The organism is Paraglaciecola algarum (assembly GCF_021532655.1).
GTDB classification, from domain to species: domain Bacteria; phylum Pseudomonadota; class Gammaproteobacteria; order Enterobacterales; family Alteromonadaceae; genus Paraglaciecola; species Paraglaciecola algarum.
The window spans coordinates 1-52,920 of sequence record NZ_JAKGAS010000019.1; the positions used below are offsets into that span (position 1 = coordinate 1).

Consider the following 52,920-nt stretch of genomic DNA (forward strand, 5'->3'; position numbering starts at 1 on the left):
CTAATGGTAATCTGTCGCCAGTAGAGTATGAGCAAAGTTCCTTAAGAAAAGTGTCCTGATTTAGTTGCGCAGAACACTCAATATATATGCCGTTCAACCTAACAACTAATTTAGACCGTTTTGAGTTGTGAATTCGTAGTGTGAAGCAGAAATTCGGAAAGACCACTACTGGAACTGGAATTCCTAGATTTTACTAGACATGCTTTTGTTGCTAAACGAATGTTCGATCTGACCCGCTTTGAGTCCAACCTCATCACCTTGTACTACTACCTAAGCGTTTTGTGGCCTTCAACTGTTAGTGCTAAGCCTAATTCCATGCTTGGTTGCAAATACTTTTAGCTTTTTCTCATACCGAAGCATTTCTTTTTCGTGACGACAAAAGAATCGAACGACCTCACCTTCATAGATGGCACGAATATCATTCTCGCCCGCATCTATCGAGTAACTGCCATTGCCTAAGTGATACGCTGCTCGTCCGCCGACGAAGTTCTCGATAGTAAAGGTCGATAGTAATGACTCGACTTCATCAGTAGCTATTTGTTGAAAGACAGTATGGCAATAAGGCATATCTCTGACTCTTGAATTGCTGAAGTTTAAGTATAGCAAATGACAAACTTGGAAGATCTATGAATTTCATTTAATGTTGATAGCAATTAATCATAAATATCACACGTATACTGAAAAAATATGAAAAGAAAATTGATACGTCTGCGTAAAAAACACTTAACTGCATTTTTCAAAAATCAGCATAATATTACTCGCGCTAATAGCACAATCGTTACTTTTGAATCTATCGCTAAAGTAAAGAAAATGGGCCAACAATATTATCATCAAAGGGTTAATCAGCTTCAAAAGTTGAACGCACGTCAACTTAAAAAATATAGAAAAAAGCAAATATTTTCTGGCTTGACAGGTAGTAAATTTGGCGCTATTTGTGAAACAAAATTAAAACCAGCTTCCGCAATTTTTAAAAAAAGTCGCTTTAAATAATCTGAAAGAAATAGTTGAAGTTGTGGGTTCTATGAGCCTGTAGAGCCTGTAACTAATTTTGAGTTACAAACTCTCTGATCAATTGTTCAACATCTAGTTTCTGATTATCTTTACATGCTGCAATTACTCTCTCTACTAGATGAGGATTTATTGATAGTCCTTCTATACGATTGTTAGCAATCGCCTCTCTGACATTATCGATCATGATGCGCTGATTAAGTGATAATTGATCATTACATAACTGTATGTTTTGTTCTGATTGATGAGTATCTACTTTGCTCATTATTTGCCTGTTCAAATAGTTTTGAATACATACTTCATTTTTAGAAGCTAAAATTCAAACTTGCAACGAATTGGCACTAAAACGCTTCAATTCGTCCTGAATTAAACTCATACTTCCAAATCATATCTAATCAATAGCTAATAGACTTCTATACTCCTCAAATGAAAACCTATCAGTCATTCCGCTAACGTAGTCAATCAGTAGGCGCGATCTGTAATACATTTCTATAATTTTATCTTCATCTGTTGCGACTGCTGCATCGTGTAGCCTTTTTACGCTATCACAATAATAACGCTTATGTTTATTAGATAATAGATGGTACAACCTAGTCTCTATAGGAAAAGTTTTTAAGAATTCGCTTTTTGAAAGAGATTTAAAGTTTTCATAATCTAATCTGAGAAGCGGTGTATATATATCAAGTAATCCTGATATGATAGCGTGCCCTTGCAATTCTGATCTTTCAACCTCCTTGGCAGAAAACACATACTTAAAAGCAACACCCTTTAACACTTCTGTTGCCAAATTATATTCGTCATTACCATCTAATAAAGATTCATCAAGTGTTCCATTGAAAACTGATTCATGATTGGAAATGTATCGTTCAGAAGCATAATTGGCTAGATCATTTACTAAGTTAGTTCTTAAAGTAAGTATATAAGAATGGTTCTTATTATGAGATTCCGATTCATATCTTGCATATGCCTTTTGCGCAAGGTTAGGAAGATAACGTTTTTCAACTACCTCGTTATCTACTTCATCATCATCTAAGTAAGATTCCCAAATACTAACGATAGCTTGATGAAGTTGGTCTACGTCCAAAATACCTTTATCCAAAGCATCGTCTAAATCCGCAATACAGTATGATATGTCATCCGCTGCTTCCATTATGTAAGTAAGTGGAAATCTATTTCCTGATTCAATGCCTAAACTACTTTGTAGTTTCTTAACGTATTCTTCTTCAGAATAATAATAGCCGGGTTTTTTCTTTCTATATTTATACGGTTCAGTTTTTCCTGACGGCCTCTGCTCATAGGCAGGTCTAGTATATTTAATTAAACAAGCTACTTGAGTAAATGACAAATTCAAGTCCTGCAAGCTATGTAAAAGTCGAATGGCTTGCGCATTACCTTCAAAGCAAAGTAAGTCTTTTAGTAGTTTACTTTCCCTAACTTCATCCCCAAATTTTTCTGTAAAAATATTTAACAATGACGTTCCTGACCACATATTAATAGCTTCTTCACCGAAATGCCCGAAGGCTGGGTTTCCAACATCATGAAGTAAACATGCGATTTCTATTGCGCTGGTAAATCCGTCTTTTTTATCTTCTAACCCCAATTCTCTTAACTTACCGTCATTATCAAGTTGTTTTAATACAAGCTTAGCTATATACCTACCTACTTGTTGTACTTCTAACGAGTGAGTTAAACGACTTCTTACTGCCGCATTCGATTCTAAAGGAAACACTTGAGTTTTTTGTTGAAGCCTTCTTACCGCAGCAGAGTTGATTGAGCGGCCTCGGTCTGATTCCATTTCCTCATCGAATGTTTTTTTCGGAGCTGTTGATGCACGAAAGCGTTCATGTTTTAGCTTTTCGTTATAATCCATACTGCTGTTCCCTTAATTATTTTGTATATAAGGATATTTTCCCCCAAGCATTAAAATAATGCTTGGTATATTACTAGATTTTTTGGGGCTACTGACGTTAACTTAAGCCTAACTTTTGTTTTATATCGAAAGGTAATTTATTCAACATTTTTTCAAACAATTTTTCACAGTTTTTTTGAAGTAATTGTTCGTTTTCTTTAGTTAATTTAATTGTACTAATCTTTAATTCTTCTTTTGATTTATGCTGGTAACCTTTGCTACGTGTTTTTAATCTTTTTTCCTTAAAATTAATTAAAACTTCGTTTGCATCATTATAATAATTTGATAACTTTTCTGAGTAGGTATTACTATTAAAAAGTGGTTGGGGTGCTTTATCTACTCGCCTCGCTACTTCAGCCTTTGAAATTGTCCAAAGGGACAAAGTTTTATAACTTTGTTTGCTATGGTGCCCACTGATATAGCGCATCTTTTCTTTTTTCAGACTATTTATCGCTTCAAAGGCTTCCTTAGCTGTAGGGTGAAGTTTTATCCATTCAATATCTTTATCAATATCCAATTTATCAGATTCTTCTTTCTGCCCATCAATTCCCAAAAACTCGCTATAGTAATCATCTGTCATTATGAAGCCTCATCAAACTTACAAACTAAATCAATAGTTTCATTAAGATAATCAATGAATGCCTGATAAGGAGAATCATCGAAACTTTTATTTAACTCTTGAACTTTTTGTAATGCTAAACGCACTATCACTAAGTGTTGCTTTTTAATAAACATCGGTAAATTGGGGTTTCTACAGGCTTCTATGTCAGGCTTTGTATAAACGACAATACCTTTATAGTTTGCTTCTGTTATATCACCATTAATGCAACCTAAACAAAACTTAGGGGCTGCATTATGTCTTTGAGGGACGCCATTTTGGGAACACTTAGCTTTAAAAAATGTATTTTTTCTCAACACACAAGTATTCCAAGCATTGACTTTTATATCGATGATTCTGTTATTGGCTATATTACTAGTTAGTTTTTCAAACTCTTCTGGCGTATGTGCCTTTGTAATAACAACAGCTTTATTAATAAATTTATCAAACTGACCTGAATAATGCCTTCTTTCGTCACTAAGGCTTTTTATTCTAGAACTAACAATGTGATTTATTGTCGTTCTCTTAGCTACCTGCATTATAGCTCTAGCTTCTTTTCCTCTAAGATAAGCCATAAAAAATCGTTCATCTATATGCTTAAAGTTGGCTCTTATGAATTTACCGACATCGCCTCTATATCTTCTTAATACTGCTTCAGCCCAAATATGTCGCAAAGCATGGGGGGTAGCCTTATAAACACCAGCACATATTTCCGCTCTAATTGCATTCAAGTCCGAACTACTAAAATCATTTTGATTATATTTTATATAATCTAATGTTTCGGATGACAAGCGACTTTCGAATATTTCCACACTATCTTCATCTAAAGAACCGTTTACGAAACGATTTACGATTTTAGCAAAATCTATACTCCCCTCTTTTTCAACATATTTACGTGAGACTAAGGCAAGAGTTTTGTTACCTTTTCTCAATTTATCTCTTAAATCTAGAAGTTCCTTTACCTTCCTATTATCTAAGTCATACTTTTCAGATAACTGTTCTTTTCTTTTTAAATCAATTAAGTTTGAGTCTTTTGAATTTAATAATTGCAGTTCATCAAGATCTAAAAATGTAGCGTATTCATCAGGGAACTTTTTCCAATGTCTTGTAACCATATTATATATTTGTCGCTCAATTTCGGTATTTTTCCCAAATTTTGCTGAAGACAAGGCAAGGTTATTGTCTTTTGATGCAGCCAGAGCTGAAATCTGCTTTATAAGAACAGAAGAAGATAATGTTATCTCTCTATCCAATAACGTTTCTCCATTAGTCTTAGGGGATATCCATTTAATGTAAAATCGAAAAGGTGAATAAACCGCATCTAAAATATCTTTGTTGACTTCTGATTTTAATGCCGACTCAGGAAAACCATACTCACTAGCTCTCCACCCCGTATAAGCTACCAATGAAGTTATACCCGCAGCTATAACGTCTCTAAAAAAACTAGCAATATTTCGCCTAGTATTAGTATCAAATTGAGCTGCATGTTCAGCCATAATCAATTTCGAAGTTTTTAAATTTATTACTACATCACCTAAAGCACTATCGCATACTTCATCGAATTCTTGTAAGGTGAACTCAATTTTAAAACCTGCATTATCACTATTAAGACTTGCTGAATATTCAGCAAGTATGTTTTCTCTTTTCTTAAGCTGGTTATTATAAAATCTTGCGTACAGGAGCGATCTTACAAATTCATAAGAATCAAAACGAGTTTCATCTAAATTTAGTGCTGTGATTATCCCGCTAAGTTTATCTAGATTAAAGGCATGATACTGAATTACGATTTTATTATAGTTTTTTACTAAAATATTATAAAACTGCTCTTTCAACTCATCATAACCATCACTAAATAATGAATTCCATTCATCTTTATTTCCCTCCGTATCAGTATCCATTCCCAATTGATTAAGAGAGTTACGGAGTGCTGTAGCAAATACAATATGTTGTTCAAAGTAATTTGCACAATAATCTATATAATGTTTACCGACATCTAATGTTAAAAAATCAAATGTTCCACCCTTTTTATAGTCTGCCAGTGTCATACCTATTTGTGCTAAACAGGCGGCATTAAATGCTTTATTTAGATCTTCGTCATGAATACTATGAACAACTTCATCTACGCTGTGGAGGCGTAAAGTTCTTGTAATATTCGATAGGTTAAACATTTTAAATCGAGATCCATAAGCGGGAGATGAAAGGCGTCTAACAAAGTCCCCGTCAACAAAATCATTAGTAAGAGATAAACTAAAGAAGTCTTCTAATCCTGACTCATTAAGTGAGTCAATGTTATTTTCTCGAAGATATGCAAAAAGCATCTTTAGCATTTCCAAATACCAGACACTTCTATAATCCAAAGAGTTATCGTGCCTTTGTTTTAAGAAAAGCCACTTAGCAAAATCTATTATCGTCAAGTTGATGAACTCTCCGACTTCGAATTCAATTCTAATACTTGGTTTGAATTTTAAAGTTTCTCTATTGAACTCATCAAAATTTAACGTAGCAAACAATTCCTTATTTCTTGATTTATTTGAAAATGGAATTACCCACCTATTACTTTCAAAAGAAGAATGTCCATTGGGATCAATTAAACGTAACATGTCAATGCAATGTTCTAAAAACTTACTCTTGGATTCATCAATAATGCTGATTAAATTGTCTAAATTATTCACTTAGTATCCCCCCGAATATGCAGTAAAAATTGGAGGTAAATCATTCCTATATTTTTGATAAAGATTTTGGCCCTCTGTAACGGTTTTTCTGTCAAAAAGCCTGTTTGAAAAAACTGTTTCGATCCATTCTGCTGTCGGTAGCGCTTCAAAAAACAAATGTTCAGGTGAACGTTCAAAAATTTTCATATGACTGCGCTCCAATTCTGCCAAATAATGCAATAACTTAAGGACAGTCTCAGGTGATTCCACAAGGTTAATTGTATCAGGTAAGTTTTCCTCACAATCTTCAGAAGATAACGAAAAGCCTAATTCATTTACTTTCCCATCCTTTTTTTTAGTAACTACTTTTAATAGAGCTAATGTGCTCTCTGCTCTATATCTAATAGTTTTCAAAGCACCTTCAATCGTAATATTATATTCTTCAATTTCGGCTTTACTTGGTCTTAAAACATTTAGCTCAATATCATGCATAACAGATCGAGTAATTCTGCCACAATTATCTAAATATGTTTGGTTCTCCATCGTTCTATAACTTTTTCGCTCTGTTTCATTTTTATGTGAGTTATAATTGGTAATTCGAGTAGGATCAAAATTGTCTGACTCCGAGTGAACTCTTGAATTTTTAACGGCTTGTGAACTAAAAATACGTGTTACAGTTGGTGTGTCGCAATTTAATAACCAATTAGAATTATTTCTTTCGTAAGCTTCCTTACGAACGCCTTTACTACATATAGCCGTTACACAATCGATGAAAACTGATGATGTCTTTTGTTTGGATAATTGAGCACCTATCTCTTTACGAACGCAAGATCCACCCAAATATTTAAAAAAAAGAGAGACATTTGTCATGGCTCCCATCTTGGCTTGCAGCGAACCATCGTTATCAACCAATTTTTCATTATTCCGAAAACTATCGGTGCGGTCATTTAAAAATGCAATAATAGCAGAACCTATTAATGAAGATCCGGTTACTGTTTCTACCTCATGGTAGCTTTTGGCACGAGATTTAAAATAATCTGACTCTATTTGTGTAATTTCACCAGTTTGTCGTCTAGAAAACCTGAAATCTCTGAGCTTTATTCTAAACAAATCAGTTAATGGAACTGTCTGATAAGACATCAAAAGAGCAAACAAATAGTTTTCTCCCTTTGAGATTGGAATCGAGCTTTTTTGTGAATTAGTATATTCAACTAATTCTTGGATAAATTCGGGAGTAAACAAAAATGAGCTGTCACTATTTTGGCGAAATATGGTAGTAGGTTTCCCTGTAATCTTAGACGTTTGAGAAGGTATTTTACCTGTATCCCAAAATATCTTTAAAGCGAATTGAAAAGCACTTTCAGTACATTGAGAGAATAGAAGAGATTCCACTGCTGAATTGATACTATTGGTGTTATCTTCATCTTCAAGTAAGCCTTTCAGTTTTACAAAGAAATCTTTTATATACTTTAAGGTTGCGACTTTATACGCAGCCTCCTCACTTCGAAATAGCTTGTTTTTTCTTCCACCTTTGTAATCTTCCTGTAATGGCCTTATTAGTTTTGGAGGAAAAAAATTTGGCTTTACTTTTTTCTTACGCAAGACATCAATTAATGTATGTTTAGCCTTATTTATTTCAATTAGTGAACAACTTATTGTTACTTGAAATGATTTCATTAAAAGCTTTGGTGAAGCCGCTCTATTATAAAGCTGTGTTCCTACACCAATATCGTCTCGTCTTAACCAAGAGTGAAAGCCAAAATAATCTGTAAGAGTAGTTTGGACTGGCTCGTCAATTGCTGCGGGCTTGTTTTTTGAAAGTAAATCTAAATACTGATAATCACTAGTTGTTAGTAAATTAACTCCAAAAGGATTATAATTAAGAGCTTTATTTACTAACCTTAATAGTTCAACCATTCCTGAACTTTGTGTCTTTACGCCAAAATGCTCAACCCTGTATGTTTCAAAATGTTTTAAAATATTAATTCGATTAAATTGGTTTATTTCTTGTGCATTTAAATAATCCATGAACATAGGGGCGATGCTTGACATTGCTTGGCGGTTACTGCTGTTACCATTAGCAAGAACAAATATTACATAATTTGCAGTATATAAAGCAGCAAATATTAGCCGCTTTTCATGAGATGTTAGATCATCAAGGGCTATTACTTTTGAATTGGAGCCTTTATATTCAGGTACAACAAATTTATCTACATTAAAAGGTTCATAATCAACTACTCTAACTGTTTGCTTGCTCGAAAACTCAGCCAGCATCTCAGCTTGTTGGTCTAATAAATTTTCTTCAAGTTTAGTCATTAGAACACCTCAAATAAGACTGTTCTTGATCAAGTTTTGACTTAACAGACCTTATGTATTTCCTTGTGGTGGTTGGTGCGCCTAAACCTTCTGTCTCATGGCCAAGCAACTCTGCAACCAATAAGTATGGCCTGCACATATGTGTTATGTTCTCCAAATCAAGACCATCCTCATCTACAGCATCATGAAATTTATCTGTACCAAATGAGTGTCTAAGAATATGATAAGTATGTTTTTCCTCTAGTAAATGAAGATAATCAGGTAATAACCCTAGTTGTTGCTTTTCAATCACTAAGTTTCTAGCCGCTTTAAAATCTCTTGTTCCTTGATACTCTTGAATACCATGAATAACCCGACTTTGAGGATCAGTCAAAAACAATGAGTCCTCAAGACTTTCCGGTCTTTCTATCTCATTGTAAAGCTTGAATCGCAACATCACATCTCGTGGTATATAAATCCATCTTGACTTCCCACCAATACCACCTCTACGGCCTTTCGAATATTTTCCTTGTAACCAATAATCGAATTTTTGCGTTTTTTCTTTTTCTCTTAGATTAAGTCTTTCTTCTGTATCAATTAAATCAAAAAATGATTTCATGCCGGAGTACGTAGTATTACCAACTTTGAAATCACTCAATAAAAACCCCATATTTTCCATAGTACGAAGGCCACATTCACCACCTGCTCGCAAGGTACATTCTGTTCTTAAATTATTAGCATTAGCGTATAGTTCTGCTCTCATTCTAGGAGAAAGGTACTGAACAACATTTCTTCTTTTTGTATTATCTCTTGCAAGAGCTTTATAATCGCTTTTAACATTTATCTCCTTCAAATTTGTTAGCCCAACAAAAGCTAGATAGTTATAGTAATACCTCAAACCATTAACTGCTTTCTCAACCATTTTTTCACTGGAGTTTCTTTCACCAATTAAGAAATCATTAATGTAATAGTTAAGAATCTCTTCAGGGAGGTTGTGATGGTTTTCCAATGAGATTGAATGTGTTTTCTCTAAATAAGTCTTAATCCACAATAGGAACTTTCTTAATTCGTAAAAACAATCCTCAATTTTGCTATCAGATAACATTACTTTGTTCAGCTCAGCTCCTTTAATACGCCTCTTTTCAGAGCTATCAATCCATGCTAGCTTGTAAGCTGATTTATTTTTTTTAAGTGAATATAAATATAAGTTTGGTAACACTAATGGGATTCCATCAAAGTCACATATCATCATTGTTTTATATTTTTCACTTCGAAAATGGTACATCAATTATGTCTCGCTCTAATTCAATTTACATAATAAACAACCTTTTCCGCAATAGATACATTATTATCTTTATTAGTGGGCGTCCGTTTCCCTTCGGTCATGGCGGTGAAGTCGCTTTACATTACATGATGCGCGAACATGGTGGGTTTGAAGGTAATGGACAAACGTTTAGAATAGTCACTCGTCTTGAACCTTATACTGCTGATGCAGGCATGAATCTTTCCCGCCGCACCCTATTAGGTTTAGTCAAATACCCTAATTTTATTAATAATCTAACCAATCAAACACTACATATCGAACAACAAAGTATTATTAATAAACGCCAAATTAAAGCCCAAGAGTGGCATCCGCCCAAAGGCCTTTATGGTTGTGATAAGGATATTTTTGATTGGTTATTGGCGCCATTGAATGTTTCTGACAAACAACTGCTGTCTAGTTTCAATCAAGCTCCAGACAAACATGGCAAAACTCAGTTTAAATCATTTGACTGTTCGATTATGGAACTAGCCGACGATATTGCCTACAGTATTCATGATCTTGAAGATGCCATAGTAATGGGCATAGCCAATCAACAACAATTCGAACAAGAAGTAATGAAGCCCATTCAGCAAATTGGTGAAGGCTGGTTAAGCCATCACATTGTCGATTTGTCGCAAAAACTCTTTAGTAATGAACACCATTTACGTAAAGATGCCATTGGTGCCTTAGTAAATTGTTTTATAACCAATATTGAAATCAACGAAGTTGATCCAAAGTTCTCGGATCAACTATTGGTTTTTAACGCAGTATTCCCGGCTATTTATCAAAACTGTATTTCGGTATTTAAAAAATTTGTATTTAAAAGAGTGATCTTAAAACCAGAATTACAACTATTAGAATATAAAGGCCAACAAATAGTCATGGAGTTGTTTGAAGCATTTAGTTCGGATCCCATGCGCTTATTGCCAGATAATACAAAAACCCGCTGGCTCGAAGAAGAAAAGCGAGATAACGGCCATCGAGTAATTTCGGACTACATAGCGGGTATGACTGACGGATTTGCTTCTAAACTTTATTCAACGTTATTTATGCCTACAGGTGTGGGCAATCAAGACACGTTAGGCTAATGGTTCAGATATTGAAAATTAATTAACTGTAATCGTGATACTTTTGTGAAGTAATTTTTATCCTAACCATAAGGTCTGTTTATATACAAACCTTCGGAATTTAATTGAGTAGACATTTATGCTGATCAAACATCCTAAAAAAAGTGATAGTAAAGAAAATCAAGTAACTGATGAAAGCATTTATAAGGATCGTAGACGGCTCTTAAAATCACTAGGTTTTATTGGTGCAGGTTCGTTGTTATCCACTACTCCATCCCATGCTTTAAACTTGTTTGGATCAGATGAAAGTCAAACATTTCAAACTAAAGCGCTAAAGTTCACTCAACCAAAACCATATCAGATCAAAGAAAAGCTCACACCTGAACAAAAAGTCATTAGCCATAACAATTTTTACGAATTTGGTACCAGTAAGTCAGATCCCATTGCCAATGCCCAAGAGTTTAAAGTTGATCCTTGGTCGTTAACCATTGAAGGCCTAGTAGAAAAACCTATCACTCTTGGATATGAAGACTTATTTTCAAAATTTGATTTAGAAGAACGAATTTATCGTATGCGCTGTGTTGAAGCTTGGTCTATGGTCATTCCTTGGATTGGCTTTTCACTAGCCAATATAATCAAACAAGCCAAACCAATGAGTACAGCCAAATACGTTGCGTTTGAAACCTTGCATGACCCAGACCAAATGCCGGGACAACGCAGCCGATTTAGTGGAGGTGGAATTGATTATCCTTATGTGGAAGGCTTGCGTTTAGACGAAGCCATGCATCACCTCACTCTTATGTCGGTGGGTTTATATGGTAAAACTTTACCTGCACAAAACGGTGCACCTATTCGATTAGTGGTCCCTTGGAAATACGGTTTTAAAAGTATTAAGTCCATAGTTAAAATACGCTTAACCGATAAGATGCCTCCTACTACTTGGAATTTATTGGCTAGAAGAGAATATGGCTTTTACGCCAATGTAAACCCCCAGGTCGACCACCCTAGATGGAGTCAAGCAAGCGAGCGCAGGATCACCTCTGGCGGTTTATTGACCCGGAACAGGATCCCCACTCAAATGTTTAACGGCTACGAAGAAGTAGCTTCGTTATATTCCGGCATGGATTTAACCAAGCTGTATTAATGATTTTATATTAATGATCAAACTCAAAATCATGCACATGACTGTGCTAAAAACCATAATCCACTTAGTGAGTTTAGGCCTTTTAGTTTTAACCTTTTATCAAGCAATTAACGATCAATTAGGTGCAGATCCTGTAGAAGCTTTGCTTCATTTTACAGGTATTGGCGCTTTTAACTTATTGCTTCTCTCGCTATTGGTTTCTCCACTAGCCAAGTTCAGTAAACAAATAGTGTTTATTCGGATCCGCCGATTATTAGGTTTATATGCGTTTTTCTATGGGTTAAGTCATTTTGTAAGTTACATAATATTTGAATTACAACTCGAATGGACACTTTTACTGTCAGAAATCATCAAACGCCCCTATATCACAGTTGGTTTTGCCGCATTATTGATATTAACGGCCTTAACAATAACCTCGACTCAATCCATACAAAGAAAAATGGGCAGAACTTGGCAAAAGCTACATAACTGGGTTTATGTAGCCGGGTTATTAGTTGCACTGCACTTTATATGGTCTGTTAAATCAAACCTCATTGAACCGTTAATTTATTGGTTAATACTCACTCTATTACTAGCAACTAGAACCAATAAACTTAAATTGTTTTATCGTAGGCGCTTCTCTAAAAATCCCCCTAATAAAAAATAAGTACAAAAATTCCACAAAAAAAGCTTGCATGATTATTTATACAGTACTACTGTATATCCAACCACTGTATATAACATCACTACTGAGAATTAAATTATGGCAAGTGTACATGCAATATCACATCAAGCAATTCCATCTACAGCTTTAAATATAACGCTAAACCGCTCAGAGCAACTAGCTGTTGAAGAATATTCCTCTCCACAAAAGTGGACTTATTTATTAGCCAATACTATTCGATTCAGTGATAAACAAACATATTGCATAAGACTTCGAAAACCTGAACAGTCTAGGTTACATACTTGGGTTGAAAAAATAGCGACTAGTGGGCAGTGCTCACGTTTATTTATTGAACAACTTTCGATAGACGAAATGAGTTTTAAAAGAATTAAACAAATTTGCACAGAGCACAATGTCACCTTAATCAACTTATTACATCAAGCAGACCTAGAAAATAATGTTGTTCAAGGACCTTGGTAGGTCAGGTACCTGCCTTACATTTTATAATACTGGCGTAAGAAATATATGTGGTTAATAAATCAAGTTGTTGACTCAAGTATGTTTGATCACCTAGGCTGAGGAACATTAATTCATTGTTTTATTTAAATAACTAAGATGACCACCTGTTACTGCAATAGTGGACTAACGTTTAGCCAATGTTGCCAACCTTACCTTCAAAAGACACGTAATGCTCCAACTGCTGAAAGTCTAATGCGCTCTCGGTTTAGTGCTTATGTAAGAAAAGATTTTGAATATATTTTAAAAACCTATGCTGAAGAGCAACGCTCAAAACTATCAATAAGTGAGTTAGAACAAAGCGCCGAAGATACACATTGGTTATCGTTACAAGTTGTTGATCATTCTTCCAAAGAAAACTCAGCTCAAGTGGAGTTCAAAGCCTACTACCAAATTAGTAATCAATATTACGTTATGCACGAATTATCAGATTTTGTCAGAGTAAATGATTGTTGGTTTTACACTACAGGCACTATGCAACAAGATACGGGGGAAATTAAACCAGAAAGAAACTCTACATGTTTATGCGCTAGCGGTAAAAAATTTAAAAAATGTTGTGGGAAATAATGTGGTGCAATGGCGAGTTAATCTAAATATTGAGAAAGTATTTTAGCTATATCACCTTGTTTTTGTAACCTTATAATTGTTTGGTTTATTTTAGGCATCAAATACTGTAGTTCTTTTCTCAATCTTAGTACTATTTCTCCCTTGCTGTGTATAGGCCCAAAACTAATCTCTAGGTCATGTTTATCAGACCAATATAAAGCAGCTGCACGTTCCATAATAGCCACAGAATAACGCTTTTTACCTAACCCTAAAATAACTTCACTTTCTGATCTAAAGTCAGACCGATTAAACTTATTATCGTCATGGTAATAATAACCGGCTACTGTACCTACCAACTCCCCGTGGATATCTTCAAGTGAGACATAGGTAATGGATGTAGAGTGTAAACTGACTAAATATTCAGTCACTTCAATTATCGGCATACTGTAGATAAAATTACCCTTGTCGTGGCTAGCGATCCATTCAGGGTTTACAAGATCAAAATCTAAATTTCCTGCGTGAAGTTCGACTAATGCTCGTTTGATTGGTAGCGGGGTTGATTTCGCTTGTATGTTTGCCTCTTCCATCAACAAAGGGACTATTTCGTTGAATATTCCAGGCCGAGAAGGATCGTCAGTAATTGCATAAGGAACCCAGCCACCTGCGGGATCATTACTATAACGTAATTTAGTCTGACTTACGGAGGGTGACTTAGCTTCAGTTATAAAACTCGTACTCAAAATAAATAACACAGCACAATATAAAATATGGCTTTGCATTAATACTTCACATGCTTAGAAAGTTAATAAATACATTAAACGATGAAACTAACAAAAGGTCAAAAAAATACGCTCTTCTTTATTCAGCTGAAGTCCATATAGCACTACTATCTACTGTTCCGGCATATATAATTTTATGTTTAATATCAACACCATCCATGCTTGGCACTTTAAATATCATTTCAAAATTATTTAAGCTAGATAATTGATAGTCACTTATTAGAGTTTCAAACTCTTTTGACCATAAATCCGTGTTATTAGTCATGTACCAACTTACCTGCATAATAGACGGATCGGAGAAACCAGACATAATATAAATTTTATTGTTTCTTGGACCATCAACTTTAGCGAATAACCCATAATCAATATAACTTTCGGTTATATTTTGTGGGGAGGAATAACGTTTAGTGAGATCGTCATTTGCTAACACTAAATTATGTTTATCAACCTGAAAATGAGAGCCTTTAAAATACTCTTCTAAGATCCCCATGGCATTAAGTGGGCCGAGATATATGATGTCAAAAGTTCGCAAATGGTAAACTGTTAGTTCGGAGGCTATGCGGTAATTCACTCTTTTTTTATCATCAATTAAATTAAATATATTTTTTAAGGCAATAACACTGCCTTTATTCACTAATTTCTGCCTAAAACCCATAGTTATATTGGAAGCTTCTGGATATTTAGCTAAGTACTGTTGAAGGTCGTCATCTGAATTAACGTTAGTATCAAGGATAGTTCTACGTCGATTTAAGCTTTCTTCAAACTCGGAGAAGTTATAAATATCCCCTAAGACCACCATAATAGGCTTTGTTGATGATTCTAAATCAGCCCAAAGTAAATGTGTTTTAGCCCTGGTTTTGGCCAACTTAGGAGTGCTACCTGCGTCATAAAACCCTAGAAATAAATTAACTACTATAGATACAACTAATAATATGACTAATACATAAGTGGGCTTAAGATAACCAGTGAGTGCTTTATCTTCTTTACGCGCTGAAGCGCTAGCGGTATTGACAGGGTTAACTTCGGTATTTTTCTTAAATACTAATCGGTAACCACCGATAGGAATGGTGATAACAAAAGTTTCTTTGATACCTTTTGATGAATAATAATTTTCAAGCTTTTTTCTAAGATTTGAAATATTAACTCTAACGGTTGAATCATCAGTAGGATTAAAGTCAGAGCTTTTACCAAATACGTCAATCGCTATTTCGATTTCTTTAGGTATATAACTCTCTGAGTGACCATCGTCTTTCGACTCTAATTCTCGATTAAGTAGATATTCAAGTAATTTTTGTTGATTTTTGGAACGACCAAGAGCACTACTATTAATTCGTTCTAGTTGTGCTTGGGCTTCTTGCTTAGAAGGTAAATAACTATTTTCAGACACTGATTACCCTATTATTACAACGATATTATTTTTATTCTTTTAGCAGATAGCAGTTAAATACTGCTAACCAATATACCTAATTGCGATACTAACAGCATGCTTACTTACAGTCCAAACATGCGCTTCAGTCTGGCTTTTATGTAAATGAGTAATTTTCACAATTAATCGTCGATCCAATTAGTCGTCGATCAAAGTAGGATAAATTATCTAACTGCAAATAATGTATAAAAATTATCAGTGGTAACTTGTGCTAGTTTATCTACAGAAATACCTTTTAAATCAGCAATAAATTCGCCTACTTCTCTAACATAACCTGGCTGATTTTGTTTACCGCGATAAGGGACTGGTGCTAACCAAGGAGAATCAGTTTCGATTAACAGGTTTTCTAATGGAATTTTTTTAACTACCTTCTGCAATTGGGTGGCGGTTTTGAATGTGACTATGCCAGAAATAGATATATAAAAACCTAGTTCAATTGCTGCTTGAGCCATTTCCCAGTCTTCAGTAAAACAATGTAAAACTCCTTTAGTTTCAACGGATTTATACTCCCTAAGCAGTCTAAGAGTGTCTTCTTTTGCATCACGGGTATGGATAATCAAAGGTTTATTTAAATCGTTCGCCACTTTGATATGGTCAATAAAAGATAACAATTGTACTTCTTTGGTATCCGCACTATAAAAATAATCCAGACCAGTTTCACCTATCGCGATCACATCATCATTACTAGCCATTTCCAATAATTCTTGGTAAGTGCAGGCATCTTCTTGATGTAACGGATGCACACCACAAGATACCGATACATCAGAAAGGCCTTTAACTGTTCCCAACATAGCCGGAAAATCTTTTACCGATACCGAGACACATAAAAAGTGTTCTACTCCTCGATTTTTAGCAAAGTTAATGATTTCAGCTAGCTGTTCGGGAGTTTTATCTAATCGGTCTAGGTGGCAATGTGAATCTACAAACACTTATCTATATTCCTAATTTTTAACTATTTTACTTTTTAACGTTTTGCACTTGGGTTAACAATTCAGCTAAAACTAATAATTTGTTTACGCCTGGATTTTGCATAACTTTGGAAACATTTACTGCTTTTTCATTAATGATTAACAGTAAGTCAGCATTCAAATCAACTCGATTAAATTGCTCTCTCACCCAAAATTGCAACCACTTAAGCACTTTTTCTATATGTTCTTGCCATACCGTTGCGAGATTTAAAACTGTTTTTTGCCCGCTAATTAACTGTTCAAGTCCCTGTGAAAAATCTGCAAAGCTTAGGGCCGGCTCTTGCTCTAGCTCAGCTAATAAAGCTAACGGACGATTAGCATATAGTTTGGCAAAATTTCTATCTACATAACCATCATAATAACGAGTAACCCAATTTATAGTCATATCTAAACTAGGTGATGGCAACACAAGCTTTTCGCAACGGCTTTTAATAGTGGGTAAAATTTTTTGTGGCTTATCTGTAGTCAATAACAAATAGGTATGCTGCGTGGGCTCTTCTAGGGTTTTTAGTAAAGCATTGGCACTAGACTCTGTCATAGTGTCGGCTTGTTGAATAATTAACACCTTTGCACCAGACATTTGTGCAGAGCCGGTTAATTTTTTAATGGCTTCGCGAATTTGATCGACACCAATTTGTTTTTCAGACTCCACTAGATGAAGATCTGGATGTGTACCGGATTTATACAAAGAACAAGGTTGGCACGCTCCGCATACTTTATCCTGCTGGCGATTGGCACAAAGTAATAACTGGGCAAGCTTTTGGGTGAAGTAAGCTTTGCCAATACCAGTTGGCCCTTGGATTAACATAGCATGATGTAACTTTTTGGATCCAACTCTGAAACTAAGTTGTTTAAAACTATCAGTTAACCAAGGATACACTTATTTCTCCAAATACTGCTGAATAGCGGCCTGAATATCAAGATGTACACTCTGAATATCTTGCATGGTATTAATCACCACACAGTTTTTATCTTGTGCAGCTAGTGCTAAATACCTATCTCGTGTTCGTTCAAAAAAACTCAGATCTTCTTGTTCAATTCGATCTAACTCCCCTCGCCCTTTAGCACGTTTTAAACCTTCTTTAGGCTCTACGTCTAAATACAAGGTAAAGTCTGGTTCAAAGCCACTTAAGGTGATTTTACGCAATGAATCTATCATTACTGAGTCAATTTCTCGACCTCCACCTTGATACGCTCTGGACGACATGTCATGTCTGTCGCCCAACACCCAGCAGCCCTTTTCTAAATTGGGCAATATGACATTTTGCACCAACTGCGCTCTAGCGGCATACATTAGTAATAATTCAGCTTGAATGGTAACTTTTTCATCTGGCCAATCATTTTTAACACACTCGCGGATAGCTTCGGCCATAGCCGTACCGCCCGGCTCTCTAGTATTAACTAGTTGATGCCCTGCAGCTTGGATCGCGTCACTAATAATCGAAACAGCAGTGCTTTTACCAGCGCCTTCTAAACCTTCAATGACGATAAATTTACCTTTAGTTTGCAAAATATATTCTCTTACTTCTTTAATTGATACTTTCGCACTGCAGAATTATGTTCTTGCAATGTTTCTGAAAAATAATGACTACCATCACCTTTAGACACAAAATATAAATCTTCAGTTTCTAAGGGTTTAAGTGCCGCATCTATAGCCAATTTACTTGGCATGGCAATAGGCGTTGGCGGTAACCCTTTTATGACATAAGTATTGTACGGAGTTGGGGCTTTTAAGTCTTTGCGGCGAATATCTCCATCAAAACCTTCACCCATACCATAAATAACCGTAGGGTCGGTTTGTAAGCGCATATTTAAATTGAGACGATTAACAAACACCCCGGCGATCCTTGGACGCTCCGAAGCTAAGCCCGTCTCTTTCTCAACAATTGAAGCCATTATCAGTGCTTCGTAAGGGGTTTCATAAGGCAAATCCAGCGCTCTATTTAACCATGCTTGTTCTAAGTAGGATTGCATTTGTTGATAAGCTCTTTTTACGACATCTATGGCTGGGGTATTTTTGGTGAAGGCATAAGTGTCTGGGAGCAAAAGGCCTTCCAAAGTGTCATGGGGCAAACTAGATAAATATTTATTCACCTCTTCCTGCAAGGACTCGGTATGGCTAAGATTGGGGTGACCCTTTAATGTTTGGAGCCAATCACGCCAACGTAACCCCTCCACTAAACCAATAGTAAACTGTATTTCTTTACCGCTAGAAAATAATTCGAGCATTTCAAGAGCGGTCATATTAGGCTGCAATTCATATGTCCCCGCTTTAATTTTAGCTAGCTCTGGTTGCAGTTTTAGTCTAATTTTTAAGCCGATATTTTGTTCTAACACACGGTTAGATTTTAATTGATTTAATAAGCCCTTAGCCGATTGCCCTGATTTAACGTCAAAAATAGTAGGTTGGGCAATATTAATAACTTTATGCACGCCTTGTTCAAAATAATACAAACTGGCTAATAGGGTTAAAACCCCCAATAGGAAAATAACTGCTAAAACTTTTATAAACTTCACCATAGCCATTAAATATCTTTAACCAAACAGTGAGAAATTTGATTTAGCCAAGATTGAATCAATTGCGTTTCTTTATTTGCTAAGGTAGAAATTTTTTCATCTACATTTTTCAGAAATAACTTAGTAACAGGCACTATTTGCATCAAAGAATTACAAATAAACATTTCTTGTATATTTGCTAAATCAGCTAACGCTTGTTGTACGACATGTACTTTAATGTGCTTACTTTCCAACAAACAAATAACTTGATTACGCATCACGCCCTCTACCCCACAATACTGCATATCAGGGGTGAACCATTGATTACCTTTTTTCCAAAACACGTTTCCGATTGATGTTTCTATTAGACTACCCTCAGTATCACACACTAAAGCATCAGGGTAATTAGTGGTGATAAGCTGCTGTTTAATTAGGACTTGTTCTAAACGATTTAAGTGTTTAATACCTGCAAGTAAAGGTTGCTTAGCTAATTTAATTGGGCTTTCTATCAACTCTATACCTTGCTTTTGCCATTCATGATAGTGAGCTGGCATGGAATGATGAGTAATAATATAACTTGGATTATTGCAACCTTGTGAAGAATAACCTCTACCTCCCACTCCGCGGCTAATGATAATTTTAACCACCATATCTTGGTCAATATCTGTCACTGAACTTAATACATTACGAGTAAGTTCATCCCATTTTAAAAAGGATATTTGTAACTTTTCGCAGGCTAGTTTCAACCTTTGAATATGGCTGTCATAAAATTCTAAACATGCATTACGTAAAGCAATCGTTGTAAAACAACCATCACCGTATTGGAGCGCGCGGTCAGCAATGTCAATATCGGTTTGATAAAGACCATTTACTATCATTATTTTATGCTCCTAGAAATAAAAAGACTCGGAAAATCCGAGCCTTATCTTATCAGACCGCTAAGCCTATTTAAAAACAGTTTAGGCTATTTTTACTGGGCCTTTTTTTGAACATTTAGTCTACTAAACACGACTGATGTTATTCACTAATTCTCTTAAACAAGAGTGATCCGTTTGTACCGCCAAATCCAAAAGAATTACATAGCGCGTATTCCAGGTCTTTCTTTTTAGCTTTATGAGCTACAAAATCTAGATCACAACCTTCGCCAGGATTATCCAAATTAATAGTCGGTGGTGCTATTTGATCCCGTAAGGCTAAAATCGTAAAAATAGCTTCAACAGAGCCAGCTGCGCCTAATAAATGGCCTGTCATTGATTTGGTAGAACTAACTAATAAATCAGATGTATGATCGCCAAATACACTTTTCACTGCAGCGACTTCTGCCACGTCACCAGCTGGCGTTGAGGTGCCATGTGCATTCACGTAACCAATTTCATTAGCTTGAATGTTGGCATCATTAATAGAGTTTTGCATAGCGGCCGCTGCGCCTTCACCATCTACTGGTGGAGAAGTCATGTGATATGCATCACCACTCATACCAAAGCCAACCAGTTCAGCATATATTTTAGCGCCACGAGCAACAGCTGAATCGTAATCTTCGAGCATGACCACCCCCGCGCCTTCACCTAACACAAAACCATCACGATCTTTGTCCCAAGGGCGACTGGCTTTTTGGGGTTCATCATTACGATTAGATAAAGCGCGAGCTGCCGCAAACCCACCAATACCCAATTCACACACTGTTGATTCTGCACCACCACAGATCATGGCATCTGCATCACCATATGCGATCATACGTGCTGCAACACCAATATTATGCACACCTGTGGTACAGGCTGTTACCACATTGATATTAGGGCCTTTTAAGCCTTCAAAGATAGAAAAGAAACCAGAGACCATATTAGTAATTGTAGCAGGCACAAAAAATGGCGATATTTTACGAGGGCCACCTTCAAGCATACGACTATGGTTATCTTGAATTAAACCTAAACCACCAATTCCAGAACCAATAGCCACACCAATTCTAGCGGCATTTTTTTCTGTAACTTCAATACCAGAATCATCTAAGGCTTGTTTTCCCGCAGCAATACCTAGTTGGATAAACCTATCCATTTTTTTGGTTTCTTTTTTCGGGATATATTGTTCAACGTCAAAGTTTTTTACTTCACCGGCGAACTGAGTTGAAAAGGCACTTGAATCAAAAGATGTGATGGGTGCGATACCGCTTTTTCCAGCAAGAATGTTAGTCCAAGAGGATTCAACATCATTACCAACAGGAGAAAGCATGCCAAGACCGGTCACTACAACGCGACGTTTAGACACATTGGACTCCGACTATAGATATAAAAAAAATTGAAAAAAAACGGCTCTGAATGAGCCGTTTTAAGAATTAAATATGTTTACGCGTCTTTATTGGCGTTAACGTAATCAATTGCTGATTTAACAGTAGTGATTTTTTCAGCTTCTTCATCAGGGATCTCAGTGTCAAACTCTTCTTCAAGAGCCATTACTAGTTCAACTGTATCAAGAGAATCTGCACCTAGGTCATCAACGAAAGAAGCTTCTGGCTTTACTTCTTCTTCTTTTACGCCTAGTTGTTCAATGATTATTTTTTTAACGCGTTCTTCGATGTTGCTCATAATTCTAGTTATCCTTCAAAGTAGCTAGATATAAATTTGCGGGTAGTGTATTCAGCTAAGTTAACGCTTGCAAGCAAGACAATCAACTTTTTATCTGGTCTTACCACCCCGTGTATGAAAATTTGTCTAATTTTAGAATGATGTTGAATTCAACACCCTCTAAAAGAGTTAGCCCATATGCATGCCACCATTGACATGTATGGTTTCTCCGGTGATATATGCAGCACTATCACTGGCTAAAAATCCTACCGTTGCGGCGATTTCTTTTGGATCACCCAAACGGTTTGCTGGAATGTCTTTAAAGATACTTTCTTTTTGATCATCGGTTAACGACTTGGTCATATCTGTATCAATAAAACCAGGTGCCACTACGTTTACAGTAATACCTCTAGAAGCCACTTCACGTGCCATAGATTTACTAAAGCCAATCACACCAGCTTTTGCTGCTGCGTAATTGGCTTGCCCAGCATTACCTGTACTGCCCACAACAGATCCAACATTAATGATACGTCCTTTACGCTTTTTCATCATACCGCGTAAAACGGCTTTAGACATTTTAAAAATAGATGTTAGGTTAGTATCCATAATATCTTGCCATTCGTCATCTTTCATACGCATTAACAAGTTATCACGAGTAATGCCGGCATTGTTGACTAAAATATCAATAACCCCATAATTATCCGTAATGTCTTTAATTAAATTTTGCATTGAATCAGCATCAGAAACATTTAACACTTTTCCTGTACCATTCTCACCCAAATAATCACTAATAGCTTGTGCACCGTTTTCAGATGTAGCAGTGCCAATCACCTTAGCACCATCAGCCACTAATTGCTCTGCAATAGCCTTTCCGATCCCTCTACTTGCACCTGTTACCAATGCAATGCTGCCTTGTAAATTAGACATATTTTCTCTCTATAAACTAAATATTTGGTTAATAAACTAATTACTTTAATGAATTTACCGCATCAGCTGTGTTGATGGCTTGCCCATTAAGACTTTTGTTAATACGTTTAACTAAACCCGTTAATACCTTACCTGGGCCAATTTCTAATAGAGTTTCGATATCAAACTCAGCCAACTTATTCACTGATTCTGTCCAACGAACGGGACTATATAACTGCTGAATGAGTGCTTGTTTAATTGCTTTTGGTTCAGTAGGTTGTGCTACATCAACATTATTAATGACTGGTATGTTGGGTGCACTAAATGAAATCCCCTCTAACAACTGTGCTAATTGATCGGCCGCTGGCTTCATCAAAGCACAATGTGAAGGTACGCTGACTGATAAAGGTAAGGCTCGTTTAGCACCTTGCTCTTTACATAAAGCAGCTGCTTGTTGTGCCGCTTCTTTATTGCCTGCAATTACCACTTGTCCAGGCGAATTAAAGTTAACTGCTGCCACTACTTGACCTGAACTTTTTTCAGCTTGTGCACAACTCTCAATGACTTTTTCGTCATCTAAACCTATGATCGCATACATAGCCCCTACCCCTTCAGGTACAGCTTGCTGCATAAATTGACCTCTAGCTTCAACCAGTTTAACCGCATCTGTAAACTCAATTACACCTGCACATACTAAGGCTGAATACTCACCTAAACTATGCCCAGCCATGTATGCTGGCATTTCTACACCCACTTCTTGCAACACTTTAAAAATGGCATAACTTGCTGTCAAAAGAGCAGGTTGCGTAATGTGAGTTTGATTCAGTTTGTCCTGATCATGATTAACCACTTGCCACAAGTCATAACCTAAGACTTCACTGGCCTTGGAGAAGGTATCTTCAATAGTTTTAAACTCGGCTGCTAATTCACTTAACATACCAAGAGACTGGGATCCCTGACCGGGAAACACCCATGCTTGTTTACTCATAGTTTACTCTCGAATTAAAATACTTAATGCTTTAACGTTACTTAATACTTAACTAGTGCCGATGCCCAAGCAAATCCACCACCAAATGCTTCTAACAATAGGTTTTGACCTCGTTTGATCCGTCCGTCACGAATGGCTGTATCTAATGCGGTTGGCACAGTGGCCGCTGAAGTATTACCGTAACTTTCTAGGGTAAGCACAACTTGATCCAAAGACATATCTAACTTTTTAGCGGTTGCCTTAATGATCCTAAAGTTTGCTTGGTGAGGCACCAACCAATCTAAATCTGATTTTTGCATGTTATTTGCGGCTAGAGTTTGTTCAACCACTTCACTTAATTTAGTCACAGCAACTTTAAATACTTCGTTGCCTTTCATCGAACCCCAGTTTTCATGTACAGAGGCTTCTTCACCGCGCGTAGGATTACCCACTTTAAGCAAATCACCATAAGAACCCGCAGCATGAATATGAGTTGATAAAATACCTGGCTCTTCACTTGCTTCAATAATAGTGGCACCAGCAGCGTCACCAAATAAAATCACCATAGTGCGATCTTCAGGATTAACTAATCGGGTTAAACAGTCGGTGCCTACTACTAAAATGCGTTTCATCATGCCAGATTTAATATATTGATCCGCCACACTTAAGGCATAACAATATCCGGCACAAGCTGCTGCTACATCAAATGCAGGGATACCATCACAATCCAATGCTTTTTGAATTTCACAGGCCGTACTAGGTAAGGCATTTTGACCACTGGTGGTGGCACATACAATCATATCTAGTGATTTTGCATCAATTCCGGCTGCTTCTAAGGCTTTTTTACTGGCTTCAACGCCCATGGTGGCAGCTGTTTCATCTGCACCAATTATACGCCTTTCCTTTATGCCAGTACGGTCAGTTATCCACTCGTCTGACGTATCAACCATAGAGGCCAAATCAGAATTTGTTCTTATTTCACTTGGGTAATAACTACCGGTGCCAATTATTTTAGAATTCATTTATTAGTGGCGCTCCATTAATACAGCTTCAATTTTATCTTTTATTTTATTTGGTACTTGCATCTCTGCCTCTCTGACCGCTTGGCGTATAGCGTATAAAAAAGCCTCAGATGATGCGTTACCGTGGCTCTTGACCACAATTCCGCGCAATCCTATCAGACTCGCCCCATTATACTGGTCGGGCTTCATCTTAGTGTAAATAACCTTCAATAATGGCAAGGCAATAGCGGCTAAAACTTTACGCCACCAATTTTGTTGTGAGGCTTTTTTAACTTCTTCAATAACAAAACTGGCTAAACCTTCCCATGACTTCAAGGCTATATTACCTACAAATCCATCGGTAACTATAACATCAGCTTTTTGTCCGAAAATATCATTCCCCTCAACAAAGCCGATATAATTAATTGCTTCAGTATCAAGTAACATACTTGCGGTATGTTTCACTTGATCATTGCCTTTTATATCTTCTACCCCTACATTTAATAAAGCCACTTTGGGTTTAGATATTTCATCAATTTGTTCTGCTAACACAGAGCCCATCACAGCATATTGAAACAAGACTTCTGAATCACAATTTACATTGGCGCCTAAGTCTAATAAATACACACGGCCATTGTCCGCTGTAGGGACTTTAGAAACTAAAGCAGGCCGATAAATACCAGGCAAGGTTTTTAACACATAAAAAGCCATGGTTAACAGGGCGCCAGTATTGCCAGCACTGACACAAGCATCCGCATGATCCTCGTTAACCAGATCCAACATACGGCGCATAGAAGACTGCTTTTTTTGCCTGAATGCTTGTGTAGGCGCCTCGTCCATATCTACAGATTGCGGACAATCAGATAATACAATACGAGTTTGAAGAGTGTTTGTTAGGGTATCGAACCATTCAGACATAATCGTCTGTGGGCCACATAATATAATTTTAAGATGAGGAAATTCTTGCAGCGCTTTTTTGGCCGCGGGTAAAATAATATGGGGGCCGTGATCGCCCCCCATGATATCTAACGCTATGGTTAGATGGCTCAAAGATCTGTCTCTTTTAAATTAAAGAGATAAAACTTTTTTGCCTTTATAGTAACCATCAGCGGTCACGTGATGACGAACATGTGTCTCACCTGACGTTGAATCTACAGATAAAGTCGCACTACCTAGCGCATCGTGTGAACGACGCATGCCACGCTTTGAACGAGCTTTTTTACTTTTCTGTACAGCCATTACTTTACTCCTAGTCTCGCTTAAGTTCTTTCAAAACCGCGAACGGGTTTGGACGTTCATTTACCGGTTCAATCTTTCCGAAGCTCATGTTATCACGCTTTTGATTACAATCCTCCTCTGCATGAAGGGCTACAATCGGCAATGATAAAATCAGTTCGTCTTCAAATATTTGAAGTAAATTGACTTCTCCGTGGTCATCGACCTCTACCGGTTCATAAATATCCGGTAACTCTACTTTATTATCATCTTCTTTTTCAGAACTCTGCATTGGACTGAAACAAAAAGATACATCAATTTGATGTTCAAAAGCTTCGTTACATCTTTCACAAAGAAGTGAGGTTAAACATGCCATATGACCTTGAAAATAAGTAAGACCCTGCTCGTCTTTTGAAAACTTAACTTCAACATCAACTTCTTCAGCAATATCAACTACTGACTCAAGCAACCGAGGCATGTCTACGGTAGCCAAAACTCCCCGATAATCGGAGCGTTTATTAGCACTTTTGACAGGATCGACCTGCTTGGGTAATTTCACTTTCTGCATAGCGCGCGCATAATATAGATTTACTACAAGTTAGTCAAAGAAAAAACACCCTAAAATACCGAATAATAAGTGGTGAAAGCCTACTTGCTATGTTTTGATCCCAATAATTTAAGTCAAAAGTTGTTCAAAATGAAAATCACCTTAGCTTCTAGCTCAAAATACCGACAAAACATTCTTAAAAAATTACACTTAGCATTTGACTGTTTGGCACCTGATATCGACGAGGCGGCCATGGAAACAGAAACAGTAGAGCAACAAGTTTTACGTTTGGCTATCAAAAAGGCCAAAGCCGTCGCATTAGTTAAACCAGATAATTATGTTATTGGCTCAGATCAACTCGCCTGCTTCGATGGCCAACCTTTAGGTAAGCCGGGAAATTTTGCAAAAGCTAAACAACAACTGCTTTTGATTAATGGTCAAACTGTGCAGTTTTACACTGGCTTATGTATTATTCATAAAAACAATCAACAGATGGAATACTTAGTAGATGTATTCGAAGTCAAATTTAGACAATTAACAGAACAACAAATATCCACTTACCTAAAAATAGAACAACCTTATGACTGCGCAGGAAGTTTTAAGTGCGAAAGTTTGGGCATATCCCTGTTTAAATCTTTAAACGGACGTGATCCAAATAGTTTAATTGGTTTGCCCTTAATTGGCTTAGTCGACTTGTTTAATCAAATGGGGATCAATATTTTTGAACATATGCAACATAGTCTGGATTAAATAAACTCTAATAAATCACCAATAGAATCAATAATGGCAATGGGTGCATGCTGATTTAAAGTTTGTTTATCATGTACACCAAAACTAACACCTACTCTATCCATACCAATCGATTCGGCCATAGCCATGTCGTAACTTGTATCCCCAACCATAAGAGCCTGGTGAGGTTCAATATTTAACTCAGCTAAAATTTGCTGCAACATATCTGGAGAAGGTTTACTTTGTGCGTCATCAGCACACCTAGACGAATCGAAAAACTGTTTGGTATTGGAGTGTTGCCACCCTTGATTTAGTCCTTTACGCCCTTTGCCTGTTGCCACAGCCAACTTATAACCTTTACTTTTTAGCCTTGTCAATAACTCAACTACACCGTCAAATAAAGGGCTAGATTCTTGATAATGCCGTACAGAAAAATACTTATATTGGTCTGCAACTTTTTCGGCACTTTTTATATCTGGCAATGCAAATAATTGTTGCATTGCCTGTACTAAACTAAGACCGATAACTTGTTTAGCTTCATTACTGGTTGGTACAGGCAATCCTAAATGCCTGGCACTATCTTGGATACATTCTACGATCTTTCCGACCGAGTCCATTAGTGTGCCATCCCAATCAAAAATAATGACTTTATATTTCATTATTCACTTTCTGCTCGCAAGCGTTTCAACACACTAGTTAAAGCCGGCTCTAATGGCGCTTTAAAACTAACTCGTTCTTCTGAGGTTGGGTGTTGAAACGCTAAAGAATGTGCATGTAAAAATAATCTTTTTAAGCCCAAGTTTTGCATTCTTTCGTCAAATTGTTTATCGCCATAACGACTATCACAAGCTATAGGGTGATCTGCATGTAAACAATGTACACGTATTTGATGAGTTCGACCGGTAATGGGCGACGCTTCCACTAATGTTGCACCTTGATAACTTTCTAAAACTCGATAACGTGTTTCTGAAGGTTTACCTTCTTCATTTACTAGCACCACTCGCTCACCTGATTTAAGGGTATTTTTTAATAAGGGCGCTTTTACCTTAAAACGATTCGAGGGCCACTGCCCAACAACTAAAGCTTGATACCTTTTATCAACTTTTTTGTCGATTAACTGTTGATGCAAGTTTTTTAATGCCGAACGTTTTTTGGCAATTAACAAACAACCAGAGGTATCTCGATCTAACCGGTGTACTAACTCTAAAAACTTTTGTTGCGGCCTTAATGCTCTAAATGCTTCAATCACACCAAAACTTAAACCGCTTCCACCGTGAACAGCAGTACCTGAAGGTTTGTTTAAAACGATCAAACAATCATCTTCAAACAAAACATTATTTTCTAAACTAGCAACTTTATTTAAATTAGTAGAAGGTAATTCGGTGGGTTCTGCCACGCGAATTGGCGGAATGCGCAACTCATCATGGGCACTAAGTTTGTATTCTGGCTTTACTCGTTTTTTGTTTACCCGCACTTCACCTTTGCGCAAAATGCGATAAATAAGGCTTTTAGGCACTCCTTTTAACAAGGTGCGTAAAAAATTATCAATCCTTTGCCCTTCGAGCTCAGGTTCGACCGTTATAAATTGAACTTTTTGAAATGTTAAATCTGTCATAGGCCGCATATTCTATCTGAATTATCTAAGAAGTAATGGATAAATTTAATATCTTGCTAGTATTAGCTGTTTAATGTGATAATACGTCGGTTTTCTCACATGAAGTGTGTGTATGAGAACAAAAATAGATTAATTAGTTTTGTAAACAATGACGACCATAAGTCGTAAACGTATATTGTATGCCGACTGTGAAGTGAGTAACTTTTCGCAGCAAAGGGTAAAACAAAACCATTACATCAGCGATATAAATAACAAACCGATCGCAATGAATGTAAAGAATATAGATGAATTGACAAGGTATTTGAAGCAATAATGTGCCAGACAAGCACCACAGTTTCGAATGCTGATAAGTTTAAAAACAAAAGAATTTAAGCTAAACACCACGCCTAGTTTAGCGCTCATAAATGTGAGCAATGTGTTTAAAAACAATGTATTAAATGATTAATATAACGAACACATAGGCGGAAACTTAATTCCCAGTATACAGTCGTGAGGCTGCATGTAATTACTGTCTAATCACTATGTAATTCTCTACTTTGTGACGATCGGTACAATACCGAGCTAAACAAGAATGAAAAGAATGTTAATCAACGCTACGCAGCAAGAAGAATTGCGTGTAGCACTCGTAGATGGACAAAAGCTGTATGATTTGGATATTGAAAGTCCTGGTCATGAACAGAAAAAAGCCAATATCTACAAAGGTACTATTACCCGTGTTGAACCCAGTTTAGAAGCCGCTTTTGTTGACTATGGCGCAGAACGTCATGGTTTCTTACCTCTCAAAGAAATTGCCCGTACTTACTTCCCTAAGGGGTATAAATTCGAAGGTCGCCCTAATATCAAAGAGGTGATTAAAGAAGGGCAAGAAATTATACTGCAAATTGATAAAGAAGAACGTGGTCAAAAAGGCGCAGCCTTAACTACATTTATTAGTTTAGCAGGTAGTTATTTAGTGCTAATGCCTAATAACCCGCGTGCTGGCGGTATTTCTCGTCGTATTGAAGGTGACGAGCGAACTGAACTAAAGGCAGCTTTAAGTGGCTTAGATTTACCAAATGGTATGGGCTTAATTGTACGCACGGCAGGTGTAGGTAAATCAGCTGAAGAGTTGGCTTATGATTTAGATTACTTAGTTTCAGGTTGGACACGTATTACGGAAATGGCAGAATCCCGCCCTGCTCCATTCCTTATTCATCAAGAAAGTGATGTAGTAGTTCGCGCAATTCGTGATTACCTTAGACGCGACATTGGTGAAATATTAGTAGATAAAACTAGTGTGCATGAAAGAGCATTAAAACACGTTGAACAGATGCGCCCTGATTATGCCAACCGCGTAAAACTGTATCGTGGCGATGTGCCATTATTTAGCCATTATCAAATTGAAAGTCAAATTGAATCAGCCTTCCAACGTGAAGTGAGACTACCATCTGGTGGTTCAATTGTTATTGACCCAACAGAAGCGTTAATTTCTATCGATATCAACTCAGCTCGTGCCACTAAAGGCAGCGATATCGAAGAAACCGCGTTCAATACTAACCTTGAAGCAGCAGACGAAATTGCCAGACAGTTACGTTTACGTGATGCCGGTGGTTTAGTGGTTATCGATTTTATTGATATGACCCCAGTACGTCATCAGCGTGAAGTTGAAAATCGTATGAAAGATGCTGTCCGCGGTGATAGAGCCCGTGTTCAATTGGGCCGTATCTCTCGATTTGGTTTACTTGAAATGTCTCGTCAGCGTTTACGCCCATCATTAGGTGACTCTGCACATAACGTATGTCCAAGATGTAGTGGGCATGGCACTGTGCGTGGCACAGAGTCTTTAGCTTTGTCTGTGCTTCGTATAATGGAAGAAGAGAGTATTAAAGACAACACTGGTCAAATTGAAGCCCAATTACCGGTTAACGTAGCCACCTATTTGCTGAATGAAAAACGTAAAACTGTTGGCATTATTGAAAAGCGCCATTCAGTGCAATTAATTATTATTCCTAACCCCAATATGGAAACCCCTCATTACAGCATAAATCGTCGACGTCCTGATGATGCAGTACAAGAAATGAGCTACAACCAGCCTTTGATTGAAGTGGAAGAAACCATAACAGATAAAACTGTTGCACCTGCTGCGCCTAAAGAGCAACCTGCACTGCAAAGCTTAATCTCTGGTGATAACAAGAATGCGCCTATAGCTAAAGCGCAAAACGCAGTTAAATCAGCAGGCCTGTTAGAAAAGGTTAGTAAATGGTTATCTGGGTTATTTACCACTGAAGAGAAGGTTATTCCTAAAAAAACCACTCACTCTCGTAATCAAGGTGGAAATCAACGTAGAAATAAAAATGCTAGACCTGACAAAAACAAACAACGTAATGGCAAAAACTACGATAAAAAAGAACGTAGTGAGCAGTCTCAAAATAGAAAAGAGCGTAAACCTAGAAACGACAATCGCAAACCACGTAGAGACGACAAAGCACCTCTTGAACAAACTGATAAACAAGTTAAATCAAGTGCGCCGGCTAAGAAAAAAGAGCAAGTTGCTGAACGTCGTAAACGTCGTGATAATCGCCGTAGTGTACGAGTTGAAACAGATAAGCCAGAACAAACTCAAAATACTGCTGCAGTAGTAGCTGAAAACAACACAGAGGTAACCAAAGCGGCTCCTCAGGTTGAAGACACTAAACCAAGACAACAAACGGCTTCAGTTGAAGCGCCTGTTATGGCACAAGCTGAAACAGCACCTGCAACACAAGTGGAAAGTCCTGCTAGTGAAACCCCTGTTGAAGCAACGGCAAGTGAAGAAACCAACACGCGCACTCGTAGTCGACGCACTCCTAGACATGCTCGTTCGGCCGGTCAAAAACGCCGCAAAGAGTCTGATAATGCTGAAGCGAGTAATAACGAAGTAAACAATACAGAAGCAAATAAAATTGTTACGCCTGATGTAAAACAAGACGAACTGCAATTCGATGAGCCAGCTCAAACAGCTGAACAATCGGTTGAAAAAACTGAGAAAGTAAAGCAAGTTGAACCCGAAGAAGTCCCACAACAAGTTTCTTTAGAGTTGTCATCGGAAACTCAAGCTGAAGCAGCTGAAGTAACTAAAGAAGCTGTTGTTGAAGCTGAAGAAAATACTAAGGTTGAAGCAAGTACTGAGACTGCAGTAGCGGAAAAAACAGAAGTAGAAGCTAAGCCTGCTGCTGAAGCGGTTGTAACCGAAGAAGTGAAAGCTGAAAAAGCACCTGTTAAAAAGCGTGCTAAAAAGGCAACATCACTTAAAGTCGCTGATAAATCTACTCAGAAGAAGACGGCTTCAGCACCTATGACTAAACCCGCTAGTCTGAATGAAGATTTTGTTGAAGTGAACATTAGCGCCCTAGGCGATGATGCCCGTCCAGAAGTGAAACGTTCAGCTAAAACGGCGGCAATTTTAAGCGCAACCAGTAAGTCGAATGCCCCAGCATTTCGCCCTGGAGCCGATGCTTAATACTTGTTATCAATAAGTCGTAATTTACATGCCGCGCTGGGTTTTACCTAATGCGGCATTTTTATTTATACTGGTAGTTGAGTTTTTATTCCTGTATCCTCCCGCGCCCGCGATTGGTTTAATCGTCATTTTAATTACTTGAGAATAGTCTATGAGTTTTGCTGATTTAGGTTTGCACCCTAAAATATTGTCTGCTGTGACCGCCAAGGGTTATACAGACCCTTCCCCTATCCAAGCACAAGCTATACCCGCCGTATTAGAAGGCAAAGATGTAATGGCCGCTGCGCAAACAGGGACGGGCAAAACTGCTGGGTTCACCTTGCCTATTTTGCATTTGTTGAGCCAAGGCAAACCAGCAAAACCTAATCAAGCAAGAGCATTGGTATTAACTCCCACTCGTGAACTGGCTGCACAAGTTGCCGAAAGTGTACAGACTTATGGTCGAGATCTACCGTTAAAGTCAGCTGTGGTATTTGGTGGTGTGGGTATTAATCCGCAGATGATTAAACTTAGAAAAGGTGCCGATGTGCTAGTCGCCACCCCAGGGCGTTTATTAGATTTATATAATCAAAATGCTGTTAGGTTTAATGAGTTAGAAATACTAGTGTTAGATGAAGCAGACCGTATGTTAGATATGGGATTTATTCATGACATCAAAAAAATATTAAAACTCCTTCCACAAAAACGTCAAAACTTGATGTTCTCAGCCACCTTCTCTGACGACATACGCAAGTTAGCCAAAGGCCTAGTGAATAACCCTGTTGAAGTGTCGGTGTCACCTGCTAATACTACCGTAGACTTAGTTGAACAATGGGTATATCCAGTGGACAAAAGTCAAAAATCAGCCATATTGACTCGATTAATAAAAGATAATGATTGGCAGCAAGTGTTAGTGTTTAGCCGCACTAAACATGGCGCTAACCGCATTGTTAAACAACTTATCGCTCGCGGTATTACTTCAGCTGCAATTCATGGCAATAAAAGCCAAGGTGCTAGGACCAAAGCCTTGGCTGAATTCAAACAAGGAAAAGTGAGAGCACTTATCGCGACGGATATTGCCGCTCGAGGAATTGATATCGATCAACTTCCACAAGTTATTAATTATGATTTACCCAACGTGGCTGAAGACTATGTACATCGAATTGGTCGAACAGGCCGCGCAGGTGCAACCGGCCAAGCTATTTCTATGGTTACAGCAGAAGAGTTTAATCAGCTTGTCGATATTGAAAGACTTATTAAGCAACTTATCCAACGTAAAACTATTCCCGGATTTGAGCCTAACACCCCGCTTCCTGAATCTCGTTTAGACTCAAGGCCAATTAGACCTAAAAAGCCGAAAAAGCCTAAACAAGATCATAAGGATGGACATAGAGGTGGTGGCCAACGTGCCAGCGAAAAGCGCCCTACAAGTCGTAGAAGAAACAATAATACAAACGCAAATTCTGCCAATAATGGAAATCGTTAACCTATCTCTATTGTTAGCGTAATCTTGTTTATTTGATGAATGAAATTTAAAAATCAAGGCCAAATGTTAATAATATTTGGCCTATTTTGCTAATTAATCTAACGTGTATCTGCGTAAACTCTATTTTTTAACAGCTAAATCGATTTAATTTTTTATATCATTGTTTTCGATTTTAATAATTTTCCGATGGCTTAGATTGGCTCTAGCTATGTCTTTTTCATAATATTTTTCAAATATCATTTTGAGTTCACCACTATCCAATAATCTAGTTAACCCATCCCCCATACGTTTTGCAATTCTAGGTGCATTAGGAGAAGCATGCACATAAGTTTCCATTGGCAGAAACAATGCAATAGTTGGCTCAATTGTGATGTCTTTTAACATTGCCTGACGGGTTTCTAACTCATCATAAATTTCATAAACCGCTCTTGGAAAGTAGTCAAATCTTTCTTTTTGGAGCATTTGAAATAAGCCTTCAAAGTTATGACCAACTGAGACACCAAAACCTTGCTCTTTAAACACCTTAGTTGTCACCCAATCAGCATGTAAACCCGCCTTTAGTGATTTTAAGTCTTCTATTGAATTTACATTTTCAAATTTTTTTAGGTTACTTTTCTTTATTAATAATAATCGATAGCTTAATAAACCTTGTCTGATAGGTACTTTAATCGAAATTGTACCTTTATCCCACACATCACTATTGGGTGAAATAAACAGATTTATATTTTCACCGGATATAGTTTCTTCAAGAGCTCTGCTAGGATTCATATCCACATGAACTGTAGTAATAGAAAAAGAGCCATATTCGGGGATTGTAACTTCCAGAGCTCGACGAATAACTTCGTCTTTGTGGTTTGCTCGCTTGTCGGCGTTCAGTAACGGTTTCCATAACTTAATAATGTCATTTGCCTGAATTTGAAAGCTGAGACCTCCACCTATAAAAATAATTAAAGACAATAACCACAATAAATTATATTGATTAAGTTTATTCAAATTTTTCTTTTTATAAGAACGAAACAAGAATTTGCTCATTAATAAATAGACTCATTGAATGATAATAGTTTGCATCCAATTGAAAAGTCAAACTGACTAAAATCTGCTATTAATTCAGAATATGAACACTGTTTGCAAGACATACTTACAGCGACATTTAAGCGCCATCTAGAAATACCTAGAGGCTGTTATAATAAATTAGTTTTCCATCTAATCTTACTAAATGACTTTCTTGTATTCTTTTAAATAAGGCCTAAAATCGCCCCTCCAAAACTATAATCGAAAGAAGCTATGTTGTTACATTATGTTTTAATTGGCTTAGCGCTTTTAGCGCTAGCTGGTGTTATTTTTGAAGAAGTCATTCATATAAATAAAGCTAAAATTACCTTACTTTTTGGTACGCTTTCTTGGATAGCCTTGTTTATTTTTAGTCCTTCTGGTGCTGAAAGAGCTGTTATCGATCATCACCTTAGAGAAAACCTAGCAGATATTTCGTCTTTATGGCTGTTTTTAGTAGCTGCCATGACCTTTGTGGCTTACCTAAATAAAAAAGGTTTAATAGCAAGTCTTTTACATAGAGCCATGCCTGAATCGATCAGTGAACGAAAATTACTATTTTTTACCGCTATTTTTAGTTTTGTATTTTCATCTTTAGCAGACAACATCACAGCAACGTTAGTCTCAGTGGCACTAATTTTGTCGCTATCGTTACCCCCAAATAAAACCATGCGTTTTGCCGTATTAGTGGTATTTGCAGTCAACTCTGGAGGGGTATCATTAATCACAGGTGACGTTACTACCTTAATGATATTTCTAGCGGATAAGGTGAGTATTTTGAACTTACTTTGGTTGTCGCTACCGGCTTTTGTTGCAGTGCTAATATTAGCAGCCTGTTTAAGTATTGGTATGAGTGGCCGAGTCAGGATAAAACAGCAAAGAAAAGACATTCGTAAAATAGATTATGCAATAGCCTTGATCTTTTTAAGCACAATTCTATTCACTATATTTGGTAATGTATTATTCGAAATTCCGCCAGTGTTGAGCTTTTTAGCCGGCCTATCTGTGATGTTTATTTTTGCCCGAATTTTTAACGATGATGACGAGCATGATCCAATTTTAGAGTACATTCGGTATATCGAGTTTGATACTCTATTATTCTTTTTAGGCATTTTATTATTAGTTGGCATGTTAGAGCAGATCCACGCTTTAGAATTTTTACTAACTTTATACGAACACCTGCCACCACTTTATGCCAATTATATTATGGGTATTACGTCGGCCGCAGTGGATAATGTGCCGCTTACAGCAGCACTATTGAAGACAGATATCACTATGGATCTACCTTCATGGTTGGGCTTAACGTACGCAGTAGGTGTAGGTGGTTCTTTGTTGGTGATTGGCTCGGCTGCAGGTATTGTATCTATGAGCAAAATACCAGGACTGACATTTGGCCGTTACGCTAAATACAGCTTTTTATTATTAATAGCTTATACAGTTGGCTATGCATTAGTACTTACCCTAGCAAACTTTATTTAGTGAAATAAATGAAAGAGCCCATAATAAGTTATGGGCTCAGTATGTCTAAATTAGTTATAGAGTTATACTAAATTTTGGCTAAGATCCTATCTAAATGATTTGAAAAGTTCTGACGATCTTTTTGGTTAAGTGGTGGTGGTCCACCAGACTGCTCACCACTGGCCCGCATAGTATCCATAAAATCACGAATGTTTAGTCTAGAACGAACATTTTCTGTGGTAAATAACTCCCCTCTTGAACTTAAAGCCAATGCACCTTTTTCAATCACTTCTGCGGCAAGGGGAATATCTGAGGTGATCACCAAATCTCCAGCTTCACACAGCTTTACAATTTCATCATCTGCCACATCAAACCCTTGGGGAACTTGCATGGCTCTGATAAATTTAGACGCTGGTGTACGAATAAATTGATTGGCTACATAAATGGTTTCAACCTGTTTTCGCTGTGCAGCACGGTTGATTATTTCTTTAATAACAATTGGAATTGCATCTGCATCTACCCAAATTTTCATATCCTTCCTTATTTGTAAACCAGATCATACATACAATTTTACCAGCTCAACTTAATTTTTTCGCAATATAAATGAAACAAATTGAACCAAAGATTAGGGCCTGTTTATCTTTGCTGTATACTTTTTGTTCTAATTAAAAGCTTTTTAATCGCGGCGCAGCTTTGAAGGCCTAATGGATTAAGTCGAAATGCTGCAACAAAGAGTAAAAAGCTTTTAAAACGAATCCGTAGGACAGCGTTTGCGCGGCATTTCTAATGCTTCAGCACTCATTCATGTAGAACAACTACACCACAATCGTGCTTTATTGTATAAATGCCGCGCAACTCGCTGCAAAAACATACAGCAAAGATAAACAGGCCCTAGTTTCTTTCGTCATTTCAACCAAGACTTGGTTAAATTCACTAACTCTTAGATAGATTGTGTTTGTTAAAAACAACCTAAATAACCAAACTCATTGTTTTTTATAGGTTTTTATAAGATGGCATAGTCAATGCTCTCTAAGTTCTAAATAACTTAAATACATACTGCGAAACACTGGGGAACATAATGGAACTAATAATAAATAATAAGGTTAACGCTAAGTTAGCAAGCAACAAAAAGCTGTTGGGTATTGCAGCAATTTTACTTTCAGTCGCTTTACTCAGCAGTTGTGGTGAGGCAGAAGCGATCACCGACAAAGACAAACAGGAAGTCGCAACTTCAGTACCTGTTGAAATTAGTGATTTAACAGTCGGCGAAATATCCTCTAACTACGCCACTACAGCAGTATTAGAAGCCAAAGAAGAAGCTTTTGTTGTACCAAGAGCCTCTGGCATTATTCAAGAAATATTTGTAGAAGAAGGCGACTATGTAGAAAAAGGCCAAGTATTAGCCCAAATTGAACCTCGTCGTTATCATTTAAACTTAGACCGAGCTAAAGCCAATTTAGTGGGTATAGAAAAAGAATTGCATAAAATTGATAAAGTCTACAACAAAAAACTGATCAGTGACGATACCTACGACAAAGTCACCGCACAATATAAATCAGCAAAAGCTACCTTGTCTTTAGCTGAACTAGATTTAAAAGAAGCTACAATCGTCGCACCAATCAGTGGTTTTATCGCAGAGCGTAATGCCAAAGTAGGAAACTTAACTGAATCATTCCAGCGGGCACGAATGTTTCATATCGTTCAGCAAAAAGAGCTATACGGCATAGTCCACTTACCAGAAAAAGAATTATCTAAAGTGCATAAAGATCAACAGGCCAGCTTAGAACTGACGGCTTTTTCCGGCCAACAATCAGCGGCTTATGTTGAGAGGATCAGCCCAGTAATCGATGCAAAAACTGGTACCTTTAAAGTTACCTTACGTGTACCCAATCCAAATAACACCTTAAAATCCGGTATGTTTGCTCAAGTTAAATTGAATTACGACACCCACCAAAATGCTGTGTTACTGCCTCGTAAAGCACTTTTAAGTATTGATGACAGCATGAACGTATTTGTTATTAACCAAGGCATAGCCACTAAATTACCGGTTAGCGTGGGCTTTCAAGAAGGCGAATTTGTTGAAATATTGTCAGGTTTAACCGGTGACGAACAAGTAGTGATTACTGGTCATCATAATTTAAGGGATAAAGCCCCTGTTGAAGTAGTTAATCAAAATAGTAATCAAAAATCCAACCCAAAAGACTCAGCCCTCAGTGAAACACACTCAGAATTAGCCAAAGGTTAGGAGTGATATTATGAGCATGATAGATACTGCAGTTAAACGTCCGGTTACCGTATGGATGTTTACTTTTGCAATAGTATTATTTGGCATGGTGTCGTTATCACGATTAGCCGTTAACTTATTGCCAGATTTATCCTACCCCACTCTAACTATTCGCACTGACTACGTGGGAGCGGCACCTGGCGAAATAGAACAACTAGTCTCTAAACCCATAGAAGAAGCAATCGGTGTGGTAAAAGGGGTGCGCAAAGTCACCTCTACCTCTAAAGCAGGCCAATCAGATGTGTTACTCGAATTCGAATGGGGCACAGACATGGACTTTGCTAGTTTAGAAGTCCGAGAAAAGCTAGATACCATTTGGTTACCCTTAGATGTTAAAAAGCCCATTTTATTACGTTTCAATCCCAGTTTAGATCCAGTCATGCGTTTCGGTTTTGGTGGGGTAGCTCAGTCAGACTCGGCTTCTAATAACGCTAAGAATGTTAAGAAAGCACCTACCAAGCCAACAGAGCTAACTGAACAAGGTATCAAAACCCTACGTCTTTATGCTGAAGAGCAGATTAAACGCCAGTTAGAATCCGTTGAAGGTGTAGCGTCAGTAAAAGTCAGCGGTGGCCTAGAGCACCAAATACAGGTGTTAATTGATCAGCAAAAAACCAGTCAATTAAAGATTACTGCAGACCAAATAGTTAAACGTTTAAAAGCTGAAAATGTGAATACATCCGGAGGCCGAGTTAAAGATGGCTCGCAAGAATATCTAGTTAGGACCTTAAATCAATTTAAAAACCTAGATGATATTCGCGATCTATTTATCGCCACTCGTGAAGGTAAAAACATTCGTTTAGGTGATATTGCTCAGATCACCGATACCCACAAAGATCCTACATCCCTCAACCGTTTTAACGGTTTTGAAGGAGTAGAAATCGCGATTTATAAAGAAGGCGATGCGAACACTGTTCAAGTGGCACAAAATATTCAATTCAGAATAGATCTTCTGCAAAAACAAATCCCAGAACATTACCAATTACAATTAGTTTACGACCAATCTAAATTTATTGGCAGTGCCATAGCAGATGTAAAATCAGCGGCCATCATAGGTGGCATATTAGCCATGTTCATACTCTACTTATTCCTAAAAAATATTTGGCCTACCTTAATTATTTCTATCTCTATACCTGTTTCGATTATTGCTACTTTCAACTTGATGTATGGCAACGGCATCAGCCTGAACATTATGAGCCTAGGTGGTATCGCGTTAGCCATTGGTTTGTTGGTAGACAACAGCATAGTGGTACTAGAAAACATTGCGAGGCATAAAACCACCAATAAAGACTTTAAGCAGGCTGCAGTCAAAGGAACAAAAGAAGTCTCCATGGCCATTACCGCATCAACTCTCACCACTATGGCTGTATTTTTTCCTCTGGTTTTTGTGGAAGGCATTGCTGGGCAATTGTTTAGTGATCAAGCCTTAACTGTTACCTTTGCCCTAGCCGCTTCTTTGGTGGTGGCTCTAACACTCATACCCATGTTAGCCGCTGGTGAAAAATCTAATGAAAACACTAATCTAAAATCATCCGTAGAATTTGCCCCTAACCCAGAAAAGGTTAAACCTAATAGTAAAATAGCCAGGTTTTTCCATTATCTATCATTGCCTTTTTCTTGGTTAGTACAAACCTTGTTTTATTATCTGCCTTTAGTCATCACTACCGTTTTAGTATTTGTTTTTAGAATATTGAGCAAAACATTAAGCTGGTGTTTTAAGCCAATATTATGGCTGTTCGACAAACTATTTAATTTGATCGAAACTGTGTATCTTGTTGCCCTTCAAGCCGCATTAAAGATGCGCTTGTTAATGTTAACCTCGATTATTGCCATATCAGCAAGTTCTTTACTATTACTTCCCAAACTAGGTATGGAACTCATACCCGACATGTCACAAGGTGAATTTTATGTAGAGGTTAACTTACCCACAGGATCACAGTTACAACAAACTGATCAGGTTATTTCTGAACTAGCTCTATTTACTCAATCACTGCCAGGGGTTGAACGCACTTATGCCCTCGCCGGTACCGGTAGTTTGATGAATGTATCGTCTAATCAAGGAGGTGAATACTGGGGTAAATTAAATGTCGTTATGCAGCAAGATGGCTCAGCAGAGAACAACCAAGACGTGCAAAACCAAATGCGTAAGTACTTAAGTCAACAAGCTGGCGTTCAAAGTAAATTTGGTAAACCCGCTCTATTTACCTTTGCCACTCCTCTTGAGATTCAACTGGTAGGTTACGACTTAAAAGCGTTAAGCGAATATAGTCAAAAAATTAAAACCCAATTACAAACAGACGACAGATTTGCTGATGTAAAATCATCATTACAAGCGGGTAATCCTGAACTTAAAATAGAGTTTGATCACAATAAACTAGCCCAATTAGGCTTAACCGCCCCTATTGTATCCAAATTGTTGTCTGCCAAAATTGGTGGGGAGTTAGCCGGAAAATACAGCATTGAAGATCGTAAAGTAGATATTTTAGTCAGAACCCAAGAATCCCAAAGAGACTCAATATCTGACATTGGCCAAGTGATTGTCAACCCTGGTGCTGAGTCACCTATTCCGTTAAGTGCTGTGGCTGATATTACTATGGCCATTGGCCCTAGTGAAATAACCCGAATAGGTCAAGAGCGTGTCGCTGTGATATCCGCCAACTTAAATTATGGCGATCTAAATCAAGGTGTAACAGCAGCTCAACAGCACCTTAACCAAATTAAGTTGCCCATTAATATGCAAGCCAAGGTAGCGGGTCAAAGTGAAGAAATGACCCAAAGTTTCCAGTCTTTACAATTCGCTTTAGCGCTGGCTATTTTTTTAGTGTATTTAGTTATGGCATCACAGTTTGAATCACTACTGCACCCATTACTGATTCTATTCACTGTTCCCCTTGCCTGCGCAGGTTCAATTTATGGCCTGTATTTATCCGGCACAAACTTAAGTGTGGTGGTGTTTATTGGTTTGATTATGTTGGCAGGAATAGTGGTGAATAATGCCATAGTGTTAATCGATCGCATTAACCAACTAAGAGCATCCGGCATAGAGAAAACTCAAGCCATTATTCAGTCAGCTCAAAGTCGTTTGCGCCCAATATTAATGACCACTCTCACCACATCTTTAGGCTTATTACCTATGGCTTTAGGCATGGGTGAAGGAGCTGAAATTCGTACACCTATGGCGGTGACCGTGATTTATGGATTACTGTTTGCGACCTTACTCACTTTATTGTTTATTCCGGTTATTTACAGCTTGTTTGACCGTAAACAATTTACACCCGAGCCAATCTCTCCAAGTGAAAATGATCTAGGAGAAAAAGTATATGGATAAGTTCGCAAGCACAGGCGCAGCCCTAGCAGATTTTGCCATTCGCCGTCCAGTGACAGTGTTAATGTCATTCTTCTCACTCTTGTTGTTTGGCATTATGTCTAGCCAGTTGTTGCCATTAGAGAAGTTTCCAAGCATAGATATTCCACAAATAATCATTCATATCCCCTACAAAGACGCCACGCCGGTTGAAGTAGAAAAAATGATCACCCGGCCAGTAGAAGAAGCTTTAGCCACTATGTCTGGGATCAAACGATTGCAATCACGTTCAACCGAAGATGCCGCACAAGTTCGATTACGTTTTGCTTGGGACGAAAACCTAAAAGCCAAAGGCATTGAAGCGCGCGAAAAAGTAGATGCGATCCGCGGCCAACTTCCATCTGATGTTGAGCGAGTATTGGTGTATCAATTTAATACCGACGATATGCCAATATTTTCTATGAATGTGTCCAGTGAGCGGGACTTATCTAACGCCTTTGACTTATTAGATCGCAACTTAAAACGTCCCATAGAAAGAGTCCCTGGGGTATCCAAAGTTGAATTATGGGGGGTATCTGAAAAACAAATCTCTATTCGCCTCGATCCATTATTAATGGCAGCATTACAAGTTAACACCAATGAGTTAACTAGAGCCTTACGCAGCGCTAACTTTTCCTTATCAGCGGGCGCATTTAATGATCAAAATTATCAACAAAAAATCACAGTTAATCCTCAAGGCGAGTTTAACAGTGTTCAAGATATAGAGGATCTAGTAGTAAAAAAAGGCGTACGTTTAAGTGATATAGCCACAGTCAAATTTGAGAAACCCAAACGTACCGATGGCCGCCATTTAGATCAATCTTACGCTGTGGGTTTTAATATCTATCGTGAATCAAACAGTAATATGGTGCAGGTATCTGAACAGGTACTAAAAGTCATAGAAGAGGCTAACAACAACCCTGCCTTTAACGGCATCAACTTATTGATCAATGAAAACGAAGCAGAAAGTGTGACTAAATCTTTATCTGATTTGCTCTCAGCAGGCTTAATTGGCGCGTTGTTATCACTCTTGGTGCTTTACGCTTTCCTACGAAACATTACTAGTACTTTGCTTGTCGTACTGTCAGTGCCCTTTTCTATTTGCATAACGCTAGGTTGCATGTACATGATGGGTTATAGCATCAATATATTATCTATGATGGGCTTGATGTTAGCGGTGGGTATGTTAGTAGATAATGCGGTAGTGGTGACTGAAAGTATTGAACACGAAAAACGTAGTATACAAGATCCCATTGCCGCCACGAAAGCCGGTGTAGCCAAAGTGAGTTTAGCGGTAATAGCAGGTACCATCACCACCGCCATAGTATTTTTACCTAATATTGTGGGTGAAAAAGTAAACGTCACTGTATTTTTAGAACACGTAGCCATAGCCATATGTATTTCGTTATTTGCTTCGCTAGTGATTTCTCAAACCTTGATCCCACTTTTGTCTACTAAAATAAAAGCCAGTAAAGCTGAGATTTCCAACGTACGTAAAAAGCCTAGTAAAATCGCTGTTATGTACAAAAAAGTATTAACTTGGAGCTTAAAACATCAAGGTAAAACCAGTTTAATTGCCTTAGGCATTCTAGCTAGTACTGCTATACCTATGCAGTATGTCACCAATGACGACGATAATGATAACGACCAAAATCGAGTATGGATGAACTACGATATTCAAGGCAGTTATAGCTTGGAAGAAGTAGAAAATACCGTTAATAAAATGGAAGCCTATTTATATTCCAATCAAGAAGACTTCTATATAAAACAGGTTTACTCCTATTACCGCTCAGGTTTTGCTGTGTCAGGGATCACCTTTGTTGACGATATCCCCGTTTCTCAAGCTGCAGCCAAAAAGAAAATTCTTGAAGGTTTGCCTAAATTTGCTCGTGCAAAACCGTCGTTTAAATGGGATGAAGGAAACGGTGGCGGTATCCAGTTTACCTTAGTGGGTGACTCATCTGAAACCTTAGACGATATCTCAAAACAAATTATTCCAATACTAAGTAACATCAAAGGTTTGTCTGATGTAAAAACCGATACCACCAAGCAGAAACTAGAATTACAAGTTGTTGTTGATAGGCAAAAATCCTTTCGATTTGGCTTAAACACTAATGACGTGGCACAAATAATCGCCGTTGCTTTAAGAGGCTCAAACCTAAGAACCTATCGCAGTGAAGATACTGGTGAAATTGCCATTCGATTAATGTTTGACGAAAGACTCCAAGACTCGGTAGATGAATTAAGAAACTTAACCATCATCCGCAAAGATGGCAAGAATGTCACCTTAGACATGATTGCTTCTTTAACCGTTAAACCTAGGCTTGCACAAATTAATCGTAATTATCGTCAAACCTCTATCACCATTGGCGCAAACTTAGATGACGGCGTGACCATTAAAGATGCCAAGAAAAACATAGAAGGCGTGATGGAACATATTCATTTCCCGACTGGTTACAACTGGACATTTGATGGCAGCATCAAAAGACAAAGGCAAAATGAATCAGCCATGCAGACCAACATGATCTTAGCTATATGCATGATTTACATAGTTATGGCTGCTTTATTTGAGTCTTTATTATTACCTACTGCTGTTATTACATCTTTGTTGTTTTCGCTAACAGGTGTGTTTTGGGCATTATTTGCAGCGGGTATGTCTATGTCAATTATGGCCATGATAGGCATGCTAATTTTAATGGGTATAGTGGTCAACAATGGCATAGTGTTAGTGGATAGGATCAACCAATTAATTGACCATGGGCAAGGGATTAATCAAGCCATAATCGAAGCCTGTTTAACCCGAGCTAAACCTATATTAATGACAGTAGCGACTACTGTATTGGGCCTAGTACCACTGGCTATGGGGGGCACACGTTTAGGCGGAGACGGCCCACCCTACTCACCTATGGCTATTGCCATAATAGGCGGTTTGGTATTTTCTACCTTAACCAGTTTAGTATTAGTGCCTTTAGCCTATTTGTTATTATTAAAACTAAGAGCTAAAACGGTTAACATGATAAAAAACAGTAAGGCCCTAGTGGGCAGAGTCATAAAAGCCTAAAGTGAAATTTGACGCGCCAGACTCAGTGATTATTCAAGGCCCTGAGTTTGGTGAAAACCTATCAAAGCAATAACTTCACATCCCTTTATAAATCATATCCTTGATAACTTTCGCTTTAACAAAATGATCTAATTGATGAGTTTGGATCCACCAAGTTGCGGCCTCCATTAGTAGTTCTGGGTTATCATTTTTATTTGCAAAAAAAGCGTAAAATGACAAGCCGACATTTTCACCTTTGCTGGCTATTTTTTTGTCACAAATCTGAATGATTTTTGCTCTTAACTCGTCTTTCATTTTCTAGTTCTGCAATCCTTCTAGCTTCCACAACACTTCTTGTATTTTTTGCCACTACCGCATACACATGGCTCATTTCGAGATGGCACTTTAGCCACTTTTATCGAGCTAGCTTTATTAAGCAATACAGTTAATTCAGTAATCAATTCAGACGCACCGTCACTAGTATCCACTTTGATATTCCCGTGTAAGTTAGCTTCCTTTAATAAAGCTTCAACTTCTGCATGACGTGATTCATTTGTTACCACTAAATTTAACGGATACTTCTTACTTCCTGGTTTTTGTGTGGCACTCCTACCATCACCATATTTAATGTGGCTCTGACGAGCATCTTGACGACCTTTAAAAAAGAACTTATCTGACATATTGGCTCCAGCCTAATCTGAAAAATGCAACACTAAAAATATTACTAAAATACTGAGTGCTTTAAAGGATGGGAGTGTATACCAATTTCAACAAATGATTAGCATTAAAAAGTCACCTTAAATAATACAGCTCAAACATTGTGCTTTTATACAATTATAGTTGGCAGGTTTACTGATAATTTACAGATTTATGTTGTTTTAACCAATTATGATTAAATTTACTGGCAAACTCTAGGTTAAGAAGTTTAACCACCTCTTTAGCCCAGGGTAATTCAGACGACAATGCCAGATAAAATGGAGTTTCATCTAAACAACCAAGTTGTTTGAAATTACTTCCACCGGTTAATTTGTGTGTTTTATTAAACCAATTAAACACATTTTTATCTTCAATAAAAACCTCTGCTCTACCCACTTGCACTAAAGACATTAACCTTTGTAACCCTAGGTCACCACTAAGCTCGATAACCTTTTTTGTATTTTCTTGATCCGCTAGATAATCATCGACTGGGCTGCCATAACCATATTGAGAGATAACGGCTAACAACACCTCAGATAAAGAGCCTTGATCCACATACTCCCATTTAGAAGTTGGTAACCCATAAAAACACATTTGGTAACTCATCATTGGTTCTGAAGTAAACATTAAGTTTGGACTTTCTGAATGCACAGCTGTGAGCAATCCATGTCTAGCCCCAATATTTACCTGTCGAATTGCTCTAGCCCAAGGAAAAGAAACTATGTCAGCCTGAATGTCATATTTACTAAAAATATACTCAACGTAATCATAGGCGAGCCCTTTATGATTTTTATCCATCTCACAAGCATATGGGCACCAATCAGTAGTGGCTAATTTAATTGTTAACACGCTGGACTTAGCCAAAACTTGCATATTCACACAACAAGTAAACAATGCTAGACCTAGTGCTAAACATTTGACTATTTTATACATTCGAATATAAACCGACACAACGACCTGATTAATCATATTTACTGAACGAAGAGAATAAGCTTAAAATTCAACTTATTTTTATAATAAAAATACACACTTAATATTATCAAAAGTAGCAAGATTGATCTGTATGTTTTAATTATCTCAAATCTCTAAGGGCAGGAAAAAACACATGTAAGACATTGTTTTAAAAGTATTTACTAGCCAATGTATACTTTAGTCTAATAGCTATTAATCTTGAAGTCCTCTATTCCGTTTTTCTAAATAGCTCAAATAAGCACGCCATAAACACATTAACCAACTTGAATTTATTCGTATACATTCGTCGCTAAGTCCATAGTCAAGTACTTTTGTGAGTTCACAATTAGCTTCTCTTATTTTTGATTTGATCACATTTTCTTAAAACCCATGCAATGAAAAAGGAGCATGACTAAAGCCTCAAATCATTTTTAATAATTTGCATTTGACATCATAAACTCATCAAATGCAAATAATTAGTACACTAATTATTAAAAAATAACCAACAACTAAAAACATGGATAAAAAAAACAATAAAAACAATTACATAACTAAATACAATCAAAGTAACGGGAATAAAACCAGTAACAAAATTTAATTTCTACACTAACTATAAATTGAGATTTTATTTATTTTAGACTAGTATAAAGTAATGTGAACTTTTGTTTTGATGACAGTTAGTCATCAATTTTTCACGTGCAAAAATGTCTTGTTTGAAATGAGAAGGTAAATCCAATTCATCAATAAGGAGAACATTATGTTAGTCAGTCTTAAAGAGTTAAACGGTAGTAACATCAAAGCAACTGACGGAGACGTGGGTCAGATAAAAGATGTATATTTTGACGATAGTTCTTGGGTCATTCGATTTTTGGTAACTGACACTCACCCTTGGCTCCCCCTAAGTCAGAAGGTATTAATAAGTCCCATAGCATTGCGTGAATTTAGCTCTGATGATCATGCACTAAAAGTCTCATTCACTAAAGAAACCATTAAAAACTGCCCAAAAATAGAGGAATATGAAACAGTATCTCGAGAGTTTGAAAAAGCCTATTATGACTATTTTGGTTACGGCTACTATTGGACAGGTGAAGGAACTTGGGGCGAATACGCTTATCCAACAGCACTATTTCACGGGAATGTACTGCCCATTACCAATGCTCACGATAACGAAATTGAAAAAGATAATACTAAACAAGTAAATCACCTTCGCTCGGCGAACGAAGTCGAACACTATGGGGTTGAAGCATTGGACGGAATAAAAGGCTATATCAAAGATTTTATTTGGGATACCTACAATTGGACTTTACGTTATCTAGTTATTGATACACGTAATTGGTTGCCTGGTGGTAAAAAAGTGCTCATCTCGCCTGATCAGTTTGATACCTTAAATTGGGGAAGTAAAACCGTTACATGTAATATTAGTTTAGCACAAATTAAAGCTTGCCCCGAATATCACTCTGACAAATTAAATGACATTAATTACCTCGAAGAAGTGAGAAAAATATTCAGTTCGATAGATAAATAACCATTATTTTATTTGGAAAATACCATACATATATGGTGTAAGGCTAAGTTATGTCCACAACACACGACTGTATCGCAAGCGATACAGTCCACAATAGTAAACTGTTGTACGGCGAAGAAACCGCCAAAGCACTAGCAAATTTCACTATGAGTGAATTGAAAATGCCTCGTGCTATTATTTGGGCTCTTGCCACGGTGAAAGGTGCGGCGGCGCATGCCAATTTGGAGTTAGGGTTACTTGACGCAGACAAAGCAATGTCAATTCAAGCTGCTGCTAAAAGTGTTGCTGATGGCGACTACGACGAACAATTTCAGGTAGATGTGTTTCAAACAGGGTCTGGCACCAGTACTAACATGAACGCCAATGAAGTGATTGCCTCTTTAGTTGCAGTGCAAACCAATGGCGAGGTAAACGTGCATCCATTAGATGACATTAATTTGGGCCAAAGCTCTAATGATGTAATACCGACATGTATACATTTAAGTGCAGCGACACTCATAGCCAATGAGCTGTTACCCTCGTTATCACACCTCAGTAACACTTTGGAACGTAAAGCAAAGGAACATCAACAAACAATCAAAACAGGCAGAACTCATCTTATGGATGCCATGCCAATGAGCTTTGGTCAAGAGATTAGTGCGTGGCGTAGTCAGGTCAACGATATCCAAGCCCAATTAAAACATAGTCTACACAATTTATGTAAACTTGCTATTGGTGGCACTGCGGTTGGAACTGGAGTCAATACTCACTCAAAGTTTGGCGCCACTGTAACCCATTTTTTATCAGAAAATAGCCCATTAGTATTCACCCCTGCTGACAATTACTTTCATGCCATCAGTGCACAAGATACAGCAGTTAGTGTTAGTGGCAACCTTAAAACCGCAGCTGTTAGCTTGAGTAAAATTAGTAATGATATTCGTTGGCTCAGTAGTGGACCGTTAAACGGTTTAAATGAAATACACTTACCTGAGCTTCAAAAAGGCAGCAGTATTATGCCTGGCAAAGTTAACCCTGTGATCCCCGAAGCGGTACTTATGGCATGCACTCAAGTAATTGGTAATGACACCACTATCACCTTAGCTGGGCAGTCTGGTAACTTTCAGTTAAATACTATGTTGCCATTAATTGGCTATACCCTAGTGCAAAGTATTCAACTACTGTGTTCCTGTAGCACAGCACTTGCGGATAAAGTAGTTAAAGACATGCAAGTTAACCTATCAATGCTTGAACAAAAGGTTGCACAAAACCCGATGTTAGCAACAGCTTTGACGAATTTGATTGGTTACGATAAAAGCGCCGAGATTGCCAAAAAAGCCTATACAGAAAATAGAACAGTGCTAGAGGTCGCAAAGGAGCTAACCGATTTAGATGAAGCTGAGCTTATCTCAATATTAAATCCAGAGAGAATGATAGGAGGGACAACAATTTAAAAAGTAGCCTGTAAACCAAGTTATATAGGCCTACAGACTATGTAAAACGCTTAACTCACTATTTTTAAAGCAAGGTTCTAATCACATATTGAAGAATACCTCCATGACGAAAATATTCGAATTCATTTGGCGTATCAATACGAATGTCTGTTTGAAAGCTAACAATCTCGCCGTTAGGCTTTTCAACTTCTACTGTTACCTGCTTTTGACCTGCTTCGACAGCCTGAATTGAAAACTGCTCTGTGCCTTCTAAACTATAGGTAATTGCGCCTTCACCTTGCTTAAACTGCAGTGGTAATATGCCCATTCCAATAAGATTTGAACGGTGAATACGCTCATACGTTTCAGCAATCACCGCTTTTACACCAAGTAACAATGGCCCTTTGGCTGCCCAATCACGGGAACTTCCAGTGCCGTACTCCTTACCCGCTATTACTATAGTGGGTATATCCTTAGCAATATACTGCTGCGCAGCTTCAAATACAGTCATGTCCTTACCACTGGGCTGCATGCGCGTAAAACCGCCCTCAGTGCCTGGCGCCAGCTGATTTTTTAGCCTAACGTTTGCAAAAGTACCGCGCATCATGACTTCGTGATTCCCTCTCCTTGAGCCATAAGAATTAAAATCCTTTAGTGAAACCTGGTTATCACGCAAATAATCGGCAGCAGGAGTTTCTTTACCAATCGAACCTGCTGGAGAAATGTGATCAGTCGTGACACTGTCTGACAGTTTTAATAAGCAACGGGCATTTTTAATCGCTTTAATGGGCTCAGGCTGAGCTGGCATGTCTGCAAAAAATGTAGGCTTTTTCACATAAGTGCTATTTGGCCAGTTATAAATATCAGCATCAACCGGGTCTAAATTTTCCCATATTTCACCTCCGTCATAAACAGAGCCATATTTCTCAGAGAACATAGACTTGTTGACCACCCGCGTTACAATCTCTTGGATTTCATTCTGACTTGGCCATAGGTCTTTTAAATAAACAGGTGTTCCAGTGTTACTAATGCCAAGTGGCTCCTTAGTAATATCAATTTTCATATTACCTGCCAGTGCATAAGCTACAACTAGAGGGGGCGATGCCAAATAGTTGGCTTTAACATCAGAATGTATCCTACCTTCAAAATTGCGATTACCTGACAAAACCGAAGTCACAATTAAATCATTTTCTTTAATCGCATTTGAAATAACCTCAGGTAATGGACCTGAATTACCAATACAAGTTGTACAGCCGTAACCAACTAGATTAAATCCCAATATATCTAATTCTTTAGATAAGCCTGCTTCGTTGAGATATTCAGTAACGACTTGCGAGCCTGGAGCAAAACTGGTTTTTACCCATGGTTTAACTGTAAGTCCTAACTCATTGGCTTTTTGCGCTAATAAGGCCGCCGCAATCAACACTGATGGATTGGAGGTATTGGTGCAACTGGTGATCGCCGCAATCACAACTGAGCCTTCATGAAGATCCAAATCTTGATTATTATGACGATAAGAAACGCTGGTTTTTGAACCAATGTTTTCCGCTCCACCTTCACTATCAAAACGTCCTTTTTCCTTATCAGGTGCAATAGCCAATTCCTTTTGCTCTGTTATCCAATCACTAAATGAGGTCGCTGCTTGATTTAAATTAATCCTGTCTTGCGGACGTTTCGGTCCGGCTATGGCTGGAACCACTGTTGCCAAATCCATAGCCAGTGTGGCGTGATACTCAGCATGCTCCTGAGCTTCGCTACCCCACATCCCTTGTGCCTTTGAATAAGCTTCGATAAGCTCGATTTGTTTCTCACTACGACCAGTTAAAGCCAAATATTTAATAGTTTGCTCATCGATTGCAAACAATCCACAGGTTGCCCCATACTCTGGTGACATGTTGGCAAGTGTAGCTCTATCGGCCACAGTTAAGTGTTTTATGCCATCCCCAAAAAACTCAACACACTTCCCGACAACACCAAATGCACGTAGTTGCTGGGTAACGGCTAAGACCAAGTCAGTAGCAGTTGTTCCTGCTGGTAACTTACCTTTTAACTCCATACCTACTACTTCAGGAATTAGCATAGTCACAGGCTGACCTAACATAGCCGCCTCTGCTTCAATACCGCCTACTCCCCATCCGAGTACACCCAAACCATTTATCATAGTGGTATGTGAATCGGTTCCAACTACAGTATCAGGATATAGTAGCGGTGTATCATATTGTTCATCTATAAAAGTGACGCGGGCTAGATACTCTAGATTAACTTGATGCACTATGCCTTTTCCTGGTGGCACTACTTTGAAGTTATCGAAAGCACTTTGCCCCCACTTTAAAAATTGATAGCGCTCTTTATTGCGCTCTACCTCAATTTTAGTATTACGTTCAAACGAGTCCTCTCTAGCAAATTCATCTACCATTATTGAGTGATCGATGACTAAGTCGACAGGTTTAAGTGGGTTAATTTTATTTGGGTCGCCACCTAAATCCAACATTGCATCGCGCATTGCAGCCAAATCAACTACCGCTGGCACACCAGTAAAATCTTGCAATATTACTCTAGAAGGAACAAAGGCGATTTCGGTATCAGTGGAGGAAGAAGTGTCCCATTCAGCCAATATTTGAATATCCTCAGTCTGCACATAAGGTTTGTCACTGTGTCGTAACAGATTTTCTAATAAAATCTTTGCAGTCAAAGGCAGTCGCTTCATATCAGCAGGCAACGAAGACAGAGCGTAATACTGATAGTTTTTTCCTTTAATCGTAAGTGTAGATAAGTGTTGATTTAATGTTGTCACTTTATTCTCCATTTTGTTCGAAAATAGGCTCTTCTCAGGTTAAATTTTTATCTTTTTCGTTCGTTTTTTTCGATCACTCAAAAGTAATTCACTTTTTAGTAAATGGATATCAATAGTTTATTTCCGCAATTTCATTATCTTGCGCCATTTAGCATAAACCTTTGACATCTCAGCGAGAGCAGAAAAGGAACGCGAGCAGATTTGCACCTAGCTCTCTTTATAAATAGCTCGCACTATTTAAAAAATAAAGCAACCATTACAGCATATTGACAACTTAAACAAAAGCCGTTGGATGTATTCAAAGTGACTGCTTATTAATACCGAATGGTATAAATAAGTTTTTGACTAATGACATATGTGTGTAGATTTCAATAGACGTCAGTAGACTCTAATAGACAAGGTATTGGCTAAGAGTGGTATTTTATAAGGCTTTATGGATGTATATAGACTTCGATAGAAGTTAAAATGGTGCCCGGGGCCGGAGCAGGATCATACCTGTTAAAGCCCTTGGAACCCGCATGTTTACGTTGGGTTAATGGA

At 37.7% G+C, this 52,920-nt stretch carries 44 protein-coding genes; 15 read left to right on the top strand and 29 right to left on the bottom strand.

The annotated features are described in order from the left end of the window. The first annotated feature begins 687 nt into the window (after positions 1-687). Positions 688-990: a hypothetical protein gene (locus tag L0668_RS19850; RefSeq protein ID WP_235314475.1), complete on the top strand. Its 303-nt coding sequence runs from the start codon at positions 688-690 to the stop codon at positions 988-990. A 52-nt stretch (positions 991-1,042) separates the two neighbouring features. On the opposite strand, the gene L0668_RS19855 is transcribed toward L0668_RS19850, so the two are convergent. The 6 genes from L0668_RS19855 to L0668_RS19880 all read right to left on the bottom strand — a co-directional run bounded on the left by L0668_RS19855 (position 1,043) and on the right by L0668_RS19880 (position 9,749). Continuing rightward, the gene (locus L0668_RS19855; protein WP_235314476.1) at positions 1,043-1,273 is read right to left on the bottom strand and encodes a hypothetical protein; all 231 of its coding nucleotides are present in this window, start codon (positions 1,271-1,273) and stop codon (positions 1,043-1,045) included. Positions 1,274-1,399: 126 nt separating this feature from the next. Further along, complete coding sequence (dgt, locus tag L0668_RS19860; RefSeq protein WP_235314477.1) at positions 1,400-2,878, bottom strand: dGTPase; 1,479 nt, start codon at positions 2,876-2,878, stop codon at positions 1,400-1,402. Between the two features lie 97 nt (positions 2,879-2,975). Next, positions 2,976-3,497 carry a hypothetical protein gene (locus L0668_RS19865; RefSeq protein WP_235314478.1) on the bottom strand — a complete coding sequence of 174 codons (522 nt, stop codon included), beginning with the start codon at positions 3,495-3,497 and terminating at the stop codon, positions 2,976-2,978. Further along, on the bottom strand, positions 3,497-6,187 hold the full coding sequence (locus tag L0668_RS19870; RefSeq protein ID WP_235314479.1) for a hypothetical protein: 2,691 nt from the start codon (positions 6,185-6,187) through the stop codon (positions 3,497-3,499). Before L0668_RS19870 ends, L0668_RS19865 begins: the two co-directional genes overlap by 1 nt. Then, a complete protein-coding gene (locus L0668_RS19875) occupies positions 6,188-8,482 on the bottom strand; it encodes a hypothetical protein (RefSeq protein ID WP_235314480.1) in 2,295 nt (764 codons plus the stop codon). Next, a complete protein-coding gene (locus tag L0668_RS19880) occupies positions 8,475-9,749 on the bottom strand; it encodes a site-specific integrase (protein ID WP_235314481.1) in 1,275 nt (424 codons plus the stop codon). Before L0668_RS19880 ends, L0668_RS19875 begins: the two co-directional genes overlap by 8 nt. Before the next feature lie 2 nt (positions 9,750-9,751). Here L0668_RS19880 and L0668_RS19885 point away from each other — a divergent pair, with 2 nt between their 5' ends. The 5 genes from L0668_RS19885 (at position 9,752) to L0668_RS19905 (ending at position 13,701) form a co-directional block, all read left to right on the top strand. Then, positions 9,752-10,852, top strand: a complete 1,101-nt coding sequence (locus L0668_RS19885) for an anti-phage deoxyguanosine triphosphatase (protein WP_235314482.1) — start codon at positions 9,752-9,754, stop codon at positions 10,850-10,852. 118 nt (positions 10,853-10,970) lie between these two features. Continuing rightward, positions 10,971-11,975 (top strand): protein-methionine-sulfoxide reductase catalytic subunit MsrP, encoded by a 1,005-nt coding sequence (gene msrP / locus L0668_RS19890; RefSeq protein ID WP_235314483.1) that lies wholly within the window; start codon positions 10,971-10,973, stop codon positions 11,973-11,975. Positions 11,976-11,988: 13 nt separating this feature from the next. Then, entirely contained in the window at positions 11,989-12,621 is a 633-nt protein-coding gene (msrQ, locus tag L0668_RS19895) for a protein-methionine-sulfoxide reductase heme-binding subunit MsrQ (RefSeq protein WP_235314484.1), read from the top strand. A gap of 96 nt (positions 12,622-12,717) precedes the next feature. Beyond that, positions 12,718-13,098: a hypothetical protein gene (locus L0668_RS19900; RefSeq protein ID WP_235314485.1), complete on the top strand. Its 381-nt coding sequence runs from the start codon at positions 12,718-12,720 to the stop codon at positions 13,096-13,098. A gap of 135 nt (positions 13,099-13,233) precedes the next feature. Then, on the top strand, positions 13,234-13,701 hold the full coding sequence (locus tag L0668_RS19905) for a YchJ family protein (protein WP_235314486.1): 468 nt from the start codon (positions 13,234-13,236) through the stop codon (positions 13,699-13,701). A gap of 17 nt (positions 13,702-13,718) precedes the next feature. Here the strand turns inward: L0668_RS19905 and L0668_RS19910 are convergent, their stop codons facing one another. From L0668_RS19910 to yceD, 15 genes are all read right to left on the bottom strand, one after another. Beyond that, entirely contained in the window at positions 13,719-14,459 is a 741-nt protein-coding gene (locus L0668_RS19910) for a substrate-binding periplasmic protein (protein WP_235314487.1), read from the bottom strand. Positions 14,460-14,538: 79 nt separating this feature from the next. Next, positions 14,539-15,846, bottom strand: coding sequence for a winged helix-turn-helix domain-containing protein (locus tag L0668_RS19915; protein ID WP_235314488.1), 1,308 nt, complete (start codon positions 15,844-15,846; stop codon positions 14,539-14,541). Positions 15,847-16,049: 203 nt separating this feature from the next. Beyond that, positions 16,050-16,814, bottom strand: a complete 765-nt coding sequence (locus L0668_RS19920) for a TatD family hydrolase (protein WP_235314489.1) — start codon at positions 16,812-16,814, stop codon at positions 16,050-16,052. A gap of 28 nt (positions 16,815-16,842) precedes the next feature. Further along, positions 16,843-17,733 carry a DNA polymerase III subunit delta' gene (gene holB, locus L0668_RS19925; protein ID WP_235314490.1) on the bottom strand — a complete coding sequence of 297 codons (891 nt, stop codon included), beginning with the start codon at positions 17,731-17,733 and terminating at the stop codon, positions 16,843-16,845. Beyond that, positions 17,734-18,363, bottom strand: coding sequence for a dTMP kinase (gene tmk, locus L0668_RS19930; protein WP_235314491.1), 630 nt, complete (start codon positions 18,361-18,363; stop codon positions 17,734-17,736). An 11-nt stretch (positions 18,364-18,374) separates the two neighbouring features. After that, positions 18,375-19,373, bottom strand: coding sequence for an endolytic transglycosylase MltG (gene mltG / locus L0668_RS19935; protein ID WP_235314492.1), 999 nt, complete (start codon positions 19,371-19,373; stop codon positions 18,375-18,377). 5 nt (positions 19,374-19,378) lie between these two features. Beyond that, positions 19,379-20,227, bottom strand: a complete 849-nt coding sequence (gene pabC / locus L0668_RS19940; protein WP_235314493.1) for an aminodeoxychorismate lyase — start codon at positions 20,225-20,227, stop codon at positions 19,379-19,381. A gap of 139 nt (positions 20,228-20,366) precedes the next feature. Beyond that, complete coding sequence (gene fabF / locus L0668_RS19945) at positions 20,367-21,611, bottom strand: beta-ketoacyl-ACP synthase II (protein ID WP_235314494.1); 1,245 nt, start codon at positions 21,609-21,611, stop codon at positions 20,367-20,369. Between the two features lie 77 nt (positions 21,612-21,688). Continuing rightward, positions 21,689-21,928: an acyl carrier protein gene (acpP, locus tag L0668_RS19950; protein WP_235314495.1), complete on the bottom strand. Its 240-nt coding sequence runs from the start codon at positions 21,926-21,928 to the stop codon at positions 21,689-21,691. A 168-nt stretch (positions 21,929-22,096) separates the two neighbouring features. Then, a complete protein-coding gene (gene fabG, locus L0668_RS19955; RefSeq protein WP_235314496.1) occupies positions 22,097-22,834 on the bottom strand; it encodes a 3-oxoacyl-ACP reductase FabG in 738 nt (245 codons plus the stop codon). A gap of 40 nt (positions 22,835-22,874) precedes the next feature. Next, a complete protein-coding gene (gene fabD, locus L0668_RS19960; RefSeq protein WP_235314497.1) occupies positions 22,875-23,801 on the bottom strand; it encodes an ACP S-malonyltransferase in 927 nt (308 codons plus the stop codon). A 41-nt stretch (positions 23,802-23,842) separates the two neighbouring features. Then, on the bottom strand, positions 23,843-24,802 hold the full coding sequence (locus L0668_RS19965) for a beta-ketoacyl-ACP synthase III (RefSeq protein ID WP_235314498.1): 960 nt from the start codon (positions 24,800-24,802) through the stop codon (positions 23,843-23,845). Positions 24,803-24,805: 3 nt separating this feature from the next. Then, positions 24,806-25,831 (bottom strand): phosphate acyltransferase PlsX, encoded by a 1,026-nt coding sequence (gene plsX, locus L0668_RS19970; protein WP_235314499.1) that lies wholly within the window; start codon positions 25,829-25,831, stop codon positions 24,806-24,808. A gap of 18 nt (positions 25,832-25,849) precedes the next feature. Further along, positions 25,850-26,020 carry a 50S ribosomal protein L32 gene (gene rpmF, locus L0668_RS19975; protein ID WP_235314500.1) on the bottom strand — a complete coding sequence of 57 codons (171 nt, stop codon included), beginning with the start codon at positions 26,018-26,020 and terminating at the stop codon, positions 25,850-25,852. Between the two features lie 10 nt (positions 26,021-26,030). Next, complete coding sequence (gene yceD / locus L0668_RS19980) at positions 26,031-26,564, bottom strand: 23S rRNA accumulation protein YceD (RefSeq protein ID WP_235314501.1); 534 nt, start codon at positions 26,562-26,564, stop codon at positions 26,031-26,033. Positions 26,565-26,693: 129 nt separating this feature from the next. On the opposite strand from yceD, the gene L0668_RS19985 reads away from it, so the two are divergent. Further along, complete coding sequence (locus L0668_RS19985) at positions 26,694-27,293, top strand: Maf family protein (protein ID WP_235314502.1); 600 nt, start codon at positions 26,694-26,696, stop codon at positions 27,291-27,293. Here the strand turns inward: L0668_RS19985 and L0668_RS19990 are convergent. Beyond that, positions 27,290-27,931, bottom strand: a complete 642-nt coding sequence (locus L0668_RS19990; RefSeq protein ID WP_235314503.1) for an HAD family hydrolase — start codon at positions 27,929-27,931, stop codon at positions 27,290-27,292. The two genes, L0668_RS19985 and L0668_RS19990, sit on opposite strands and share 4 nt — an antisense overlap. Continuing rightward, a complete protein-coding gene (gene rluC / locus L0668_RS19995; RefSeq protein WP_235314504.1) occupies positions 27,931-28,887 on the bottom strand; it encodes a 23S rRNA pseudouridine(955/2504/2580) synthase RluC in 957 nt (318 codons plus the stop codon). The genes L0668_RS19990 and rluC overlap by 1 nt, the downstream gene beginning before the upstream one ends. Positions 28,888-29,467: 580 nt before the next feature. Here rluC and rne point away from each other — a divergent pair. Both rne and L0668_RS20005 read left to right on the top strand, forming a co-directional pair. After that, a complete protein-coding gene (gene rne / locus L0668_RS20000) occupies positions 29,468-32,365 on the top strand; it encodes a ribonuclease E (protein ID WP_235314517.1) in 2,898 nt (965 codons plus the stop codon). Between the two features lie 151 nt (positions 32,366-32,516). Beyond that, a complete protein-coding gene (locus L0668_RS20005; RefSeq protein WP_235314505.1) occupies positions 32,517-33,830 on the top strand; it encodes a DEAD/DEAH box helicase in 1,314 nt (437 codons plus the stop codon). A gap of 144 nt (positions 33,831-33,974) precedes the next feature. Here L0668_RS20005 and L0668_RS20010 read toward each other — a convergent pair whose 3' ends face one another. Further along, a complete protein-coding gene (locus L0668_RS20010) occupies positions 33,975-34,823 on the bottom strand; it encodes a transporter substrate-binding domain-containing protein (protein WP_235314506.1) in 849 nt (282 codons plus the stop codon). A gap of 291 nt (positions 34,824-35,114) precedes the next feature. Between L0668_RS20010 and nhaD the strand changes: the two genes are divergently transcribed. After that, positions 35,115-36,359, top strand: a complete 1,245-nt coding sequence (gene nhaD / locus L0668_RS20015; RefSeq protein WP_370659917.1) for a sodium:proton antiporter NhaD — start codon at positions 35,115-35,117, stop codon at positions 36,357-36,359. Positions 36,360-36,426: 67 nt separating this feature from the next. Here the strand turns inward: nhaD and L0668_RS20020 are convergent, their stop codons facing one another. Beyond that, complete coding sequence (locus L0668_RS20020; RefSeq protein ID WP_235314507.1) at positions 36,427-36,870, bottom strand: YaiI/YqxD family protein; 444 nt, start codon at positions 36,868-36,870, stop codon at positions 36,427-36,429. Positions 36,871-37,416: 546 nt separating this feature from the next. Between L0668_RS20020 and L0668_RS20025 the strand changes: the two genes are divergently transcribed. The 3 genes from L0668_RS20025 to L0668_RS20035 are packed head-to-tail and all read left to right on the top strand — an operon-like array spanning position 37,417 to position 45,026. Beyond that, the gene (locus L0668_RS20025) at positions 37,417-38,583 is read left to right on the top strand and encodes an efflux RND transporter periplasmic adaptor subunit (RefSeq protein WP_235314508.1); all 1,167 of its coding nucleotides are present in this window, start codon (positions 37,417-37,419) and stop codon (positions 38,581-38,583) included. A 10-nt stretch (positions 38,584-38,593) separates the two neighbouring features. Next, complete coding sequence (locus L0668_RS20030) at positions 38,594-41,950, top strand: efflux RND transporter permease subunit (protein ID WP_235314509.1); 3,357 nt, start codon at positions 38,594-38,596, stop codon at positions 41,948-41,950. Then, entirely contained in the window at positions 41,943-45,026 is a 3,084-nt protein-coding gene (locus tag L0668_RS20035; RefSeq protein WP_235314510.1) for an efflux RND transporter permease subunit, read from the top strand. Before L0668_RS20030 ends, L0668_RS20035 begins: the two co-directional genes overlap by 8 nt. A gap of 75 nt (positions 45,027-45,101) precedes the next feature. Here L0668_RS20035 and L0668_RS20040 read toward each other — a convergent pair whose 3' ends face one another. From L0668_RS20040 to L0668_RS20050, 3 genes are all read right to left on the bottom strand, one after another. Then, the gene (locus tag L0668_RS20040; protein WP_235314511.1) at positions 45,102-45,320 is read right to left on the bottom strand and encodes a DUF6500 family protein; all 219 of its coding nucleotides are present in this window, start codon (positions 45,318-45,320) and stop codon (positions 45,102-45,104) included. A 20-nt stretch (positions 45,321-45,340) separates the two neighbouring features. Next, positions 45,341-45,685, bottom strand: a complete 345-nt coding sequence (locus tag L0668_RS20045) for a PBPRA1643 family SWIM/SEC-C metal-binding motif protein (RefSeq protein WP_235314512.1) — start codon at positions 45,683-45,685, stop codon at positions 45,341-45,343. A gap of 169 nt (positions 45,686-45,854) precedes the next feature. After that, positions 45,855-46,634 carry a transporter substrate-binding domain-containing protein gene (locus tag L0668_RS20050; RefSeq protein WP_235314513.1) on the bottom strand — a complete coding sequence of 260 codons (780 nt, stop codon included), beginning with the start codon at positions 46,632-46,634 and terminating at the stop codon, positions 45,855-45,857. A 775-nt stretch (positions 46,635-47,409) separates the two neighbouring features. On the opposite strand from L0668_RS20050, the gene L0668_RS20055 reads away from it, so the two are divergent. Next, positions 47,410-48,177 carry a PRC-barrel domain-containing protein gene (locus tag L0668_RS20055; protein WP_235314514.1) on the top strand — a complete coding sequence of 256 codons (768 nt, stop codon included), beginning with the start codon at positions 47,410-47,412 and terminating at the stop codon, positions 48,175-48,177. A gap of 50 nt (positions 48,178-48,227) precedes the next feature. Continuing rightward, positions 48,228-49,607 (top strand): class II fumarate hydratase, encoded by a 1,380-nt coding sequence (locus tag L0668_RS20060; protein ID WP_235314515.1) that lies wholly within the window; start codon positions 48,228-48,230, stop codon positions 49,605-49,607. Between the two features lie 64 nt (positions 49,608-49,671). On the opposite strand, the gene acnA is transcribed toward L0668_RS20060, so the two are convergent. Beyond that, on the bottom strand, positions 49,672-52,380 hold the full coding sequence (gene acnA / locus L0668_RS20065; protein WP_235314516.1) for an aconitate hydratase AcnA: 2,709 nt from the start codon (positions 52,378-52,380) through the stop codon (positions 49,672-49,674). Between the last annotated feature and the right edge of the window lie 540 nt (positions 52,381-52,920).

Excerpts from the sequence above, each read along its gene's own strand:
- L0668_RS20050 (WP_235314513.1), bottom strand. The coding sequence starts at position 46,634 with ATGTATAAAATAGTCAAATGTTTAGCACTAGGTCTAGCATTGTTTACT.
- L0668_RS19865 (WP_235314478.1), bottom strand. The coding sequence starts at position 3,497 with ATGACAGATGATTACTATAGCGAGTTTTTGGGAATTGATGGGCAGAAA.
- L0668_RS19875 (WP_235314480.1), bottom strand. The coding sequence starts at position 8,482 with ATGACTAAACTTGAAGAAAATTTATTAGACCAACAAGCTGAGATGCTG.
- L0668_RS20020 (WP_235314507.1), bottom strand. The coding sequence starts at position 36,870 with ATGAAAATTTGGGTAGATGCAGATGCAATTCCAATTGTTATTAAAGAA.
- dgt (WP_235314477.1), bottom strand. The coding sequence starts at position 2,878 with ATGGATTATAACGAAAAGCTAAAACATGAACGCTTTCGTGCATCAACA.
- fabG (WP_235314496.1), bottom strand. The coding sequence starts at position 22,834 with ATGTCTAATTTACAAGGCAGCATTGCATTGGTAACAGGTGCAAGTAGA.
- L0668_RS19985 (WP_235314502.1), top strand. The coding sequence starts at position 26,694 with ATGAAAATCACCTTAGCTTCTAGCTCAAAATACCGACAAAACATTCTT.
- L0668_RS19900 (WP_235314485.1), top strand. The coding sequence starts at position 12,718 with ATGGCAAGTGTACATGCAATATCACATCAAGCAATTCCATCTACAGCT.
- fabD (WP_235314497.1), bottom strand. The coding sequence starts at position 23,801 with ATGAGTAAACAAGCATGGGTGTTTCCCGGTCAGGGATCCCAGTCTCTT.
- nhaD (WP_370659917.1), top strand. The coding sequence starts at position 35,115 with ATGTTGTTACATTATGTTTTAATTGGCTTAGCGCTTTTAGCGCTAGCT.
- msrP (WP_235314483.1), top strand. The coding sequence starts at position 10,971 with ATGCTGATCAAACATCCTAAAAAAAGTGATAGTAAAGAAAATCAAGTA.
- L0668_RS20030 (WP_235314509.1), top strand. The coding sequence starts at position 38,594 with ATGAGCATGATAGATACTGCAGTTAAACGTCCGGTTACCGTATGGATG.
- mltG (WP_235314492.1), bottom strand. The coding sequence starts at position 19,373 with ATGGTGAAGTTTATAAAAGTTTTAGCAGTTATTTTCCTATTGGGGGTT.
- L0668_RS20040 (WP_235314511.1), bottom strand. The coding sequence starts at position 45,320 with ATGAAAGACGAGTTAAGAGCAAAAATCATTCAGATTTGTGACAAAAAA.
- acpP (WP_235314495.1), bottom strand. The coding sequence starts at position 21,928 with ATGAGCAACATCGAAGAACGCGTTAAAAAAATAATCATTGAACAACTA.
- L0668_RS20045 (WP_235314512.1), bottom strand. The coding sequence starts at position 45,685 with ATGTCAGATAAGTTCTTTTTTAAAGGTCGTCAAGATGCTCGTCAGAGC.
- L0668_RS20055 (WP_235314514.1), top strand. The coding sequence starts at position 47,410 with ATGTTAGTCAGTCTTAAAGAGTTAAACGGTAGTAACATCAAAGCAACT.
- L0668_RS19965 (WP_235314498.1), bottom strand. The coding sequence starts at position 24,802 with ATGAATTCTAAAATAATTGGCACCGGTAGTTATTACCCAAGTGAAATA.
- rluC (WP_235314504.1), bottom strand. The coding sequence starts at position 28,887 with ATGACAGATTTAACATTTCAAAAAGTTCAATTTATAACGGTCGAACCT.
- L0668_RS20035 (WP_235314510.1), top strand. The coding sequence starts at position 41,943 with ATGGATAAGTTCGCAAGCACAGGCGCAGCCCTAGCAGATTTTGCCATT.
- L0668_RS19885 (WP_235314482.1), top strand. The coding sequence starts at position 9,752 with ATGTCTCGCTCTAATTCAATTTACATAATAAACAACCTTTTCCGCAAT.
- L0668_RS19910 (WP_235314487.1), bottom strand. The coding sequence starts at position 14,459 with ATGCAAAGCCATATTTTATATTGTGCTGTGTTATTTATTTTGAGTACG.
- rpmF (WP_235314500.1), bottom strand. The coding sequence starts at position 26,020 with ATGGCTGTACAGAAAAGTAAAAAAGCTCGTTCAAAGCGTGGCATGCGT.
- L0668_RS19850 (WP_235314475.1), top strand. The coding sequence starts at position 688 with ATGAAAAGAAAATTGATACGTCTGCGTAAAAAACACTTAACTGCATTT.
- L0668_RS20060 (WP_235314515.1), top strand. The coding sequence starts at position 48,228 with ATGTCCACAACACACGACTGTATCGCAAGCGATACAGTCCACAATAGT.
- L0668_RS19855 (WP_235314476.1), bottom strand. The coding sequence starts at position 1,273 with ATGAGCAAAGTAGATACTCATCAATCAGAACAAAACATACAGTTATGT.
- yceD (WP_235314501.1), bottom strand. The coding sequence starts at position 26,564 with ATGCAGAAAGTGAAATTACCCAAGCAGGTCGATCCTGTCAAAAGTGCT.
- rne (WP_235314517.1), top strand. The coding sequence starts at position 29,468 with ATGTTAATCAACGCTACGCAGCAAGAAGAATTGCGTGTAGCACTCGTA.
- L0668_RS20005 (WP_235314505.1), top strand. The coding sequence starts at position 32,517 with ATGAGTTTTGCTGATTTAGGTTTGCACCCTAAAATATTGTCTGCTGTG.
- L0668_RS19990 (WP_235314503.1), bottom strand. The coding sequence starts at position 27,931 with ATGAAATATAAAGTCATTATTTTTGATTGGGATGGCACACTAATGGAC.
- L0668_RS20025 (WP_235314508.1), top strand. The coding sequence starts at position 37,417 with ATGGAACTAATAATAAATAATAAGGTTAACGCTAAGTTAGCAAGCAAC.
- msrQ (WP_235314484.1), top strand. The coding sequence starts at position 11,989 with ATGATCAAACTCAAAATCATGCACATGACTGTGCTAAAAACCATAATC.
- L0668_RS19905 (WP_235314486.1), top strand. The coding sequence starts at position 13,234 with ATGACCACCTGTTACTGCAATAGTGGACTAACGTTTAGCCAATGTTGC.
- pabC (WP_235314493.1), bottom strand. The coding sequence starts at position 20,227 with ATGATAGTAAATGGTCTTTATCAAACCGATATTGACATTGCTGACCGC.